Source organism: Lysinibacillus sp. UBA5994 (assembly GCF_002429725.1).
GTDB classification, from domain to species: Bacteria; Bacillota; Bacilli; order Bacillales_A; family Planococcaceae; genus Lysinibacillus; species Lysinibacillus capsici.
The window spans coordinates 1-57,671 of sequence record NZ_DJAU01000061.1; the positions used below are offsets into that span (position 1 = coordinate 1).

Genomic DNA, 57,671 nt, shown 5'->3' on the forward strand with positions numbered 1-57,671 from the left:
AAATATGCATGTAAATATTGTCAATACCACTCTATCTTATTACAATACGTTGTCGGTTTCAAGAATAGTTTTAATTTTCGTTACCATTAAATCAATCGCCACCTCATTATCCCCACCTTCAGGAATAATGATATCAGCATAACGTTTTGTTGGTTCAATAAATAAATTATGCATCGGTCGAACCGCTGATAAATACTGCTCAATCACCGAATCCGTTGTACGTCCACGCTCTTTAATATCACGCATAATACGGCGAATAATACGTAAATCTGAATCTGTATCCACAAATAATTTAATATCCATTAAATCACGTAAATCAGCATCCTCAAGGACTAGAATACCTTCTAGTATAATAACATCTACTGGTTCAACATGTATAACTTCTTCTGCCCTTGTATGCTGGACGTAATCATACACAGGTTTTTCAATTGGTTGACGCACTAACAACTTTTTTATGTGCTCAATTAATAAATCATTATCGAAAGCTAACGGATGATCATAGTTAGTTCCTAAACGTTCTTCAAATGTTAAATGACTTTGATCCTTATAATAAAAATCTTGTTCAATTACCACAACAGAATGCTCACGGAAAACATCATAAATGGCGCGCGTCACACTCGTTTTTCCCGAGCATGAGCCACCTGCGATTCCGATGACAACAGGGCGCTTCACTGCCATTAGTTATTCTCCTTTCGCATCATGTTATGCGGCTTCAATGGTGTATCACATTTAAATTTTACAATTTGTAATGGATGACGAGCTGCATCTAGGCTATTGCCATCCTCGTCCCAAATTTCACCCATTGTTAAACGGAAATTCTCAATTTCAGGACCAAAGAATTCTACTTCGTCACCAGGTTTAAAATAATTACGCTGTTGCATTGTCACTATTTTTGTCTCTGGATCATGCTCTAAAATAAGTCCAGCAAATTCATAGGTTGTTTTACGACCATGCACACCAAACATCTGCTCCTCAAAGCCAGGTGCATCATGGAAGAATGCTTCAGCCGTATCACGGTTAGCACATTTGTCTAATTCCTCTAGCCATTCACGTTTAATTTTAAAGTTATCAGGATCTGCACAATAAGCATCAATCACTTTACGGTACACAGAAACAACTGTCGCTACATAGTGAATGGATTTCATACGACCTTCAACTTTTAATGAGTCGATACCTAGCTCAATCATATGAGGGATCGCTTCAATTAATTTTAAATCTTTTGGACTCATCGCAAATGGTGCATGGCTCTCATCGAAAAGTGCTTTTTCTTCCCCATCTTCTAATTCATATAGATCATAGTCCCAACGGCATGATTGGCAGCATCCCCCTCGGTTTGAGTCACGAGCCGTCATATGATTAGAAAGAACGCAACGACCAGAGTAGGCAATACACATTGCTCCATGAACAAAGGCCTCAATTTCAATGTCGACCTTTTCCTTCATCAGCTTCATTTCTTCTCCGCCCACTTCACGTGCTAATACAACACGATGTAAACCTTCTTCTTTCCAGTACTGCACGGCCTTCCAGTTGGACAATGATTGCTGAGTAGAAAGATGAATTTCAAGCTTAGGTGCTGCTGTACGACATGTTTCAATAATGAGCGGGTCTGCTACAATAATACCAGTTACGCCCACTGATTCAATATCCTTTAAATAACGCTCTAAGCCATCCATATTTTCATTGTGGGCAAAAATATTTGTTGTTACATATATTTTCGCACCATATTGATTGGCAAATTCTACACCTTCACGCATCTCTTCAATTGAAAAGTTATCCGCATTCGATCGTAGACCAAACTCTCGCCCACCGATAAATACAGCATCTGCTCCGTAATGGACAGCTATTTTTAATTTCTCTAAGCTACCAGCTGGTGCAAGTAGCTCTGGTTTTTTAGTAATGACACGTTTACCGTTGACAATCTCACGGATTTTGTCATTTTGCTCTAACGCTAATGCCATGTTATTGTCCCCTCCTAGTAAACTGTTTCCTTGAAGATAAAGCCAGTATCTAATGGTCTAATAGCTGGTTGAATATCTTCAATTTTTGCTAATAAATCGTCTTTTATTTCTTCATATGCCTCTTCTGATTCGTCAAAATACGTATCGATCGCTTTTCGATAAGCTTCTGTTACCGCGACTACATAGTCTGGCGTTTGAAGTACACCTTCAATTTTCAGAGCATCGATGCCACCTTCAAATAATTCGCCTAGTTCATCAATAATACACATATCATTTGGACTGAAAATATGTGTACCATTTACATCTTCATATATTGGATATTTATTATTTCGTTCATCATCATGTAGGAACATATTACGATTTTCCTGGCGATTTTCAATAGCCATTACTTTATCTTGATATAAGAAATAATGGCCGAGTAATGGGCGTTTTGATTGGAACATACATGTCATGCCATGTACTTGTACTTCAATTTCCATTTCGGTATTTTCTTTAATTTCTAATACTTCATCAAGAGAAAGCTCACGCGCTAACACGGCACGCGTTGCACCACGTTTCCCCCAGTAATTAGCCGTAAACCAGTTTGTAGCTGTCGTTTCTGGATTCCAATGTAACGGAATCGTAACACCTTGCTCTCTACGAATAATGAGAACCGCTGGATCACCGTAGATTAAACGGTCCACACCGATCCGTTGCATTTCTTTTAAATAATCAGCAAGTGCCTCTAGCTTCTCATTATGGAAAAGTGCATTGACTGCAACATATACCTTTTTACCCGCTTCGTGAATAAGCTTTGTCGCTTCTTCTACTTCTTCAACGGAGAACTCTCCTGCTAGACGTAGACCAAATTGTTGTTCACCAATAACAAAAGCATCTGCTCCAGCGGCTAAAAGTGCTTTTATATGTTCTAATGATTGTGGTGTCACAAGCAATTCTGGTTTTTTCATAGTAGTCACCTCTTCAAACATAGTAATAAACCATCACCGACTGGTAAAAAAGCACTTGTATAATCTGGGTGCTGCATAATCCAATCCGTGAAGTTTTTTAAATTGCGAATCATTGTTCGCTTACGACGTGGAACATCCTTCAACTCTAAATCAGACAAACCATGCATGTACATATTATCGATATACAATACCCCACCTGATTTTACTAAAGGTGCATATTTTTCAAAAAAGCGTTGGTATTGTCCCTTTGCAGCATCAATAAAGACCGCATCGAATGTTGTGTTAATGGCCTCGTCATCCACTTCTAAAGCGTCACCCTCAATGACCGTAATTCGATCTGATACAGTCGACCGTTTAATATAGGCTTTTGCCCTTGCTACACGATCTTGATCACGTTCAATTGTAACAATTTGGACATAAGGCAATGCCTCTGCCATACGAATAGCAGAGTAACCAATTGCTGTACCTATCTCTAAAATTTTTGACGGATTTTGAATACGCAAAAGTTGATTTAATGCATCAATACCTGCTAGCTGCATGATCGGTACGTGATGCTCCTCCGCAAATGCTTCCATTTCTAAAAGCAATTCATTACGTGGCTGTATAAATGATTGTATATATGCATCTGATAATTCCATTGTTTCCACCCTCATTTAAAAGGCAACGAGCGTTTGCCGTTGTCTGTACTTCATCATTTATCAACAAAAAGAAAAAGACCAAACGTGATGTCTTGGTACTTTGCCATACAAAAATGAGCAATTGCTTCGATATGCTCAAACAATTGCCACCACGCATATTTGTCCCGCATAAATGAACGGATTGATCAAAAATCACACTTTATAATAGCATGAAAATAGAAGGAAAGCTATTTTTCTTTCCTTCTATCCATCTGTTTGCTATACGATTTTTGTTCTTCCTATATGTTTACTCTTCTTTTCGTAAATATTTTTCTACCTTCTGCAAATGCTCATCATAGGTTTTTGAGAAGTGGTTGACACCCTCTTTATCTGCTAGGAAGTAGAAATAATCTGTTTGACTTGGATTTAATGATGCCTCAATCGAAGTTTTACCTGCACCTGCTATTGGACCAGGTGGTAGACCTTTATTTTTGTAAGTGTTATAGGCATTATCCACTTCTAAATCTTCATATAGAACACGATCCTTGTGATCACCCAGTGCATAGAGCACGGTTGGGTCAGTTTGGAGTGGCATCCCTTCATTGATTCGATTATAGAAGACACTTGCAATAGTCTCTCGATCCGTTTGAGCAGTCGCTTCTTCTTCCAATAATGACGCAAATGTTAACAGCTGATGTACGGACATTTGTTTTTCAGCTAATACATCACTATAGTTCTTCACTACATTGTTCATGGCTGCTATCATCTCTTCTACAATCGCTTGTAAAGATGGTTTTTCTTCATAATAAGAATACGTAGCTGGATATAAATAGCCCTCTAAGTCATAGCGAATATTGTCAGCTAAAACAGCCTCTGTAACTAGCTCAGGATAATTAGCCATCATTTGCTGAACAAATGTGTCACTCGTCACAAGATCCATAAATTCTTTTTGTGTGTACGGTGTTTTCTTTTCAATCACTTTCCCAATTTGTTCAAGTGTTAAGCCTTCTGGGACTGTCATCGTAAAGACAGGCTTACGATATACCTTCCCTGTTTTCAAGCTTTCAATGAGTTCATCAAATGTCATTGCCTGTGTTAAATCATAATTTCCCGCTTGAAATTGTGATTCATTTTTAAATTTTGCATAGTATTTAAAAACATGTGCATCTTTTATGACACCTTTTTTCTCTAGTAGTGTTGAAATGGAGGACAAACTAGAGCCAATTGGTACTTCTACTGCAATTGTTTTCGTTGCATTAGGGTCTAATGGTTTTAAAGCACCTTTTACATAATTGTACCCAAACAAACCAACAACTCCAATTATTAGTACGAAAACAATGGCAATAATTGCGACGATTTTTCTCACCATTTTTACCTCAGATTTTCTTTCTTGCATTTTTGAAAACATTTCTTGTTTTTTTGAACCGTTATCCACGGGTTTCCCCCCTATCACTATTCAATATCATACTAGAAATCAACTTTCACGACAAACAGAAATCGACAATTCAGGAGAAATTACATATGTAAAAAATCTGCCAACAACTTTCGTTAGCAGATTTTTGAGCATTCTAGAAATAGTTTATCCTATAAAGTGTTTAATACTTCTTCTACAAATTCCCATTCTTCATCTGACTCAATCGGGTATAACTCTTCAATCTGGCCTTCATTTCCAGCTATATATTGGGCTGCAAAAATATCACGCTCATCAATCGGTTCATCTGTTGCTGGCACATATAATACATACGATTTACCGAATTGCTCAGATGAAAATGTATGAATGACTTCGCACACTTGATCTTTTCCTTCTTCGTCTGTCACAGTAATTAGCTGTGGTTCTTCTTCAAATTCATCAAGTAATGTTAACACCACTTCATTAATCATTTCCCATTCGGCATCTGTTTCAACAGGCTGTAAATTTGTCATCTCACCTGTATTGTCATCATAATCAAAAGTCATCGCGGAAAGGTCTCCTGGAATTTCTTGACCGGTTTCATCTAGAAGGGAAAATAACACATAGGACTTGTCCTCCGCATCAAAGGTAAAGACCACACGACACTGCTGTTCCTTACCATCTTTCCCAATGATCATAAATTCTTGCGTTTCTTCATTCATTCTGTTTCCTCCTTTATGACAATTTGATGTCATTTATTAAATCGTTTTTTTGAGGTTAGACACTTTAGAATAGCTTCTCCTATTTTGAGCAAGTTTTCCCTGCATTTCTTCTCTACTTTTGAGCAGGTTCTCGATGTTTGGAGTGGGGCTTGGAGCGGTTTCTAAGCGAATCCACAAACTTTATGAACGTTTCCCAACAATTGTGGATAAAAATCACACATTTACAATGCATTCATTCTTCAATTTAACAATCCTTCTACATTAGAAAAGCTTCAATAAAAAAGGAACAAGGACTGCAAGCTGCGATCCTTGTTCCAAGCTTTGAGTTAGAAGATTAGTCTTCGTTTTCATCCTCTAAAGCGTTTAAAACGTCCTCTACCATATCCCACTCTGCTTCAGTTTCGATTGGTGTTAATTCACCATCTTCACCATTTTCAGATGGTACAAATGAAGATACAAAGATTTCAACTGAGCCATCTTCATCTTCCTCTGCGCCTACCATTGAGTAAAACACATATGATTTGCCAAACTCTGGAGATTCATGAACGTGAATCACTTCACAAAGCTGCTCGTTTCCGTTTTCGTCAATCACTGTAATGTGTTGAACATGTAATTCTTCTTCATGGTTATGCTCGTGTGCCATGCATAGTCACCTCATCAATTAATTTTTGCTATCTAAGTAGCCTTGTAAAATCATCACAGCTGCCATTTTATCAATGACCTGCTTGCGCTTTTTGCGACTCACGTCCGCTTCGATCAGCATACGTTCAGCAGCCATCGTCGTTAAACGTTCATCCCATAATTTGACCGGTAGTGAGAAATGCTCTTCTAATAGCTTTTTATAGTTCTCAGAAGCCTCTCCACGCGGTCCAACCGTATTATTCATGTTTTTTGGAAAACCTACAACAAATTCTGTTATAGTATATTCCTTTACTAGCTCAGCGATACGGTCAATACCGAACTCACCATTAGCTTCATCAATTTTTACGGTTTCAATACCTTGGGCGGTCCAACCAAGTGCATCACTTACAGCAACACCCACAGTTTTTGACCCAACGTCTAATCCCATAATTCTCATTTCTAGTCCTCGTTATTCTTTTTGATATAAAATTTAACAAGCTCCTCTAGAATTTCGTCACGCTCAAGCTTGCGAATTAAATTACGAGCATCCTGATGGCGAGGAATATACGCCGGATCACCAGAAAGTAAGTAACCAACAATCTGATTGATAGGGTTATATCCCTTTTCCTCTAATGAAGAATGAACTTTCAACATTACCTGCTTGACTTCCTGTTCCATTGATTCTTCTGGAAAATTAAATTTCATCGTTTGATCAAATGAACTCATGACCAGCACCTCGCTTTCAGAAATAAGGAGATGTGCGAACAAGCTCATCTCCAATTTCTCTTTATTATAACATGTTTTGGTGAATTAATTAAATGGATTTAACATAATCATACACAGAAAGTAGTGCTTCATCAAGTTTTGATGCATCTTTTGCACCTGCCATCGCCATATCTGGACGACCGCCACCTTTACCACCACATGCTTCCGCAACCATTTTCACAATATTCCCTGCATGGTAATTGCCACCAACTAATTCTTTTGAAACACCAGCACATAACATAACTTTTTCACCATCAACTGCTCCAAGAACAATGACTGCTTTTGGCATTTTTGCTTTCAGGTCATCCATCATTTGACGGAGTTGATTGTTATCCTTCGCTTCCACTTTTGTAGATAGCACTGTCACATCTCCAATTGTTTGAGCGGCATCAACAACTGCCCCTGCCTGTGCATTGGCGATTTTTTGAGATAATGCTGCGTTTTCACGTTGTAATTCTTTATAGTCTGCTTGTAATGCCTGTACTTTTGTGACAATATCTTTAGCATTTGCTTTTAATAATGCTGCTGCATCATTTAATAATGCTTCTTCTTCTTTTACTGCTTCATAAGCAACTTTTCCTGTAACAGCTTCAATACGACGAGTACCTGCACCGATACCACCCTCTGAAACAATTTTAAAGAAGCCAATTTCAGAAGAGCGTTTAACATGGATACCACCACATAGCTCAATCGAATAATCTCCGATGGATACTACACGTACAACATCTCCATATTTTTCACCGAATAATGCCATAGCACCCATTGCTTTTGCTTCATCAATACCTTTTTCTTCAATAACGACCTCTATATCATCCCACACTTTTTCATTTACAATACGTTCAATTTGCTGTAATTCTTCTTTTGTAACTTGACCAAAGTGAGAGAAATCAAAACGTAAACGATCAGGTCCTACATATGATCCAGCTTGGTTCACATGATCACCTAGCACATCTTTTAATGCACGTTGCATAATATGTGTTGCCGTATGGTTTTTAATGATTAAATTGCGGTCATCACGATTGACCACTGCTTGCACTGCATCTTCCACATGCATTTCTCCAGATTCAACTACTACTGTATGAAGCGGTTGACCATTCGGTGCTTTTTGAACATCTTTTACAACAGCCGTAAAGCTATCATTTGAAATAGTACCACTATCAGCAATTTGACCACCCATTTCAGCGTAGAATGGTGTCTTCGCTAAAATAACCAATGCTTCCTGACCTTCCGAAGCGACTTTCGCAACTTGACCATTGACGATCATTGCAGCGATTTCAGTATTAACACTTAACGTATCATAGCCAACAAATTCACTTGCAACCGTTAAGTTTGCTAATACTTCATTCTGTACTTGCATCGAATCAACATCTTGTCGTGCAGCACGCGCGCGTTCACGTTGCTCTTCCATCGCTGCCTCAAAACCTTCATGATCTACTTTCATGCCTACTTCCTCTGCATATTCTTCCGTTAGCTCGATTGGGAAACCATAAGTATCATATAAACGGAAAGCATCTGCTCCTGGGATGTAATCATGACCAGCTGCTTTTTGAGATTCCACTACTTCATTAAAGATAGCTAAACCACCATCTAATGTTTCATGGAAACGAATTTCTTCATTTTTAATGACACGTTGAATAAATTCGCATTTCTCTGTAACTTCTGGATAGAAGTCTTCCATAATTTTACCCACAGTTGGTACAAGTTCAAACATAAATGGTTTTTCAATACCAATTTGTTTAGCATAGCGAACGGCACGACGTAGTAAGCGACGTAATACATAGCCACGGCCTTCATTTGAAGGCAGGGCACCATCGCCTATAGCAAATGCTACTGTACGGATATGGTCTGCAATCACTTTAAATGGTGTATTAATATCTTCATCTGAGCCAAAGATTTCATTTAAGTCTACTTCGCCAGGTCGTTTATATTTACGATTGGCAAACTCCTCAATTTTTTCAATAATTGGCATAAATAAATCAGTATCAAAGTTTGTTGGTACATTTTGCACGACGGACACAATACGCTCTAAGCCCATACCTGTATCAATATTTTGCTTTGGTAGTGGCGTGTAAGTGCCATCAGGATTATGGTTAAATTGAGAGAACACAAGGTTCCAAATTTCTAGGTAACGCTCATTTTCTCCTCCTGGATACATTTCAGGGTCATTTTCATCTGAGCCGTATTCTACGCCGCGATCATAAAAAATCTCTGAGTTCGGACCAGATGGGCCTTCTCCTATATCCCAGAAGTTCCCTTCTAAACGAATTAAACGTTCTTCTGGAATACCAATTTCCTGATGCCAAACATCATATGCTTCCTGGTCTTCTGGGTGAATCGTGATGGATAATAACGCTGGATCAAAGCCCATCCATTTTTTATCTGTTAAAAACTCCCAAGCATAATGAATTGCTTCTTTTTTAAAGTAGTCACCAATAGAGAAGTTTCCTAACATTTCAAAGAATGTATGGTGTCGAGCTGTTTTCCCAACGTTTTCAATATCGTTGGTACGAATCGATTTTTGTGCATTTGTAATACGTGGATTATCAGGGATAATACGGCCATCAAAATATGGTTTCAAAGTTGCAACACCTGAGTTGATCCAAAGAAGTGATGGATCATTTATTGGCACAAGTGGTGCTGATGGCTCATGATGATGCCCCTTTTCTTTAAAAAATTCCAAATACATACGGCGAATATCTACTGCTTTCATTGGATAAATTCCTCCTATTTTATATTGTAAAATTACGATACGAATCCTGCGATTTACCGAAGAAAATAAAAAAAGCCCTCATCCCCAAAAAGGGACGAGGACTTGTCATTAGTCTCGCGGTACCACCCTAGTTGTAAGTAAAAACCTTACTTACCTCTTTAGCACTTGTAACGTCAGTGAACGGCAGGGATTAGCTGCACTCTGGAGTAGCTTTCAGCATTTGCTGTTGTGAGGATTTTTTCAGCCTAGAAATCCCTTTCTTGTGCACACACAAATACGTACTTTTTCCATCATCGTTTTTACTTTTTCTATCGAAAATTATAAAAAAAATCTATTGCGCTGTCAATTAGTACTAGTATGACTAACACTAACTAAGCAATCATTTTTTTGAAATATATCCACATGCCCCATGTAAAAATAACTAAGAAGGCGCTAATTGCAATAGTTGTATAAGGGGTATCTTGATAAGGTAAAGGTACATTCATTCCAAAAAAACTAGTAATTACTGATAGTGGTAACATAATTGTCGAAATGACCGTTAATAAATTCAGCTTTTCAATGGATTTCCCACTGATAATTGAAAAATACGTATCAAGCGTGCTGTTCACTAAATCTCGATATGTCTCTGTGGAGTCGACAATACGTTCTAGATGGTCATTCAAATCTTTATAGAATGGAATATTTTCTTCTTGAATGTCAAATTTCCACTGGCCATTGATTGTAGAAAAAATTCTTCTTTGTGGCATAATGGCCTGACGAATTAAAATAATTGTCCGCTTCAATGCAAGAAATTCCTCTGTCACCACTTTTGGTTGATAATCATAAATTTCTTCTTCTAGTTCATCTATACGTGCGCGAATTCGTTCTAATACTGGGAAGTATTCGTCTGTAATACCGTCAATAATTGTATGCAATAAAAAATCTGTACCCTTTTCTAAAAATCTTGGGCTATTGACACAAACATTTTCCATTTTTCCTAGCCATTGCAACTTTTGTTTATGCACAGTCACAATATAGTTTGGTCCCATAAAAATATTTAACTCAACGGTTGTAATTTCATTGTTACTTTTCTCATTATAAATTGGTGCATGGAGCACAAAAAATTTATAATCACCATAACTATCCATTTTTGGACGTGAGCCTTCATGTAAGCAATCTTCAACTGCTAGTGGATGAAAGCCAAATACATCAGCTATATTATTCAATTCATTATAACTATAGGCATATAAATCTACCCATAATAAATCTTCATTATGAATAGGGAGTTGTAAATCAATCATATTGAAATCATGTTGGACTGTCTTACTGCTGCTATTATAATAGTGGATTTTAATCATTGCATTTCACCTCGTGTTTGTTATTGAGGGAAACAAAAGGTCATCCTTAATCACCCTTTGTCTGCATCGGTGATCAGAAATCGATGACTTTTTATGTGTTTCCGTTTGCCTAAATGATACTTATTCGGTTCAGGACTACTATCCATTTCTCATCACCTTCCTTCCATAACAAAAACACGCCTTCTACGAATGAAGGCGTGTTGAATACACATATCAAAAAAATAGCAATAAAATACATTGCATGCTTGTTACCTTCAAACGTTGAGTTTTAGCACTATGCGGCATAGGAATATGTCCAGCTACGTTAAAAAACACCTTATTTCGATGATTTCTGTTGACCCATTGGCGTCTCTCGACATTTTTGGGTAGTAGCGTATCTCCAGCATAGGAGCCTCACCTAACGAAGGGAGTCTTATTTTTTTATTCCTGTAAATGATAACGGATAGTTTCACAACTGTCAAACTTTCTTTCAATCATTTTTCAAAAAGTCTTCCACTCTTTGCACTAAATGCTCTCGTTGATAAGATTGATAGAGTAAGCTAGATAAACGTACAGGATCACCAAAGAAAAAGCGTTCATACAATGTCTGTCTTGTGCCAAAACTACTCATTGTTAAATCCCAAGCTAAACGGAATTTCTTTACTCGCTCTTCCCCTTTGTCTTGAAATGATTGCAGATAATGATCAAGATCCCCATCATCCGTTGCAAATGCTTTTGCACTCGGTATGGACATTAATCCACTTGCTCCCAGTTGCTGGATGATATCTGTAAAGGTAGGATATACTTTCGGGAAGATATGAATAGCGACCTGTAATGTGGATTGGTCTGGTCTGATAAAGCCAAAGGAATCCCTTTGTGCCTCAATTTCTGATTTTAATTGCAATGCTTTCATCGTTTCTAATGCTACGATGACATCTACCACTTTTTGATGGACATGTTGGTAATCCCCAATATTTATGGAATCCACAATCATTTGTACAACCCCTAGGATGAATTCCGTCTTAGCAATTTGACGTGACAGCACATGATGCAAAGTATACGCTTGGAAGCCACTAACATTCATAAATTGATTGGCCACTTCAACATTTTCGTAATAAAATACTCGTTCCCACGGGACAACTACATCCTCAAACACAACGATTGCATCCATTTCTTCAAAACGTGCACTTAACGGATAATCAAAGGTAGAATCTCCCCCTACAAATGATTGCCGACATAAAAACTTTAAGCCTTTCGTGTTACTTGGAATAGAAAACCCGAAACCTTTTCCTTCATCATAGCCATTTGTTGATAAAACAAGAAGCTCATCTGTTATGCCACCCTGTGTCGCTAGTAATCTTGCCCCTTTAATGACTAAGCCCTCACTTGTTTTCCCAATGATTTTAGCTGCAATGGTTACTTCTTCATCCTCATAGTAAAAGCGCTTGCGATTTACCTGTGGTTCGATAAAAGTATGTGTCATCGTAATATCATTCTCGCGAGCATACTCATAGAACTTCAGCAAATGCTCTGGGAAACAATTTGGCTTCTCTTTTAAAAAATCTGACGCTGATGCAAGGGCCATTAATGTTGTATTCATATAATCAGGGCTTCTCCCCATAAAGCCTTGAGAAGATAATGCCCATTCCATTGCCGCTTGGCGCCTTTTCACAAGATCTTCTGGCGTCAATACTTGAAGAAATGACATGCCAACTTTCTGTTTACTAGTTGGCGATTCATAGGTCATTTTTTCAAGAAGTGCCTCTTGATGTTGTAAATCAAAAAGTTTCGCTTGACTCTGGATAATTCCTTTAAAGGCAGGATGTTCTGACACCTTTCCTGTCACGACTTTCCCATCTATCGAAATATACGTTTTTAAAGCATCAATTCGTTCAATATACTGCTGCCCTGTCATTATTGGCATGCTGTCACCCCTATACATTCCCTATGTTTTTGTACTCATCTAGTATATGAAATGTCCAAATATTAGGTGACGATACATCAATTAGAAAAACCCGATTAGACAGTCTAATCGGGAATATATATTTTAGTCATCCAAAAAATCATATGGAGAGACATCATTCATACCAATCATTGGATGAATATAAGGGGCTGTTTCTACTGTTAGCTTTGGTTCAACGGAAACCGGCTCCTGCATCCCTTCATTTTCTACTGGCACTGCCTCGACTTCCACAAGTTCTTCCTCAATTTCCATTGGGTTAAGTCTTGCACGTAAAGAGGTGAAACGCTGAAGGTCATCTGTACGTTGTAAACCATCCGCAAGCACATCTGGTTCACCGCATAAAATCAAAAAGTTTTTAGCACGTGTAATACCTGTGTATAAAAGGTTACGCCGTAACATTTTGGAATACCCTCTAACCACTGGCATAATGACCGTTTGAAACTCAGAGCCCTGTGATTTATGGATGGAGCAACAATAAGCTAGTGTCAATTGATTGAGGTCGCTTCGTTGATAGGTCACTTCAATGCCATCAAAGGATACGATCAGTAAATCTTGTTTTTCGATCGTCTCTTTCGCCTTAATAATACTAATGACCTCACCCATATCTCCATTAAAGACATTGCTTTCAGGTTGATTGACAAGCTGAAGAACTTTATCCTTTATTCGATAGGTGACATCCCCAAAGACTAGCTCTTTTCGTGTGCCAGTATCATTTGGGTTAATAAGCTCTTGAATCATTTTATTTAAATTATCTATACCAGCTGGTCCTTTATACATGGGCGCCAACACTTGAATATTACGGATTTCCTGGCCCTTTGCGACAGCACTTTTGACAACTTGAGTAACAACGTTGGCAACTTGGTCTGCTGAAGCCTTAATAAACGAACGATCAGAGGTTTTAGCTGTTAACTCTTGTGGAATCGTTCCTTTTTTTATTTGATGCGCAAGTTCAATAATCGTTGAGCCTTCTGCTTGTCGATAAACATCTGTTAGCTCGACAGTTGGTAGCTGCTTGGATGCTAATAAATCCTTTAACACCTGTCCTGGACCTACTGGTGGAAGCTGATCCTGATCTCCAACAAAGACAACTTGAACATCTTCATGTAAAGCTTTTAATAATTGATGGGCAAGCCATGTATCAACCATTGACATTTCATCCACGATAATCAGCTTACCTGTTACTTCCCGCTCTGTTTCTTCCTCTTTTTCTTGCCCTGTAAAACCGAGCAGTCGATGGATGGTCATCGCAGGAAGCTCTGTTGATTCGGCTAATCGTTTAGCAGCACGTCCAGTCGGCGCACAAAGAATAATCGGAAAAGGCTCCTCTTTTTGAGCATACTCTTTTGGATTTAAGGATAGCCCATGAAGCTTTGCATAAACTTCTACGACTCCCCGTACAACAGTGGTTTTCCCCGTACCAGGACCACCCGTTAAAATCATAACAGCTGAATTTAAAGCCTGTTCGATGGCATTCGCTTGTGTTTCTGCATAGGTAACATTGAGTAGCTCCTCTGTTTCTCCAATGGCTTTTCGAATTTCATCTTTACTAAAATGTTCAGCCTTATTATTCCGCTCGATAAGCGATAAGATTTTCGATGCAATCCCTACCTCCGAAAAATAGAGTGATGGCAAATATAACCTTGTCTCTTCACCACAAATTTTGCCTTCTTCACGGAGTCTGATACAGGCTTGAGAAATATCCTCGAATGGTATCTCCTGTCGTTGGCTTTGTTCAAGCATTTCCTTAACGAGCGGTAAAACCTGTTCTGCATCTAGATAAACATGTCCATCCGATAAAGCTGCTGTATTTAAAATATGTAAAATCGCTGCTTTGACACGATCAGGATGTTTACCAGTTATACCTAATTTCGCACCTAGCTCGTCGGCTCGAAAGAAACCCACCCCTTCCACATCTTCAATCAAGCGGTATGGATTTTCTGTCAGTAATTCAATGGCTTCTGTTCGATAGGTTTGATAAATCTTCATCCCAAGCTGTGGACCAAATCCCCACTCATTCAATTGAATCATGACCCGCTCTAAGCCTAAGTTTTGCTCAATAGTGCGGTGAATGACTTCTTTTTTTTCAGCGGATAGACGCGGAACAGCATCGAGGGCACTAGGATCTTCTAAAATAACACGGAGTGCATTAGCACCTAGTTTTTCAACAATCGTTTCAGCTGTTTTTTTCCCGATCCCTACGAAGAGGTCACTAGATAAATAATGAATAATTCCTTGCTCAGTTGCAGGTACCTCTTTTGTAAATGTCTCAATTTGAAATTGAGCACCGTATTTAGGATGCTGTTTTAAAATACCAGTAAATCGATATTGTTCATCCATTTGTAGTGGGGGAAAATAACCAACAACAATAATCTCTTTATCTTCATATTGCAAATTCGTCTCTTGAATTTTCACACGTACAATCGAATACATATTTTGCGCATTATGAAAGATAGAGACGATCGGACGTCCGAGTATAAAAAATTTATTGAGTTCAAATAAATCTAAATGATCTGTCATGTTCGGTCCGTCCTTTCTTATAGTTTTCAATCTTTTTATTTTACCATAGCCACATGAAAATATCGCAGACAAAAATATATCCACTTTGTTATTATTAAATTATTTTGACAAATGACAATTCTCTGCCTTTATCCTCCGTTCCATGCTATGATTAATATGAATTAGTTGCACGGAAGGATTGTGAAATTATTGGAATTTAGACCTTGCATCGATTTACACGATGGCAAAGTAAAGCAAATTGTAGGTAGCACTTTGGGATATACAAATCAAGCAGTTGTAGAAAACTTTATTTCTCAACATGACGCTAGCCACTATGCACAAATGTTTGCCCAAGATCGTTTAACAGGTGGACACGTTATTATGCTAGGCTCTGGTAATGAAGAAGCTGCCCTATCCGCTTTAACAGCCTATCCTCAAGGCTTGCAAATAGGTGGTGGCATTACGGCTGACAATGCTCAAAAGTATATAGACGCAGGTGCTTCGCATGTCATTGTCACATCCTATATTTTTCATGATGGTCAGCTCGATTTAGCGCGTTTAAAGCGCTTAAATCAATTAATTGGTAAAGAACACCTTGTCATTGATCTCAGTTGTAAGATGCGTGACGGAAAGTGGTTTGTCATGACAGATAAATGGACTACATTTAGTCATTTCGAAGTCAATGCTGCGTCGATTGCCTATATTGAAGACTTTTGTGATGAGCTGTTAATACATGCTGTCGATGTTGAAGGAAAAAAGGGTGGTATGCAGGAAAGCTTGGTACAGGATTTAGCTGCCTGGACATCTATTCCAACTACCTATGCAGGTGGCGTTCGTTCAATCGAAGACTTAGAAAAATTTAATCAATTAGCCCACGGAAAACTTCATGTAACCATTGGAAGTGCGCTATCCATTTTTGGTGGCGATTTACTTTATACAGATGTAGTCGAATATTGTAAAAAAGGCGGGATCTTGTGAAGCTCATTTATAAAGATTATGTTTTTCCATTTCAAGAAACTAATTTAGAGAGAATCATAGATGGTAAGTATTTTAAAGTGAATAAAAAAGATCATTCTCTTGCGATTCATGTACAACTTGACAACGAACAAATGTTATTGGAATTTTCAAAATCACTAAAGGCAACATGTGGGTTCTTACGCGATCAAGAAACAGAGCCTTATATTGGAACCTATATTGATTTACAAATTTTCGTTGATGAGTTTAATAAGCGCTATAACTTAAATGCTGAAATTATTAGTTAAAACAAGGGGACAAATGGTTCCCTTTGTTTAACCTCAAACCCTCTTCTGCATTTCTTCCTTGCCCCTATTTCTGAAACCTTTTCATTGTCATGTGAGTTATATATTGTATAGCATAAACCACAGGGGGCTTCCATGACTAAACTACATATTTTTTTCCTACCTTATTTTTATGCTTTCCGCTCTTCTTATAGAGATAATCACCGTGATCTCCTATGGTGTAGGCTTTCATAGTGGATAGAGAACATGGTGGATAACTTTTGGTCCGTTTAATTTTTATATAGCTCGTATTAGTTTGCCTATATTAATTGTTTATTTATGGAAGCTTTCAATCAATAAAAATTTATCATTGACGATAGGATTGAAGTTCATCATAGAAGGTATATTATTAATGAATCAGATGCAGGGCAAATCATTACGTTTGCTTGTGCATCAAACATTCTTTTATGGAGAGCTATAGAAAATTCCATTTGGAAGTACATTTCACTACTCTTATTCGCTTTTTTTGTCATCGCATCATGGATTTTTCTTGATCATTTAGCCTCAGTTCCATATGTGGAGCAAATTATTTTTTAATGACTGATATGGGCAGTATTTTGCTTTTTTTAGGTGTTGTAGCAGCTTTAGGTCTATATTTTCTAATGACAATACTTGTCACGTTCGTTGATCATTTTCCTATGCCTAGGGCTATGAATTTCACCAATGATCGGCTATCTCGTTGCCATCACAGCTATACGAAAAATAAAAATCCAACAAACCGTAAAAGAAAGGATTTACAAACGATGAAAACTGAACTAGAAGTAAACACTTTAAAATCTTTTCAAACTGAATTAACACGCTTCTTTTTAGCTTACAAATTTGCTCTACAGGAAGTGGAAACGAAAATTAATATATTACAAGAAGAATTTAAGTTAATTCATGAATATAATCCAATTGAGCATGTATCTACACGTGTAAAATCACCTAAAAGTATTTTAACGAAGATGATGAAAAAAGAGCTTCCTCCATCAATAGAGGCTGTGCGTGAAAATATCCGCGATATAGCTGGTGCTCGCATCACCTGTTCCTTTGTGGAGGATATTTACAAGGTAAGTGCCATGTTACAAGCACAGCATGACATGGAAGTTGTTGAGGTGAAGGATTATATAGCCAATCCAAAAGAAAATGGCTACCAAAGCTTACATCTTATTATTAAAATTCCTATCTTTATGTCAGACCATATGGAAAAGGTCTATACAGAGATCCAAATTCGTACAATTGCAATGGATTTCTGGGCAAGCTTAGAACACAAAATTTATTATAAGTATAACAAAGAAGTACCAGAGCATATTCGACATGAATTAAAGGAAGCCGCACTACAAGCAGCTGAATTAGATCGAAAAATGGAGCGACTGAATAAGGAAATCAATATTTTAAAAGAAAATGAAGCCGAACCTTCATTGCTAGACAGTACCCCCATCGCACATTTAGCGAAATACTTAACGGAACTACCTGGCAATCAAATAATTGATGACACTCTATTCAAAAAGTAAATTTATTCTATGGTTTAGTCGTCAAATGAAAAACCCACCTCACACGCTGCTTGATCACAGAATGTGAGGTGGATTTTACTTTTTATTCACTATTGCGCTTTCCTTGTTGATTTCGTTGCTACAAAAAAGGAGAAAATAAGAGCACCAATAGCAAAAATAAAGGTAGCTATATATACATAACTGACGCCATTCGCAATAGTATCCTTTAAAAAGCTTACTTCTTCTAATTTAAACCCACCTTTTGCAAATTCACCATTTAATTGAATTTCACCTTTTCCTAATGAAGCCATTTTTTCACTCGTTGCTAGGTTGAAAATCATACCCAATAGCGCTGCACCAATCGCTTGGCTAAATGTATTTGTAAAAGAGTTCAAACCAATTGAAATACCAAGTTGCTTTGGATCTGCCACCTTTTGTATGGAAATCATCAACATCGGCATAATAAAGCCCATCCCTAGCCCTATTAACGATGATGCGAAATAAACGCTGAAATCACTAGAATCTGAAGATAGTCTTGCCAACAATAGTGTACCCGTAACAAGTAAAATCGTACCCATTTGGATAATGCGTTTATTTGTTAAACGACCGATTAAATAACCTGCCATAATCGAGTTCACCGTCCAAAAAATAGACATTGGTGTTAATAATAAACCAGCCTGCGTTGCATTTTTGCCTAAAACACTTTGAGCAAATATAGGAATATAAACGGTTACACCAATGACAATAGACATACCGCTTAAAGTTAATGCATTAATGACCATTAGTCGTCCATTTTTAAACAGTGTTAACGGAATAATTGGCTCCTCTGCTCGTAACTCCACCCAGATAAAAATACTTAAGAATACAAGAGCAACACCATACATTAGCAGCGATTGACCTGATAACCAGGTTTGTGTTTTACTGTTTTCGATAATAACAAACAGTAACGCAACCATGCCAATTGTAAAAAACACTGCACCTAGGTAGTCAATTTTACGCTTCACTGCCTCTAGTTGTTCTTTATAATGTTTAGCAATTAAATAAATAGAGGCTAAACCAAACGGTACATTAATGAAGAAAATAAAATGCCAAGATACTTGGTCAACTATAAAGCCTCCAAATAACGGACCTACTACACCAGAAACGCCCCATACCATACTTAAATAGCTTTGTCCTTTGGCACGCTCTTTTTCAGTCTTAAACAATTCACCAACCATTGTTAATGTAATCGGTAAAATTGAACCTGCGCCAATACCTTGAATTGCTCGAAAAACAATTAATTGCTCCATGGATTGAGCTAAACCACATAACATAGAACCTACTAAAAAAATAATGATACCAGTAATAATCATCCGTTTACGACCAAATAAATCGGCTAATTTACCAAAAATAATCGCCGCTATGGCTGAAGCTAGTAAATAAGCAGAATAAATCCAGCTTATTAAGTCTACACCTAATAAATCAGCCGTAATACTCGGAATAGCAGTACTAACAATAGTTCCCTCAATTGCAGCAAGTGCTGTTACAAGTAATAGTGCAATAAAAACTTTATTCATTCTGTCACCTTTTCCTTTCCTGCATGACATACATTACCAAGTTTGAACTAGAATTAAAAGAGAAAGAGATTCAATTTATGAAAAAATAAACAATTTTTTCTGTATTACTAGATAAAATCAATAAAAAAGCAGCAAGAATGTTAATCAACATTCACTCGCTGCTTATTATCTATCAGTTAAATCGTTGAGCAATCATATCGTAAATATAACGTGCTTGGTCATATTCAGGTTGTAAGGTAAAGGCTTGTTTCAAATGATACATTGCATCCTCTGTTTGTTCGGTAGACACGGCATATAGTACGCCTAAATTATAATGTGCATCTGCATTATTCCAATCCTGTTCAATTAAGAGATCTAGTTCCTTCTTCCCTTCCTCAAACATTTCTAATGCACATAACACTATCGCATAGGCTAAACGAATCTGTGTATCCTCTGGAGCAATTTCTACCGCACGTTGTAAATATGGTAATGCCAATTTTGAGTTATCCAACCGTTCAAAGCATTTCCCCATCATATAATAGACATCGGCACCTTCAATATGATGTTTTAGCGCTTGCTCATATAGCTTCACGGCCTCGGCATAGCGTTCAGCATTGTAATATAAATTCGCTAGACCGTAATAGGCTGTAGCTGCTGATTCATCTACAGTGATTGCCTTTTGGAAGAAACGTTCTGCACGTTCAGTATCCTCTAATACGGCTAATAAATTGCCGAAATTTACATACCCAATAGCATTTTCAGGCTCTGCCTCTATTGCTTTTGTAAATAGTTGAGCAGCATCCTCATAACGTTTTTCTTGAAATGCTTGGATGCCCTGTTCATTATAATTCATTTGTTCTTCACCTCTATGTAGCGAAAGACTGCTTTTAGGAAGCCAAGAGGCCATAAAAGCAGTCTTAACGCAATTTATCCAACATATGTTAGTTTTTCATTACTTTTAAAGACTTCATCAATCGTTCCGCCACCCATACATTCTTCTCCGTTGTATAGCACTACAGCTTGGCCAGGTGTAATTGCACGCACAGGTTCTGCAAATGTAATGTGTGCACGCCCATCTGGTAAAATTTCAACTTCTACTGGTGTATCGGTTTGACGATAACGGAATTTTGCTGTGCAAGAAAATTTCCCAGGCAATTTTTTTGTCGAAGTATAGTTCATTTTCACAGCTGTTAATGATGTTGAATACGAATATTCATTGTCAAAGCCTTGTCCGACAAGTAGAACATTACGCGCTAAATCTTTTCCTAGCACAAACCAAGGCTCGCCGTCCCCACCAATACCAAGCCCGTGTCGTTGACCAAGTGTATAGTACATTAAACCATCGTGTTGGCCCATTACAACGCCATCCATTGTTTCCATTTTCCCAGGTTGTGCTGGTAAATATTGACTTAAGAACTCTTTGAAATTACGTTCACCGATAAAGCAAATGCCTGTTGAATCTTTTTTCTTTGCCGTAGCAAGGCCAGCTTCTTCTGCAATTTTTCGTACTTCTTTTTTCTCTATATCACCAATTGGGAACATTACATGCGCCAATTGCTCTTGCGATAATTGATTTAAAAAGTATGTTTGATCTTTATTATCATCAACGCCACGTAACATTCTAACTTCACCATCACCATTACGATCAATTCGTGCATAGTGACCTGTCGCTAAATAATCAGCACCAAGGTTCATGGCATGCTCTAAAAATGCTTTAAATTTAATTTCTTTATTGCACATAACATCAGGATTTGGTGTACGCCCTGCTTTATATTCTTCTAAAAAGTATGTGAAAACCTTATCCCAATATTGTTTCTCGAAATTGACAGCATAGTATGGGATCCCAATTTGATTACATACTTTTATTACATCGTCATAATCTTCCGTTGCCGTACAAACACCATTTTCGTCTGTATCATCCCAGTTTTTCATAAAGATCCCGATTACTTCATACCCTTGTTGTTTTAACAAGTATGCCGCCACCGATGAATCTACCCCACCTGACATGCCGACAACAACTCGAATTTGAGAGGGGTCACGTGTTTCTTTCATTGTGGTCACCTTTTCTTTTATCTAATTACAGTTTATGTTTCAATATTTTAACGAAACATAACATAAGTATTTTGCAAATTATTTTTTAGCTAGTTTTTTCACAATTAGAGCCGTTTTTTCTGCTGCATCTTGTATATCCTTTTCCGTTAAACCCTGCCCAAAGCTGAATCGGATTGAATTTCGTAGCTCCTCTGCACTTTGTCCAAACATTGCTACTAACACATGAGAAGGATCAATCGATCCTGCAGTACATGCCGAACCACTCGAAACATAGATACCTGCCATATCAAGGTTCACTAAAAATGATTCTACCTCCATGCCTGCAAAGCTAATATTTAAGACATGAGGCAACGAATACACCTCATCACCATTTACATGGAATGCTAGCTTTTCCTGTGAAAAAACAGCAAGCATAATTTGCTTAAAGTGATTGTATAGTGAACGCTTTTCTTCACGCAACTCATTTGCAACTTGCACTGCAGTCGCAAAAGCAATAATGGCAGGTATATTTTCAGTACCTGCACGACGTTTTTTCTCTTGTGCGCCCCCAAGAGCATAACTTGCTAACGGTGTTCCTGCTTTTTGATAAAGGAATCCAACACCTTTTGGACCGTTGATTTTATGAGCAGATACACTCAATAAATCCACCTGTAATTCATTTACATCAATGGACTCTAAGCCATAAGCCTGAACCGCATCTGTATGGAATATGGCACTATGCTCACGCAATAGCGCGCCAATCTCAGCAATTGGCTGTATCGTTCCAACTTCATTATTTCCATACATAATTGTCACTAAAATGGTATCATCACGAAGGGCTTTTTGGACATCCTCAATCGCGACACGCCCTTTTTGATCAACAGGTAAATAGGTCACCTCAAAGCCATCACGTTCAAGTTTTTCACACGTATGTAATACTGCATGATGCTCTACTTGCGTTGTTATGATGTGTTTTCCTTCATTTGCACGGGCATAGACAGTTCCTAAAATTGCCATATTGTCAGCTTCTGTGCCACCACTTGTGAAAATAATTTCCCCTGCTTGCGCACCAATTGATTTCGCCAATAGCTCACGTGCATCATCTAGATATTTCCTTGCTTCTCGACCTGCTTTATGAATACTCGATGCATTGCCAAATACCTCTTGCATAGCAGTCGTCATCGCTTCTATTACTTGGCCATTCATTGGAGATGTGGCCGCATGATCGAGATAGATATATGAATTCATGTTGAAAACTCCTTTTTAAACTCTGTGACATCCGCCAGAGGCTTTCGCTTTATTCAGTTAATGCTTGCAAAAAAATACAAGTGTTCTTCGCTCCTCTATAAGTGGGGAGTCTTCCGTACTTAGTGGTTCATTTTAGTACAAAACATTTGCTGAATCGAGATAAAAGCACAAAACCCACATCACTCATCGTAAAAATAGCCATTGAGATGTGAATAGTTCACAATCTCCCAAAAAGATGAAGTGAATGCAGGAGTAGCGCTTTAGCTTAAACTATTTTAAATATAGAACATGTAGCCTTCCACTACATTTTCTTCTGTATATTGTGCTAAATCTTCAATTGTCGTTGTATCTAACACGTTTTTTACTGCATCACGAATACGTAGCCATAACTCACGTTGCGGGGCTTCTTCATTTTCAATACCCTCTACTGGTTGAATCGGCCCTTCTAGCACACTAATAACATGGGCTGCTGAAATTTCGCTAGGTGGATTTGCTAGCATATAACCACCATAAGCACCACGTACACTTTTTACTAAGCCTGAATTACGAAGCGGAGATACTAATTGCTCTAAATATGCCTCTGAAAGTTCCTTTTCCGCCGCAATTTTACGCAAGGGAATTGGCCCTTCCCCATAATGCTTTGCTAATTCAATCATAATTGTAAGCCCATAACGGCCCTTTGTTGAAATTTTCATTTTATCACCCTCAATTAGTCTAGTCAAAATACTACCAACAGTATATCATAATCTCCTCTTGATGAACTCGGAAATACACCTAGAAGGATATGATATACTAATTAAAGCGATTCATAATCGTTCAAAATCCATATGAGTGCTTTATTTTAGCGTAAAAAAATGTATGAAGCAAAAAATGACAACGACAGAAAGGGGAAGTTATTTTGCACAATGAACCACTCGCTTTTCGAATGCGACCTTTAACCCTTGATGAGATTGTTGGTCATCAGGATTTCATTGGTCCCAACACAGCCCTTTATAAAATGATTCAAAATGAACACGTCCCTTCCATGTTGCTATATGGAGAACCTGGAATCGGTAAAACATCCATTGCCAATGCCATTGCAGGAAGTTCCAAGCTCCCTTTCTTCGCACTTAATGCCACACGAGCTGGCAAAAAAGATGTGGAAGATATTGTACAAGAAGCAAGAATTTCAGGGAAAGTAATACTTTTCCTAGATGAAATTCACCGTTTCAATAAATTACAGCAAGATACACTGTTACCACATGTAGAAAATGGATCAATTGTATTAATTGGTGCCACGACAGAAAATCCCTATCATGATGTTAATCCAGCGATTCGTTCACGCTGTGGCGAAATTTACCAGCTAAAACGCTTAACGAAGGAAAATTTAATCGAACTAGTTGAAAAAGCACTTGCTGATGAAAGACGCGGACTAGGTAAATATCATTTTGCCTTAACACCATCACAAATTGAACAAATTGCCGCCGCAGCAAATGGAGATGCACGAAAGGCGTTAACTTTGCTAGAATCCATTTACTATGCCAGTGATGAGGTGGATGGACAAACGGTTGCTGCCGACCATGTCATTGAACATCTCATTAGTCGAATTGGTGTGTATGGCGATAAAAAAGGATCACATTTTTATAATTTACTATCAGCCCTGCAAAAGTCTGTGCGTGGCAGTGATACCAATGCTGCTCTGTATTATCTAGCGCATTTATTGGAAACAGGCGATTTAGTGGCTGTCAGCAGACGCCTACTTGTTATGGCCTATGAGGATATTGGTCTAGCTAATCCCGAAGTCGGACCTCATATATTAGCTGCTATTCAAGCAGCCGAACGACTAGGATTACCAGAGGCACGTATACCACTTGCCAGTGCTGTCATTGAAATGTGCCTTGCCTCAAAATCCAACTCAGCCATTATGGCTATTGATGCTGCCATTAAGGCTATTCATGAAGGCAAAACAGGTGATATACCTCATCATTTGCGAGATGCTCATTACGAGGGTGCAAAAGATTTAGGACACGTTGGCTATCAATATCCTCATAACACACCGATCGGTACTTTTGGTGGTTGGGTAGACCAGCAATATTTGCCAGACGAACTTGTAGGAACTGAATTCTACAAACCTGTTATTGCTGGTGAGGAAAAGCGCATGGCTGGCATCTACGACAAACTAAAATCATTTCAAGATAAGAAATAATAAAACAAAGCAAAGTCACTATCTTAAGTAATTGAAATGACTTTGCTTTTTATATAACAACAGGATAGGCTACTCTAGCAATCATCCTGTAAAGCTCGGGTTATTTGTTGTATATCGTTCTTGGTAAAACAAATTTAATGGTTCTGCCAAATGTCGAAGTGATGGCAAAATGGACTCTTTCACATCTCCTTCATTTGCCTTACTATGCAAAAAAACAATCAAATTATACGACTGATACAGCAAGCTGGCGAACTCTTGATTGTTTTCTCTTACCTCAAAGCGAATTGCTTTTACAGCAATTGCTTGTGCAATTTTTTGTTCTCTTGTTTCACAGGAGGGCTCATTACTTAATTCATCATCTGACACTCTGTATAACCGTTTTAATGCACCATATACCTCTTTATTTCCACTAAATCGATCTTTTAACCATTGCAAGACAAATTGCAAAAGAATAACTGCATAGATAAGGGAAAGACATTCATCGCCACGTGATTTTTTTGCTAAGCGTTGGAAATATTCTGCTTGTGTGACTAGTTCAAAAAGAATTAAACGTATTGGATAAAGCATGGCATGACCGCTATTGACGTAAAGCTTTTCTCGATCTCTATACATAGCCAACCAAATATCTTTGACCAATGAAATAGATTTCCTTGTTGAGAGCGCTAATTGACATTGAATAAGCTCCTGTTCAATTGTCGGTTGGATAAGCTGTAGAAATAAAAGTTCATCTTCCTCACTAACTAATAAAAGCGGCTTTTCCAAATTCGCCAAATCTATTTCTATTCCATTTACAATCATTGCTTAGCCCCCTTCCAATAAGTTCTTTCAGCTAAGTTCTTACAGCGTGAGCACATATATTACCAATTTTCTAACTATAATTCGACAAAAAAACATAAATACCTTTCAAGAAAATATGCCTTTTTACTTTCGTCACAATAAAAAAGAACCCACGCTACTAAAAGAGGCAAATAAATCACTCTCTTTCCACATCGAACATTGTAGAAAAAACTGATTTAAATCCCAATAAGTTACGTAGATTCTTGACGTATAGGCTATTTTCAGAAAATAGATAGTCTATTATTGCCTAAGGTTTATGCAGGAAGTTCTTGTTCCACAAATAATTTAAATTGTTGAAGACATTGCTTCACTTCACCTTTTTGTGACAGTACTTCGTTGCGTATGTTTGTTGCTTTTTCTTCATCTTCTAGCACTTCAGTTAAAAGAGCCATGATATCTTCTAATAATTGCTCATTCTCTTCCTGCTCAATACTCGGTAAGGAATAGGCTGCTATTTTTAATAAATGCTCTACTTTTTCAGGCGTTTTTTGCAAAGCATTCGAAGAATAATAGGTCGATGCAGCTAAAAAGTAGCATAATTTTGCACAACAATCGATAAATAAATGCCAATACGTATTTGCTTTCGGTAATTCCCCTGCCCGCTGATTAACATATTCCTTATAATAGGTAGTGACTTGTATATATAAAGGATTCAATTCTCTCATGGCTTTCGGATAGTTGTTGGATGTATCCAAATAGTCAAATACAATGGCATTCATTTTCTCTTGAAGTTTAACAATATCTAAATGATCACGAATTACTTGAATTTCCATTTTCCCACTCTCCCATATGTCATTTGCTGTTTAGCTTTCTGGCTATTCACTGAGTAGCACCAAGCATCTCAAACAAACTGATCGATTATCTAATGGATGATTCAAATTATAGCAATAAACCATATGAAGTAGTGTGGACATGAAAAAAATAAGACAATTTCGTGAATTAATAGCATTTTATGTACATAAGAGGAACTATTTTGGTAAAATTATACCCTTTGTACATAATCATCAAATAAGCATGGTTCGTTTGCTCGATCGATAATTTCAATAATACTTCCATGCACATATTTTTTAATGCGCTTTTGAGGTATATAAAAATAAGCATTGTTCATAATTAACCATTCACTTAATGTTAAATCACTACCTGCTTGTTGATTCGTTAAGATTTTTTTGTGTCGCAGAACATCAGCCATTTTATAAAAACCATCTGACAATTCGTAGGCTGATACATCAAAATTAAAAATGGGGCTGACAACCTGTCCAACATCAAAAATATGTATAGTTTGGTTTTCTTCATCTATAGCTAACTCTACTGTGCTAATCTCGTCGAAAAGATTTAAACCTCTATACTCCATTTGATAAATTTTTTCCATTTGTATACGCCTCCTTTTTTACAACGGTCTAATTGTAACATAGAAAAAGTAGCTACCTCTAAATACAATTAAGGCAGCTACTTCTACGAAAATGAACATTTATGCTGTTTTTTGACTATTACCAAAGCACCGTATTTGGTATTAACCTTGTACGCGCGTAATTTTCACATCTTTTAGGATGGTATTGACTACCCAGCTTGCTGCAATTAAACCTGCTACTGACGGTACAAAAGCGTTAGATGAAGGTGGCATCTTTGCTTTTCGAATTGCTGCATCCGGCTTACCTACATGTTCGACAACATCTGGACGTACGACAATTGGACTTTCATCTGAAAATACAACCGTAACACCCTTATGAATACCTTCTTTACGTAGCTTAGTACGAATGATTTTAGCCAATGGGTCTGTATGTGTTTTTGAAATATCTGCAATTTGGAAGCGAGTAGGGTCCATCTTATTTGCTGCACCCATGCTTGAAATAATAGGAATATTACGCTTTAAACATTCCTTCATTATATGAATTTTATACATCACTGTATCACTTGCATCGATTACATAATCAATGCCTTGTGCAAAAAATTCTTCATAGGTTTCTTCCGTATAAAACATGTGCATGTCAATCACTTCACATGCTGGGTTAATATCTGCAATACGCTCTTTCATGACAGCTGATTTTGATTGACCAACTGTTGATAAGTATGCAACAAGTTGTCTGTTGACATTTGTGATATCTACATTGTCCTTATCGACTAGAATAATACGGCCGATTCCGCTTCGTGCACATGCCTCAGCCGCGAATGAACCGACACCACCCACACCAAGAATGGCAACCGTTGTATTTTTTAATTTCTCGAGACCCTCTGTTCCTATTGCGAGCTCGTTACGTGAAAATTGATGTAACATCCTGACACTCTCCATCTATGAAATTTTATTAGTAAACCTAGTTATATACTAAGATAAAATCAAAACCTATCTTACATTTTATCATGTTATTGTTCAAGATAAAAATATAAAGAAAAAGTCAAAATTGTCTACTTCAATCCTTTGAGATAATAATCCATAAAAAAATTCCATCCAATTCTGCTATATATGGTAAAATGGCACATTAAAATTAGTTCATTAATCAGGTAAATCTTATATAACATTATGCTCAACCACATAAAGAAAAAGAGATTGATGACTCAATCTCTTTCTCACTCTTCTTTACTTTGTAAAACCAAATGATGCCCATGGTTGAATGCATGTTAATAAAAATAGTTCTTCCTCGACAATTCTAGCTACGACATTACTCGATCCTGTATTCGGAATGTCCTTTAGCACAATCTGTAGCTCTCCCTTATAACGAACATCTAAATTATTATCAATCGTGACATTTCCTCTTTTTAATGGCCGTATATCATGCACAGGAAAATCTCCATTTTTATATTTTACGCGAGATTGGGTGCTCCGGATCACGTATTCAGACACATCACCCCGATTAAAATGAGGCTCTTTATAAAGAATCGTCTCCTCTAAAATGCTTGTGTCTTCAGACTGGACAACCCTTAACTCAAGCTTATTACGATTTAATTGTCCTAATGCACGTAGTTCTTCCTCAGAAGCAAACATATTGCCAATAATACAATCGTCAATTAACCCTGTATGCCATAAATCTTTCGCCTGTACAGTGATTGGGAGATAACGGTGTTCCTCTAATGTAGGTAACCCGTGCTCTGTTTGCTCCCAAGGTCCATATTGACCATGTTGTGAGGAGATCATTGCTGCTGTTCTCACATTGTGCGCTTTAAAGTGTTGTGACGTTTGTAAAAAATGCTGACGAGATAGCCCCGTAAATCGTTTTGGATAAAAATTATGACAGCCGATAATGTTCTCTTTATTGGGCTGATAAGAGATAATATTATCTACATACTTCGTACCATTACTAATGTTTAATTCTATTTTTAGATGACTTGCATCGAGTGACATCAACGCTTCTTCTTGACCTGAAAATCCCATATCTAAACGTAAGGCTGCCAAATAATAATGTTCTTTTAAATAGCCAATATCCCTATAAGTTAAGCCCAAATCATCAAAAACACCTGGTGCAATATCAGCGGATATGTCAAAGCCGAGGCGTTGCGCAAATTCGTTGATTTGTTGTAATTTTTGACGCTCCTCATCCTGTTTTAATGACATTAGGCATGTGAATATACGATCAAAGCCATTATCATGAGCCAGTTGAACATAGCGCTTCATCTCCTCTAGCGTACTATGCTGCGGATATAGCGAGATTCCTAATCTTTTCACTTCAAACCCTCCGTTAATTGATGCTTATACTTCCACTTTTTGTCCTCTGGATTCCACTACAGATTCCTCACTCTGTGCCGCTAAAGCAGCTTTTTGCTCATTCTGCCTTGCCATACGGTTCGCCATCGAGATAAATGGCAGATAAATACAAACAGCGATGATAATTAAGACCATACTCAAAACAGCACCACGCCAAGATTGAGTTGCTAAAAAACCATTAATAATCGGCGGTGTTGTCCAAGGCGGTGAAACGGTAGCGGCTGGCACCCAGCCCCATTTCGTTGCAAAGAATGCAATTGTTACGTTTATCATTGGTGTCAAAATGAACGGAACAAATAAAACCGGATTTAATACAATTGGTAACCCAAAAAGTAATGGCTCATTGATATTGAAAATCCCAGGTGCTGCGGATAATTTCCCAACTGTATTATATTGCTTATTCTTTCTCGCAAATATGAAAATCGCAATAATAAGTGCTATTGTTGTACCAGAGCCTCCCATATTAATAAAAGCATCAAAGAATGGTTTATTGACAATGTAAGGCGCAACTTTACCAGCAGAGATTGCTGCAACATTTTCATTAATAGCTGGTAAATTAATCGTTTGCATGAATGGTTCGATGATATTTGCTCCATGTACGCCAAGTGTCCATAAAAATGTAGGTATAAATGCCAAAATTAAAGCAGCAAGCCATGTATTTGTTAGACCCATAAATGGCTCTTGAATCGCAGAGTAGAAGGACCCGACAATATCTGGTATATCAAAACCTGCTGAAATAATTGTACGTACTAAAGCAAATATTCCAATCGTAATAATGGCAGGAAGTAACGCAGCAAATGATTTGGAAACAGCTGGTGGTACACCAGTTGGCATTTTAATTAGTAGTTTAGGATTGCCAGACAATCTACAAAACAATTCTGTAGAAAGTAGTGCCACAATCAGAGCAATAAATATACCACCCGTGCCTGTTGTTAAGCCGGTTAATCCGCCTTCCCCGAAAGTCCCAAACGTCATGTAGCTTGATAGACTAATTACTCCAGCAGACAGACCATCTTTTTGATAACTTTTAGCAAGATGATAAGCAACAGTAAAGGCAAGTAGCAGTGAAATGATATTAAATGTAGCACTCCAAATATTACCGCCAAATTGAGTCCATGTCTCGTGTTTCCAAATGGCATCGAGTGTATTTTGATAAAATTTAATAGGCAAATTGTTAATAAGTACAGCCAAAGATCCCACAATCGTTAAAGGCATAATCGTAATAAATCCGTCACGAATGGCAACTAAATGACGCTGATTCCCAACCCTAGCAGCAACCGGTACAAACTTTTCTTCTAAAAAACGGAACACTCACATACACTCCCTTTGCTTTTTATTGATAACATCAAAATTTGATGTTACTCCCCTTGAATTCGTTCATATAGCTCAATCATTTCCTGTGCTAAATCTCGAAAAGTAATAGCATTCATTAAATGATCCTGGGCATGAATTAATAACATCGAAACCTCTACCTTTTCTCCCCTTGCTTCTTGAGACAGTAACCCCGTTTGAGCATGATGCGCTTCAATTAATGACTCATTCGCTAATTTGATTTTTTCTTTTGCTGCCTCAATTTGCCCCTTTTTTGCTAGCTGAATAGCTTCCATACACTCACTTTTCGTATTTCCACTATGCACAATCAGTCCCATAATGGATGCCATTAATGCTGTATCTTCCATTCCCCATTGCCCCTTCTTTTATCCAATTAGTTGTAGAGCCTGTTTCAGGACATTTTCACCGTTCATCATGCCGTAATCCGCCATATTGATCACATCGATTGGAAAGCCTTTATCCTTATATTTTGTTTCAAATGAACCTTTCAAATAACGAACCTGTGGGCCTAATAAAAGAACATCAGCCTTCTTTGTCGCTAAGATCTTTTCCACCTCTCCTTCAGCAATGGCGTAAATATCGGCTTCAATATTTTGCTCTTGCGCCGCTTTTTGCATCTTCGACACTAATAAACTAGTACTCATACCTGCTACACACACTAACATGATGTTTTTCATTCGATACACTCCTTTTATTTTCTTCGATTGTGTAATCGCTTACTTATTTTGAGAATAGCACCTATTGGTATATACCACAATATAAATTTTACATTAAATTTATTTATATCAAGTTATTTACAAAATTGGGCTATATCAATTTTGTCGTGAAATTAATGATTATAATCAACTGGTATAGTCCAGAAAAAAAGCCAAAAATTTTTAAATTTTCTTATTATTCAATACCTAGAAATACTCATAAAATGCTGGCTTTTCAGTAGGGATTGCCCATTCCCACTGTTCGATCACTTTTTCTACCGTAGGTTGATTAGCATAGACAACTGTTTCTTTGACAGAAAGATAACCTGCCATCATAGCAGAAAAAAGATTAATTGGTAGTGTTAACATATGCTTATCAGAAACTGAACTTGTCTCAATTATTGCGACCTGACCATTTTTATTTATTTGATAAATATGCTCATTCCAGAGACAAAATGGATCTTCAATACGAATCGTTAATGTTTCTTGAATATCCTTCCACGGATACTGCTGCATAAATGCATAAACATCTACTACTCTAATCATCACATCCTGTATGACTTCCCTTTTGAATTGTGGCTCCTTGAAATAAAAGCCAAAAGGATAATGATTACTAGTAACTCCCGTTATGCTACTGACACTTGCTGCATGAGATGTCATATAACGCCACATAGCTTGTTCAGCTAAGAGATTTGCTACAACAAAGTCTTGGATAGTAAATGCCCCATCTCGAATCGTATAACGAATATAGCCTTCTATGTTACTGCCTTGAAAATAGGCAGCAAAGTGACTATCTGGACTCCTTCTTTCAAGTCTTTTCCACCATCCTTCATCCCTTACCATGCCACCATTTCGAATGATTGCCTGTGCATTATGAAAATCCTTAATCATCTGAAAGAGCGCAGGATCTAACCACTCAAAGCTCATCCTTTTCATGACGTCTACTTGTTTCCCTAAAGAGGGAAACATAGTTTGAGGGATTGTATAATGGAGCTTCTCAAAAAATAATTCCCAACCAAAATAACGATAGAAGGACACAGAAAATGGCGCTAAAACTGAAATCGTTTGTCCATTGTCTCTCATTTTTTGCAGCGCTTCTGTCATAAGCCTTTTGATAATACCCTGTTGTCGATACTCAGGATACGTTGCAACAAAGCCGATGCCTCCCATTTTAAATGAAACTCCATGCACTGTAATATTTAGCGGTAATATTAATAGCTGCCCAACAATTTTTTTGTCATCATAAGCACCTAAGGTCGTGCTTTGCTCAATCCAATAATGAAAATCCTCTCGACGAGCCCCTGAGTACTTATTTGGAAAGCAATAGTCTCTCAATCGATGAATCTGCCCATAATCATTAGGCGAGACGATGTGAATGTCCATTTAACCACCCCCTAAAATTCCTAATATTCAGATAATTAGTCATAAGATTCTTTTACAGTGGCATAATCATAACCACTGCAAGAATCTTTTATCCCTCTTGCCATTCTTCTCCTATTGCTTTAGACAACATGACTTCAGTAATAGTTTGAAATAATGTTGCTACATCTGGTCCATCCGCTGAAATTTCCACTACACTTCCTGGTTTAACACCTAATGACATCACGCCCATAACAGACTTTAAATTAACGGATTTTTCTTCGTATGTTAATTTAATATCACTTTGAAATGGTGTCACTGCAGTTACGAGTAATGCAGCCGGTCTGGCATGGATACCTTCAGTAGATGTAATTTTATACATTTTCTTCATTTACATACCTCCACTCTTTCACGTGAAATTAATCCGATGTTGATATTTGGCAATCATTTTCTCATTATGTGACCAATCCGAATCAACATTATTGCTGACAAAAATCGGTAACTCTATTGAGGACTTTGCTAGTGTTTCTATGATTTCACTGAACAAAGCATTTAATAGTAATGAACCAATAACAGTAGATGCTGGCGCATACTGTATGTCATGTATAGTTAGTACACCATCACCAATCGGTATATGGGTATTAATTACAAAATCTACCACATCTTCTAGCCGCAGCCCACTGTGATGACGTGTAGTCTGTTCCATATAGTGGAGCGATTGGAGGGATAGCACAAATATCCCTGAATCCTTTGCTAATAAAGCGGCGTCAATAGGTGCTGCATTTCTCCCTGAGGTTGAAATGACGATGCAAACATCATTTTCACGAAAGTCAAACTGTTCCTTATGCTGTTCAATAATAGTTGAATCTTTCTCATTGATTGAAGAAGCTAATGCTCCAGCATGTAAAGCTAATGGTTCAATAAATATAGGACGGACGGGTACTAAACCACCTGCTCGATAAAATGCCTCCTGTGCCAATAGCTGTGAATGACCACAACCAAATAATTGAATTATCCCACCTTTTTGGAGTCGTTGGACAATGATTTGAGCCACATCACTTATATGTGATGCCTCCTTTTCCTTCACAACCTGGATAAGCTTTTCGATTTCAGAAAAATATGCATGCATAAAATCACCTTTTAATTTCACTTATGAATTTATAACGATCAGCTCGATACGTACTGCGTACAAGCTCAAAGGGCTTACCATCTGATAAATAACTTGTACGTTTGATAATTAAAACTGGTGCTGTTTGATTAATTTGTAGAAACTTACTATCCTCTTTCGATACGATGGCTGCCTCCATCTGTTGTACCGCATTCCCAATTTTTTGATGGAACTTTGCTTCGATTAAGGCATAAAGCGAGCCCATTATTTGCTTCTCATCCAACTCCGGATAAATTTTAACTGGGATATATGTTCTTTCGATTGCCATTGGTTGCGCATCTGCATTTCTTATGCGCACTACAAAAAATACTTCTTCGCCAGACTCTATCATCAAATCTCTTGCAATATCCACTGGTGGTATGATTTTCTCAAATCGTAATACCTTACTGCTTGGTTCCATTCCTCTTGCCCGCATATCTTCCGTGAAACTCGTTAAGCCTTTTAACGGTTGCTCTAATTTTGGATTTGCAACATACGTTCCTCTCCCTTTTTCTCGATATAATAGACCACTATTTACTAGATTGGTAATGGATTGACGAACAGTCATTCTACTTACATCAAATTGTGCAGAAAGCTCTCGTTCTGATGGGATAGTCTCACCAATTCTGTATTCTTCTAAATAAATTCGTTGTTTAATAATCTCTTCTATTTGTATATAAATAGGTATATGAGAATTTTTCTCTAACAATTCTTGCACCTTCCTTATCGCCTTTATGATTTCTCCATACAACTTTACCTCGTTAGATCGGTTTTTGTATTTCGCATGATTAAACAAAGCTAAATGATATCCACGATAACAGTGTGAAAAGGACATATTTACTCGTCGCTTGATGTGGTAACTTTCTCACTATCATTGTAGCATCTGAGCTCAATCATTGTACCATTATATTCTCAACTGACTAATCATCGTCTCGTAATTTTGATCCAATTTGCCTTCTTTCAATAGGCTTTTCCCTCATGTGTTTTGTATCAATCACAATTAAAACGCTTTCAAAATCATTTAAATAAAGTGTTTTTCCTCGTAATATCTGCCTAGAGATATAATGTATCTTTTCCTTTAGCGGATATAGCTTCTCAAAAGGTATAGTTGTCTATACCAATTATATGCTGCTTCATCAGAAATAAAAAGTAACTTTTCATATTTTCTAAACATTCACTTAAAACACTCTACTAGTTCTTGTTTAATTTTATGTAAAAAAAGGAGCTATTAATAAGCTCCTCTCAATCCTATGTATAGGACGAATCCCAATTGTGCCGTAATGCCAAGAAACATTCGTTTTGAACCCGCAATTTGCAGGTGGGTGCCCGCTTTGCAACTTTAAACGTCCCGCTTTGTTAGGGGCATGTTTGCGACTACAAAATGAAGGCTCCCGATTCTATAATGTTCGGTCAAAACTGTGAAGTAGAGTTAGCAGTTAGACAAACACATCAGGATTCGTATTACAGTTATCATAGCACCACTTTTCTGATAATTCAAACGATTTTCTCTAATAATCTATAATTTCTTACGAAAACGCAAAAAATACCTAGATTCCCAACAGTATTTGCTAGGTAATCCAGGTATTTTGAATTATACATTATTTTCTAAATGGTTTAATAGCCAGGCTTAGTTCACTTAGTTGCTCAGGAGATACTTCGCTTGGTGCTTCTGTCATCAAGCAGCTTGCACTAGCTGTTTTAGGGAATGCGATTGTATCGCGTAAATTAGTACGACCTGCTAATAGCATAACGAAGCGATCAAGACCAAAGGCAAGACCTGCATGTGGTGGTACGCCGTATTCAAACGCTTCTAATAGGAAGCCAAATTGTGCTTGTGCTTCTTCTTCTGAGAAGCCAAGTAATTCAAACATTTTCTCTTGTAGGTCACGTTCGTAAATACGTAATGAACCACCACCAAGTTCATAGCCGTTTAAAACGATATCATATGCTTGTGCACGTACTGCTGCAGGGTCTGTGTCCATTAACGCTATATCTTCATCAAACGGGCGTGTGAATGGATGGTGTGCTGCATAGTAGCGTCCATCTTCCTCAGAGTATTCGAATAATGGCCAATCAGTAATCCAAAGGAAAGCAAATTGTGATTCATCGATCAGATTTAAATCTTGTCCTAATTTTGTACGAAGAGCACCTAATGAAGCTGCTACAACATCGGCTTTATCTGCTACAAATACTAGAATATCGCCAACTTCTGCTCCCATACGCTCGATTAAAGCTGCTGCTAATGCCTCGTCAAAGAATTTCGCAATTGGTCCGTTTAAGCCTTCTTCTGTTACCTTTAACCAAGCAAGACCTTTTGCTCCGTAAATCCCAACGAATTTTGTTAACTCGTCCATGTCTTTACGAGAATATTTGTCAGCTGCACCTTTAATATTGATACTTTTCACTTGTTTTCCTTGTGCAACCGTATCAGCAAATACTTTGAAATTACAGCCTTCAAAAATATCATTTAACGCCACAAGCTCTAATCCAAAACGTACATCTGGCTTATCTGAACCATAACGATCCATTGCTTCTTGGTATTTCATGCGCTGGAATGGTGCAGGAATGTCGATTCCTTTTACTTCTTTCATAACCGCTTGAATTAAGCGCTCGTTCATTTCTAATACTTCTTCTTGTGTTAAGAAGCTCGTTTCAATGTCCACCTGTGTAAACTCTGGTTGACGGTCAGCACGTAAATCTTCGTCACGGAAGCAACGCGCAATTTGGAAGTACTTTTCAAAACCAGCAACCATTAATAATTGCTTAAATAATTGAGGTGATTGTGGTAAGGCATAAAATTCACCTTCATGTACACGTGAAGGAACTAAATAGTCTCGAGCACCCTCTGGCGTTGATTTTGTTAAAATTGGTGTTTCAACTTCTAAGAATCCTTCATTTTGTAGGAAGTTACGAATTGTACGTGTCACATCAGAACGCATTTTGAAAGTATCGAACATTACGGGACGACGTAAGTCTAGATAACGATATTTTAAACGTAAATCTTCTGATACATCTGTACGATCTTCGATTTGGAATGGCGTTGTTTTTGCCGTATTAATTACGACTAATTTTGTTGCTTCCACTTCAATTTTACCGTTTGGTACATTTGGGTTGATTTGATCCTCTGTACGAAGGATGACTGTGCCTTCCACTTCGATCACATATTCACTACGCACTTTATCCGCTAATGCGTGTGCTTCTGCAACATCTGGACTAAACACAACTTGCGTAATACCTGTACGGTCACGCAAATCAATAAAAATTAAACCACCAAGGTCACGACGACGCTGTACCCAACCTTTTAATACGACTTTTTCGCCTTGTAACGCTTCTGACAGCTCGTTACTAGCATGTGTTCTTGTAGCCATTGTTAAATTCCTCCAAAATATCTTCAATTTATGTAGCATTTCCTAGAAATGCCCTCTGTCTATTTTTAAGCTTTTTGTGTTAAATAGTTCACTAACTCTGAGAACGCCACTTTGTGCTGCTCCCCAGATTCCATATGTTTTACAGCCGCTGCTTGCTCTTCAAGTTCTGTTTCGCCAAGAACAAGCGTATATTTTGCACCTAGTCGATCCGCTGATTTCATTTGAGCTTTCATTTTACGGTCTAAATAATCCATCTCTGTCGCAAGTCCCTTCGCTCGGAAAGTGCTTGTCAGCTCAACAGCCTTTTGCTTCGCTTCATCGCCCATTGCAATAATGTAAACATCTAGCCCTGAAGCTGTGTCTAATTCAACACCCTCCGCTTCAAGTGCCAGCAACAAACGCTCAATACTTAATGCAAAACCTATACCTGGTACATCTGGACCGCCAATTTCTTGCACTAATCCATTGTAGCGTCCACCACCACATAATGTTGTAATAGCACCAAAGCCTGATGCTGTGGACATAATTTCAAAAGTTGTGTGATTATAATAATCAAGTCCTCGTACAAGATTTGGATCGACCTCATATGAAATACCCAATGTATCTAAGTACGATTTCACTTGAGCGAAATAAGCAGCTGACTCTTCTGTTAAGAAATCAGTTAACGCTGGAGCCGTTTGCATTAATGGATGCTCACGATCTACCTTACAATCTAAAATCCGCAATGGATTCTTTTGTAAACGATTTTGACAGTCTGAGCAAAATTCATGAATATGTGGCTCAAAATGCTGTAATAAAGCAGTACGATGTGTATCACGTGTTTCTTTATCGCCAAGAGAATTAATCACTAATTTTAAATCCTTTAAACCCGCTGATTCGTAGACGTCCATAGCAAGAGCAATGACTTCTGCATCAATCGCAGGATCTGCTGAACCAATTGCTTCTACTCCAAACTGTACAAATTGACGATAACGACCAGCCTGTTGGCGCTCATAGCGGAACATTGGTCCTAAATAAGAAAGCTTAACTGGCTGATCAGGAGCACCAAACATTTTATGCTCCACATAGGCACGTACGACACCAGCCGTATTTTCTGGACGTAGTGTTAATGAACGCCCTCCACGATCTTCAAATGTATACATTTCCTTTTGTACAACATCAGTTGTTTCCCCAACACCACGTGCAAATAGATCCGTTTGCTCGAAAATTGGTGTGCGAATTTCGTTATAGCGATAAACACGACAAATATCACGAATAATCGCTTCAACTTTTTGCCATTTTTCAGATTGACCTGGCAAAATATCTTGTGTCCCTCGTGGCACTTTAAAACTCATGTAATTCCCTCCTATATTGATTGCTTATGATAGAGCAGCTGTAGTCCCACTTTGAGCGAATGCATGCTTTGGTTGAGCAAATTTTTGTCCGGTTGGAGCGGGTTACAGCCTTGATGAGCGCTTTTCATACTAATTAGAGCGCCTTCCCCTCTTTTCTGAGCAAAAACAACAATCCCTCTTAAAAAACTCATTACTTTTTGAACAACAAAAAAGCTCTCGTCCCTTGCAATAGCAAGGGACGAGAGCTGTATAAGCTTCCGCGGTTCCACCCTAGTTGACACAAATGATTACATGTGTCCTCCTCTTAATCGGATAACGGCCGATTCCGTTTTTTCCTACTAGGCACTGCTTTTCAGAAAAAAGCCTCTCAAGTGTTATTCACGTTATACATTTTTGTAGGAAAGATTGCAGCCTAAGTCTTTCCCTCTCTTTTCCAATAGTGGTATACGCTACTTGCTTGGTCATAAGCGATTAATCATTTTTCGATTACCCTTTATGTTAGTCACTAGCCAAAGCAATGTCAACTATTTTTGTATTTTTCATCAGTCTATGTTGAAAATAACTAATTCTGTTACCATTTTACCACGAATTTTATGATAAAAGCATGGTAAAATAGCACAAGGAATAGGAGGAATCTGATGAGGACAAAAATTTTACATAGTATAATCATCTTCGTACTAATGGTAACGATGGCGATGCCAAATAAGAACTTTGTTCAAAGAGCTTCCGCTGACACCAGTGATCTAAAAGTCGCTGGAACGATTCTTCATTTGCGAGAGGGTCCTGGATTGTCTTATCCCATTATTACGACTTTAGAAGAAGGTGACCCTTTAACCTCAATCGGTCGAGAAGGTGATTGGTACCAAGTCAAAGCAGGCAATTACGAAGGATGGGTTGCCTCTTGGCTGACAGCACCTACTAATGCTAAACAAGTGATCGACAAAACCGTCATTTCACAAGTTGACCGTTTAAATATTCGAACAGAACCAGATATCTCTTCAGCTGTTCTTGGTCAACTTTCAACTGGTAACCAAGCAAACCTCGTTGAAGAAAATGGAGAATGGGCAAAAATCGATTGGAATGGACTAACAGGATGGGTGTCGAAGGATTATGTCACGATCAACGATAACCCTAAAAAAGAAACAGAACCCAAAGAAGATGCTGTAGAAGTAACCACTACAACCACGGCACCCGCTAACAAAGATACAACCTTCACCATTTTAGTGGACACCCTTAATGTTCGTAAGAAGCCAGATTTGAATGCTAAAAAAATCGGCACAGCAACAAAAGGACAAGCCTTTAAAGTCCTCGCACATGAGCATAATTGGGTACAAATTCAGTACAATGATAAAAAAGTAGGTTGGGTCTATAGTTTTTACGGTACATTCTCTAATAAAGTAAAAAGTACCTCAAAAACATCAACTTCCAAAGAGTTAGAGTCTGTTACGATTATTTATAATGGGACAAACCTACGAACGGATGCCTCAACAGCAGCAGAAGTGGTTGAACGTGTAGATGCTGGTGTAAATTACCCGATAGTAGGCGTTAAAAATGATTTTTATGAAATACAAATAGACGACGAAAAAACAGCTTTTGTCGCGAACTGGGTGGTCACAACAAGTTCCAATAAAGCGACAAGTCCACAGAAAGAAAAGGAAGAGCCTCGCAAAAAAGGTACTTTAACTGGATTAACGATAGTTGTTGATGCTGGTCACGGTGGAAATGATCATGGCACAACTGGTCAACGAGGTACAGAGGAAAAGGGCATTACTTTAAAAACGGCTACTTTGCTTGCTTCCAAGTTAAGTGCTGCTGGCGCAAACGTTGTCATGACGAGAGAATCGGATGAATATGTGGCATTGCGTAAGCGTGTATCGATTGCCCATCAATATGAGGCAGATGCCTTTATTAGCCTTCATTATGATGCGACAGATGATAGCTCCATTAACGGCTTCACATCCTATTATATGAATAGCAATCAAAAAGGGCTTGCTGAAGCAATTCATGATGGTCTTTCCAGTAAACTAGATTTAAGAGACCGTGGTACACAACAAGGAAATTATTTAGTTTTACGAGAGAATCGTCAAAAGGCCGTCCTTATTGAGTTAGGCTTTTTAAGTAATTCCAGTGAGGAGCGCGTCATTACAACAGCTAAATTCCGCGAACAAGCGACTCTTGGTATTTATCAGGGAATTCTCAACTACTTTAATGAACAAGATGAATAAGCAAAAAAAAGCTGCGGATGATAACATCCACAGCTTTTTTATATTTAAGATATTCCTAATGCTACCGCAGCAATTAGCGCCAGACAGGCAATCAATGCCCACCCAAGAATCATCTTCCAGATAAACTTAATCCACTTTTCATATGGGATACCTGCAACAGCTAAATACGCCATTAATGCAGACGAAGTAGGAATAATAGAGTTCGTTAAGGAATCCCCATATTGGAAGGCTAAAACAGCCACTTGTCGCTCTAATCCTAGTAAATCAGTGATTGGAATCATAATCGGCATTGTTGCAGCTGCCTGTCCACTACCAGATGAAATAAATAAATTCAAAAGAGCTTGGATAAATAACATGCCGATTGCACTGATAGCATGTGGCAAATGTCCAATTGTTTCTGATGCTGCATAAACGATTGTATCAATAATTTTCCCCTGCTCTAAAACAACTGTAATAGCACGGGCAAAACCTACAATTAAAGCACCAAATGTTACGGCCTTGGCTCCCTCAATAAAGGAATCAAAGATAGTAGCAGGTTTTAAACCACCAATTAACCCTGCAATTAACCCCATAATTAAAAAGGATGCAGTTAGCTGCGTTAAGAACCAGCCCCAGTTAAAGACACCATAAATATTAAAGCCAATCCCACAAGCCATGACAATAAATACGAATTTATGCTTGCCTGTTAATGCAGGGATGTCAATCGCTGAAACATTGGATTTAGCTTTTTGTTCAATATCGTAAATAACGCTTGCTTGAGGATTCTTTTTCACCTTAAAAGCATAGCGAGATACATAGAAAATAGCAAAACTTAATACAAAAACATAGACAACAGCACGGAAGCCAATCCCTGAGAATAATGGTACATCCGCTAAGGATTGTGCTACACCTACCGTAAAGGGATTAAGCATTCCTCCAAAAAATCCACTGGCGGCACCAAGTGTAATCATGGCTGTTCCTGTTACAGCATCAAAGCCCATCGCGCGTGCAATGGCCACACCAATTGGTACGAAAATAATAGTTTCTTCCGCCATCCCCATTGTAAAACCACCAACAGAGAATAAAATCATCGATAAAGGAATCAGTAATTTCTCTCTGCCCTCTAAAGCTTTTACTCCTTTATAAACACCAGCCTCAATAGCACCTGTAGAACGAATAATACCAAATACACCACTGACTAAAAAAATGTAGAAAATAATTTGAGCCCCTTTTTCGAGACCCATTGGAACCGCTGTAAACATTTCAAAAAAGGAAACTGGCTCACTCTCAATATGATGATAGCTTCCATCTACAACGAGCATTCGCCCTTCTTCATCCTCTACACGTTCAAACTCACCCGCTGGTATAATATAGCTTGCAATACCTGCTAAAAAAATAATAGCAAAAATAATCGTATATGTATGAGGTACTTTCAACCAGCTTTTCTTCTTGACCCCCTGTTCATTTTCCATTAAATCACGCTCCTTTTTCTGATTTAGACATTAGCAGTATATTGTCGCTATTTGTCGCTAATTGAAAATAAATATACATGAGTTTAAATTTATTGTAAAGTATTAATTTTCTATTATTTCTGAAAGCACACGCTATCTTTCCTAATTAAACCTCTTGTTCCCCTTCTATAAACATGGAAAATTTTATACACATACTCAAATAATAATGGGCATTTTCAACATTATTTTTTGTTTTCCAAAATAATAATTTCATCGTATATGACGAATTGTTTTTATTAAGGCAGGAGCAATATGCAGCGGTGTTAGAAATGATAAAGTTTGTATGGATTGTCCTTAAATGCTTTTTATTCATGAACTTCATAAAGATCCCCTTATTACTGGGATGAAAGACATCAAAGGTTGTAAGTAGAATGGAAATCGTAGGTTAACTATCCATGAGGAATCAAATGGACTTTCTTACATATCGTTTATATTTTTTTAAAAAAATAATATTCAAAGAGTAGAAACTGTTTTAATAGTTTTTATCTCTTCGAAATAAATTTGCTATTTAGGTATTTTTATTTGCCCTAAACAAATAAAAAAACCTTCTATCATTTATTATGATTTGAAGGTTCATATTTTCTCATTTTTTTGTAGTTTCCAATGTAACCCATACAATTTCCTCCATCCGAATGAAGAAAGGCGTACGATTTATCTCAAGAACCATATGGTCAGGTAGTATGGATAATAAAATACCTTGTTGAATATTTTTTTCTGTTTGCACAACTACTGCCTGACCAATCATCATGTTAAGAGTTTCGTATAAATATGGATTTGTTATACTTCTCGTCTGCGTCATGTTTAAGACACTCCTTCCTATAAAACTAACCATACTCTTTAGTATATGAAGGAATTATAGGAAATGTTCCATTATTTTGACTCTAGAAGAATTGTGACTGGACCATCATTAATTAGTGCTACATCCATCATGGCACCAAAAATACCTGTTTCCACATGTAAGCCTTGCTCGCGTAAAGCTTGATTAAAAGCCTCCCACATTGGCTCAGCTGCTTCTGGTCTAGCTGCATTGATAAAACTTGGACGATTCCCTTTTTTTGCATCCCCATACAATGTAAATTGTGAGACGGATAAAATAGCGCCCCCATGCTCTAAGATCGAATGATTCATTTTTCCATCTGCATCTTCCCAGAGACGTAAATTGGCTACTTTTTTTGCTAAATAGGCAACATCCTCTTGTGTGTCTTCATGTGTGATTCCCACTAAAAGAACATAGCCGTGATCAATGGCTCCTGTAACAGTTCCGTCCACTGTTACAGAGGCAGCTTTACTGCGCTGTAATACTACTTTCATGTACTAAACCCCAATTCTATATTGCCTATCAATTAGTTAATGACACGTTGCACCGAATATATATCAGGTGTTTGTTTAATTCGCTCAACTACTTTATGCAAATGTGAAATATTCGAAATAGAAATTGTTAAATGAATTGTTGCCATTTTATCACGGTCAGCACGACCACTTACTGCTAAAATATTCGTTTTCGTTTCACTAACAATTTGCATGATTTCATTTAAAATGCCAGGTCTATCAAAAGCTGAAACCTCAATATCAACAGGGTATTCCTTTTTCTCAGGAATGACACCATGCTCCCATTCTACTTCAATTAAGCGCTCCTGCTCATCCTCAATTTGAATATTTGGACAGTCCTCACGATGGACAGAAACACCTCTACCCTTCGTAATAAAACCTACAATATCATCACCAGGAACGGGCGTACAGCAGCGAGAAAGTCGAATGAGCATATTATCAATACCCTTTACAATAACACCCGATTCCGTACGTTTTTGTGGAATTGGATTTTTCATTTTTTGTTCAATTTTCTCTAGTGCTTCTTCCTGCTCACGTTCTTTACGACGTTTTTCAGCTAAACGATTTACGACCTGTTGCGCAGTAATCCCATTCACACCAACTGCAGCATACAAATCTTCTTCATTCGTATAGTTAAATTTGTCGCATACCCGTTTTAGGTTTTCGGAGGACATCGTTTCCTTTAAATCGAAATCCTGAGCACGGATTTCTTTTTCTATCATTTCTTTACCTTTGACAATATTTTCTTCACGCAGGTGTCGTTTAAAGAATTGCTTTATCTTATTCTTCGCCTGCGAGGATTGAGCTATTTTTAGCCAATCGCGACTCGGACCAAAGGATTGTTTAGAAGTTAAAATTTCAATGATATCGCCCGTTTTTAATGGTGTATCAAGCGGTACCATCTTCCCATTGATTTTCGCTCCAATCGTACGATTTCCCACTTCGGAATGAACACGGTAGGCAAAATCAATAGGAACAGAACCTGCTGGCAATTCAATGACATCACCTTCAGGTGTAAAGACATAAACCATATCAGAAAATAAATCAAATTTTAAGGATTCCATAAATTCTTCTGCGTTGGAAGATTCATTTTGAAATTCTAAAATTTCACGGAACCACGTTAATTTTTGGTCAACATTCTGCTTTTGATGATCAACGTTTTTGCCTTCTTTATATGCCCAGTGCGCCGCAATCCCGTACTCTGCAATTTTGTGCATTTCCTTTGTACGAATCTGTACCTCCAACGGATCACCATATGGTCCAATAACAGTCGTGTGTAGGGACTGGTACAGGTTTTGTTTTGGCATAGCAATATAGTCTTTAAAGCGTCCTGGCATTGGTTTCCAAAGTGTATGCACAATCCCTAATACGGCATAGCAATCTTTAATACTATCGACAAGAACACGAATGGCTAATAAATCATAAATTTCATTAAACTGTTTCTTTTGTAACACCATTTTTCGATAGATACTGTATATATGTTTTGGTCGACCATAGACATCTGCGTCAATTTCAACCTCATTCAGTTGTGATTTCATCTCAGCCATCACATTTTCTAAATAAGCTTCACGTTCATCACGTTTTTTCTTCATCAGACTGACAATACGATAATATTGTTGTGGGTTTAAATAGCGCAGTGCTGTATCTTCAAGCTCCCATTTTACAGTCGAAATTCCAAGACGATGAGCAAGTGGTGCAAAAATCTCGAGCGTCTCTTTTGAAATGCGTCGTTGCTTTTCAGCAGGTAAATGCTTTAACGTACGCATATTATGAAGACGGTCTGCTAGCTTAATGAGGATGACACGAATATCTTGCGCCATAGCCACAAACATTTTCCGATGATTTTCTGCCTGCTGCGCCTCTTTAGATAAATATTTAATTTTCCCTAGTTTGGTAACACCATCAACAAGCACGGCCACCTCTTCGCCAAATTCACGTACCAAATCATCCCGTGTAAAATCCGTATCTTCGACAACATCATGTAAAAAACCTGCCGCTACAGTTTCTGGGTCCATTTGTAATTCAGCTAGAATACCTGCTACTTGTACTGGGTGAATAATATACGGTTCACCAGAGCTACGGAATTGCTCAATATGGGCATCCCTTGCTAATTCATATGCTTTTTTCACGAATGCGACATTTTCATCATTCATGTAGGATTTGACTAACTCAAAAACGTCCTCAGGAGTCAAAATTTGCTCTTTCGCCATAACATGTCCACCTTGCTCGTCAAATTTTTCAGATTAGATATAAACTTAATTGTATAAAATATTGTGGTCTATTGTAAAGAGACTGTATCATTTAGTTTAGTTAATCTCGTGAACAGTTCGAAAAATGGAAAAAATATTCTTCTTTTTAATAAAAAAGACCCTCTGCGACTTCACGTCACAAAGAGTCCTTGTTTCGACAAATTGATTAATGTAATTGATTGTAAGCTACAGCAATTTTCGCGCCGACTACTGCATTGTTTTTCACTAATGCAATGTTGGCATCAAGACTTTTACCTTCTGTTAATTCTTTAACTTTGCCAAGTAAGAATGGTGTAACATTTTTACCTTGAATGCCATTCTCTTCAGCTTCAACTAAAGCTTTTTCAATAATGTTTGTAATAAATGCATGCTCTAATGCTTCAGACTCAGGAATTGGATTTGCGATGACAGCGCCACCTTTTAAGCCTAATTGCCATTTCGCAGATAGCATTGCTGCAATTTCTTCTGGCGTATCTAATTGGAAGTTTACATCAAATCCACTTTGACGTGTGTAGAATGCTGGTAATTCATTCGTACCATAACCAACCACTGGCACACCTTTTGTTTCAAGATATTCTAATGTAAGACCGATGTCTAAAATAGATTTTGCACCCGCACAGATAACGGCAACATTTGTTTGTGCTAATTCTTCTAAATCAGCAGAGACATCCATTGTTGTTTCCGCACCACGGTGTACACCACCAATACCACCTGTAACAAAGATTTCAATACCTGCAAGCTCTGCACAGATCATTGTCGCTGCAACTGTTGTAGCACCTAATTTTTTCGTTGCTAGTAAGTAGCCTAAGTCACGACGTGAAGCTTTTGCAACACCTTGAGCATTACCGAACATTTCTAGTTCTTCATCTGATAGACCAATTTTAATTTTTCCATCAATTAATGCAATTGTTGCTGGGACTGCACCATTATCGCGAATAATTTGCTCAACTTCACGCGCAGTTTGCACGTTTTGTGGGTATGGCATACCGTGTGAAATAATTGTTGATTCTAACGCAACGATTGGTAGACCTTTTGCTTGTCCTGCTTTTACTTCTTCTGATAATACGATGAATTCTTTCATGTTGTTATTCCTCCATTTCATTTTTCAACAAATCTACTGATAATTCAGGTCTTACTGTATAAGGAGATGCCAATGTATTTTTTGCATTGGTTAATCCAGCATCAATACATGTCTCAAAAGATTGTCCAGTCAGCCAACTGTGAATAACAGCGCTGACAAAGGCATCTCCTGCTCCTGTCACATCTTCAATTTTGTCAATCACTTTAGCGGCAACATGACAAGGGGCAATCGTTGTAGATGCTGCATAAACGCCCTTGCTACCAGCCGTGATAATGACATGCTCCGCACCTAATTGTAGGAGCTGTTGTAAAGCTTTTTCATAATGGGTAGCGTTTTCAATTTTATGTCCAACAATCGTTTCCGCTTCATCTGTGTTACAAATAAACCAAGTTACGCCTTGTAATGTTTCAGGTAGTCGATTCATTTTTGGCGAAGATACTGGCACAATGACAAGTGGAATATCACGAGCAAGGGCTACTTGCTGGATATACGCCACTGTTTCTTTTGGACAGTTTAAATCCAAAATAAAACAGCCCGCGTTTACAAGCATTGTTTCATGTTTTTTCAACAAGCTCGGTAACAGAAGGTCGTAAACCTCCATATTTGCTACAGCTAGTGCTAGCTCACCCTGTTCATCCATGATGGCAGTATAAGAACCTGTGGAAGCCTCTGCAAGCTGCTCTACATAACGTAGATTCATAAAGGATTCCGAAGCCTCTTGGATCACTTGCCAATCAGCATCCTTACCTGCCGTTGTCAGTAACGTCACTTGGTGGTTTAATCTGCCTAAGTTTTCAGCAATATTTCGACCAACACCACCTACACTAAAGGAAGAACTGGCAGGGTTAGATGTTCCAAATTGAACATTGCCCTTGACATGGAATTTGCGGTCTAAATTAGCTCCACCGATGCAAATAATTTCATTTTCTTCGGGTAATATATAAGCACGACCTACAATTTTTCCTTGCTTCGTTAAACTAGACACTAAATTAGCAAGCACAGGACGCGACAGATTCATTGTATCTGCCATTTCTTGCTGAGACATAAACGGATTCTGGCGAATTAAAGCAAGCACCGCCTGTTCTCTTTCATTCATAGCATCACCTTTTATTATATTTGTTTATATTATAAACTTTTGTTTGCATTATGTCAAAAGATTCTTTATTAAAAAAGTTGAACCTCATCTTACTGAGGTTCAACTTTTTTTGTTTATGCTTGCTGAGGTGTTTGTTTTTTAACAATGATGACGAATAAACTGGCCATTGCACAAAACATTCCTGCAAGAAAAAAAGCCCATGTATAAGAGTTAAAAAATTTATAAATTAACCCTCCACCATACGCTGCAACCGCCGCTCCTGCTTGATGTGAAGCAAATATCCACCCATAGATAATACTGCTTTTTTGCATACCAAAAATTTGTCGTGTAATACTGATGGTTGGTGGCACTGTAGCAATCCAATCTAGTCCGTAAAAGATCGTGAAAATCGTTAATAAAACAAATGATCCTTGTGCAAGTGCATAAGGGAGCAATAATAGAGATGCGCCTCTTAACAGGTAATACCAAAACAATAACCACCGATTATCGAAGCGATCAGATAACCAGCCAGACGCAGTTGTACCTAATAAATTAAAAATGCCCATAAAAGAAAGGAATGATGCGGCAGTGACTAAAGGAACGCCAAAGCTAATACAATAAGAAACAAAATGAGTACCAATTAATCCGCTTGTCGATAGCCCACAAATAAAAAAGCTACCTGCTAAGAGCCAAAATGCTTTAACCTTAATCGCCTCAAATAAACCTTTAAAAGCCATAGCTATTGGATTCTTCTTTTGCTGTATTTGTTGTTCCTCTATAGCCTCCTCTTGTCCATAAGGAGTTAACCCCATATCCTGAGGTCTATTTTTTATAAAAAGCGCAATCATGAAAAACATTATGATACTAAGGAGTAACATTAATGTGATAGCCCATCGCCAAGAATAGTGTTCAATAATGATAGCTAGAACTGGTAATAAAATTAACTGGCCCGTGGCTGTACTTGCCGTTAAAATACCAACCGCTAATCCTCTGCGTTTTACAAACCAATGATTCGCAACATATGGGCTAAGGACAGTTAAAAAAAGACTTGCTCCAAGACCAATAATGCCCCCCCAAATAACGATTAGCTGCCAGGATTCACTCATCAAAAATGTTAAAGTCATTCCTAATACTAAAGTTGCCATAGCACCTAGCATCATTTTCTTTAAGCCAATGACTTCAAGCAACGCAGCCATAAATGGTCCAGATATGCCATATAAAAACAAACTTACAGCAAAGGCTAAAGCAATGGTTGAACGATCCCAGTGAAATTCTTTTTCAAGAGGGTCGATAAACACGCCAGATGATGACATTGTAATTCCTGCGACAATTATCGAGAAAAATGTGACGATTAAAATAAACCAACTATAATGAACACGCTTCACCTCAACACCTTCTTTTCTTTGATAGACTACAAAACATGTATATACATGTTTAAGTCCGCTTATTTCATTTATATGTATATACATGTATAATCATAGTAATCGTTCATAAAGCTGTCAAGAAGTAATTTCTAGTTATTGGGTGTATACTTATAATTAGTAGAATCCCCTTAAAGGAGTACTGTCGATGAAGAATCAACTTAAAAATATTGATTATACACAAATTTGTGTTTGTGCAAACCTTAGAAAAAAAACAAGGGTTGTCACACAATTATATGATAAGCTGCTACAGCCTACAGGATTAAAAGTTACACAATATTCAATGCTTGCACATATCGACCTTCAACAAGCTGTCTCAATCAGCCGTTTAGGTGAAATTTTACAACTGGATCAAACCACTATAACACGTAATATTAATCTATTAAAGCAACATGGCTATGTTGAGTTAAAGCGAGATATCAATGATGCTCGTACCAAAAAAATAACGCTCACTGAAAAAGGTTTAGAAAAGCTGCATGAAGCAGCACCTATTTGGCAAGGCATTCAAGATAGAATTATCGAGGATATTGGAACCGAAAAATATGCAGATTTCTACGATACCTTGCGAACAATGCAAAAAATTATTCAAGCCTATGACGAAGTATAAAAAAAGCGCCCACAGTATAGGGCGCTTTTTGCCATGCTCTTAATATTGAATAAGTGTTTTAATATTTAAATCGCCAAGCTTTTCGCGACCATTTAATTCTAGAAGTTCAATCAGGAATGCACAGCCTACTACCTGACCACCTAATTGTTCTACTAAACGAACCGTTGCTTCAACTGTACCACCAGTCGCTAGTAAATCATCACAGATTAAAACTTTTTGACCAGGCTTAATTGCATCATGATGCATTGTTAACGTATCTTTACCATATTCAAGACCGTAGTCTGCACTAATTACCTCACGTGGTAATTTACCAGGTTTACGAACAGGGGCAAAGCCGATTTCAAGTGCATAGGCAACTGGACAACCGATAATAAAACCACGTGCCTCAGGGCCAACAATAATTTCAGCGCCCACTTCTTTTGCATATTCTACGATTTGGTCTGTTGCATATTTGTATGCAGGACCATTATCCATAATTGTTGTAATATCTCTGAAGGTAATGCCCTCTTTCGGCCAATTTTCAACCGTTGTAACGTATTGCTTTAAATCCATGTTATTGCTCCTCCTACGAAACGTTATTCGTCCGCTGATGTTAAACGTTCATCAAACCATTGTTTTAATTCTATATAAGGAGCATAGACAAGCTTTTGCTCCATTTCAATCTGTTCTGAACGTTGTTTGTAAGACGGTGCCTCTGTTAGTGCTTGTTTTGGAGCATTCACGTTGACAGTCGTCAGTCCACTCACCATTTTAACAAAATCAAGCTCAAAAAACACCTGTGTCATAAATTTTAGTGTATCTAATGGCCACCCCGTATGCTTCGCTAAATCTGCGATATGCATATCAAGCGGAAAGGCTGGTCGATTTTTCAAGAACTTATAATACCAAGCAAATTGCTCACGAGTAGGTAGACCACTGAAGTATTGCGAGTCAGGCATATAAAAATGAGCATAAATACGTGAAGGGGCTGTCTTCTGTAAAACGTCCTCTAGCTTTTGAACATTGTGTGGCAAGTCTAAGAGCACGATGTAATCACTTTGTTCAATATTTGAAAGGGCTGGGTCAACCAGTGTAATAGGTGCACCGATTAATGATTGATAATAGGTCATCGTTTCTGGACGAAAGGCGATAAACCGGGCCACGTCCTTCGGTACCGTATTCAGCCATCGAGCTGTTTGACGGATACCACGAATATCAAATAACTGCCATTCTGTAGTTTGGACATCCTCAATCATAAATTGGGCTTTTTTACGTCCCTGCCATTCGTTAATTTGCAAATCGCCTATAAAGGAAACTTTGATGCCATACGTTAATTCATCATGTAAATGCCCTTTGTTAAAACCAACACTATCCAATTTATCATAGCCGTTTGTTATTTCCATTTTAATATGATTCTCGCCCGCTCCAATTTTACGCATGGAGGCGATTTCTACATCCTCCAGCACATACACAGGCTTAGGGAAATCTGTGCCAAATGGTCCTAGTGTTGAAATTTCCTCAATAGCATCCGCTGAAATTTCGTCTATGCTGAGCGGTATATCAATATGCACTACAGGTGTTAATTGCTCCTCTGTTAAACAGGCTCTTGCCTGAGCATCTAAGCGAGTACGTAGTTCATCCACATGCTCTAATGATAAGGTCATACCTGCAGCCATAGGATGTCCACCAAAATGCGGTAAAATATCTCGATTTTTAGCTAGTTCATTATATAGATGAAAACCTTCAATACTTCGAGCAGAACCTTTTGCTATGCCCTTTTCGGGATCGAGTGACAGCACAATCGTTGGGCGGTAATACAGTTCAACGAGACGTGAGGCTACAATTCCTACAACACCTGCGTTCCAGCCCTCGCCAGCAACAACAAGAACTAAGGAATTGCCGATTTTTTCATCTGCTTCAATCAGTGCGATGGCTTCATCTGTAATACTTTTCACAATATCTTTGCGCTCGGTATTGCAGGCATTTAGCTTTTTTGCCAATGCGGTTGCTTTAGCATTATCCTCCGCCATTAATAATTCGACACCAGGAGCTGCTTCACCTAGACGACCAACAGCATTCAATCGTGGACCAAAATAAAAGCCAATCGTTTCTTCTGTAATTTTCATCTGCTCTGTACTGGCTATGTCACACATCGCTTGTACCCATGGACTAAGGGAACGACGCATTTCTTGTATGCCCCTCTTCACGAGATAGCGATTTTCATCCACCAACGGAACCAAATCTGCTACAGTGCCAATCGCCACAAATTCTATTAGATGGCTTGGTAGTTCACCATAAAGAGCATGTGCCAGCTTAAAGGCTACCCCTACTCCTGCTAGCTCGCCAAATGGATATTGCCCTTCTGGTATTCGGGGATGAAGAATAATATCTGCTGGTGGTAGCTCCTCACCTGGCTCATGGTGATCTGTCACAATGACATCCATACCAAGCTCCTTTGCTACTCGAATAGGCTCAATACCAGATATACCATTATCCACTGTAATGATTAACTGTACACCAGCTTCATAGGCCTCCCGAAATAGGGCTTCATGCGGACCATAGCCATGGATAAAACGATTAGGAATTTTAAAGGAGACGTCTGCTCCAAGATCTAGTAAAACATGTAACATAACGGTTGTGCTTGTCACACCATCCGCATCATAATCACCATACACTAAAATTTTCTCACCATTTTCTAGTGCTTGTTCAATTCGTGCTACCGCTTCAGCCATACCATGCATAAGAAATGGGTCATGGATATTTGCCTCAGTCATATTTAATAAGCTTTCTGCCTCAGCCGTTGTTTCGCAGCCTCGTGCTGCTAAAATTTTTGCTGCAATCGCAGAAAGTTGTAAGTCATTTTGTAATGCTTGTACAAGTGTTGCGTCAGGACGCTCCACCTGCCATCTTTTTTTCGATAGAATCATCTGCTCACTTCCTTACGAAAGCTATTATACCGAATTTCTATAGGTTGCGCACTATCCGTTAGATTGATAGTTTTATCCATCGATTTTTAATTTCTATTCATCACTTTTCCATTTCTTTCATCATCAAAAAAGCCTACTCTTCTAAAGAGTAGACTTTTCTAACATACCTTTCGAGGCGGCTACTAATGCTTCCACCGTTGCCAAATCTCCTTGATGCAATGCCGTCACAATGGCACTACCGACAATTACACCATCTCCCAAAGCCCCCATCTTTTTCACTTGCTCTGGTGTTGAAATACCAAAGCCTGCAAGCACAGGGATTGGACTTGCTTGACGTAAGCTTGCAAAATGCTGTTCTAAATTATCAGCAAAACGCGATCTTGCTCCTGTGATCCCATTAACGGTCACTGCATAAACAAAACCCTGACTAGCTGCTGCGATGCGTGCTATACGCTCTGGAGGGCTTGTCAGTGAGATAAGCTGTACCACATCAATGCCATATGGATTTAATGCATCACGTAACAACTCGCTCTCTTCCAAAGGGACATCTGGTACAATTAATCCCTTAACTCCTCCAGCTACACAGACTTGCGCAAAAGACTTTAAGCCATATGCTAATACTGGATTGAAATAAGTCATGACTACGAGAGGCACTGTTATTTCATCTCTAAATGACGCGAGTGTTTGCAACACTTTTCTTAATGTCACACCAGCTTTGAGTGCACGTTCTCCTGCTCGTTCGATTGTTGGACCATCGGCAACAGGATCGGTAAAAGGAATCCCTACTTCAATAGCAGTTACCTCTAATTGCTGCAGTTTTAAAATAGTTGGCTTAATGGTCTCTAGCCCTCCGTCACCTGCCATGATATAAGGTATAAAAGCTTTATGACCTTCAGCTTTTGCCTGATCGATCGCTTGCTGTAAAGTTGTCATTTTACATCCCCTCCTAGTGCTGCTCGAACTGTGTGAACATCTTTATCTCCTCGACCAGATAAGCACACAACAATGATCTGATCTTTTGACATGGTCTTTGCAAGTTTTGCCGTATAAGCAATGGCATGAGAACTTTCAAGTGCAGGCAGTATCCCTTCTGTTCGGCTTAATAATTGTAGTGCCTCCAGTGCTTCAGCATCTGTGATGGAGTCAAATTGAGCTCGACCAATATCATGTAAATAACAATGCTCTGGTCCTTTCCCTGGATAATCTAACCCAGCTGAAATAGAATGTGCTTCTTGGACAAAGCCGTTTTCATCCTGTAATAAATACATATAGGCGCCATGTAATACACCTAATTGTCCACCTGCGATGGCCGCAGCATGCTTCCCAGTTTCAAGACCACTTCCCGCTGCTTCAACACCGTATAAGGCAACTGATTCATCATCAACGAATGGGTGAAACATACCGATTGCGTTACTGCCACCTCCAATACAGGCAACAACTGCATCAGGTAAACGCCCCTCTTTTTGCACGATTTGCCTTCTTGTTTCTACTCCAATGACACGCTGAAAGTCCCGAACAATTTTTGGGAATGGGTGAGGACCTAAGGCAGAGCCTAAAATATAGTGGGTATCCTCAACATTTGTCACCCAGTAACGTAGGGCAGCGTTCACAGCATCCTTTAATGTTTTAGAACCACTTTCCACCGATTGAACCTTTGTGCCAAGCAACTCCATACGAAAGACATTTAACTGCTGACGTTTTATATCTTCTGCTCCCATAAATACAACACATTCTAGATTTAATAATGCACATGCAGTAGCTGTTGCCACACCATGCTGCCCAGCTCCTGTTTCAGCAACGATTTTCTTTTTACCCATGCGTTTGGCTAGAAGTGCTTGCCCAATCGCATTATTAATTTTATGTGCACCTGTATGGTTTAAATCTTCACGCTTTAAATAAATCTTTGCTCCATCTAGCGCCTTCGTTAAATTTTCTGCGTAATAGAGCGGTGTTTCGCGGCCAACATAGTCTTCTAAATAATAGGACAGCTCCTCTGTAAATGCAGGGTCTAGTAATGCTTGCTCATAAGCAGCTTCTAATTCAAGCAAGGCTGTCATTAATGTTTCGGGCACAAACCGACCACCAAATTGTCCAAAACGCCCTTCTTTTGTCGGTACACTATTTGCTATTGATATTCCCATCATCTGCTCCCCCTCTTTACTGCCTGTAAAAAAGCTTGTATTTTGGTAGAATCCTTGCTTCCATCTGTTTCTACACCACTTGAAACATCCACCATAAAAGGCCCTACATCCGTAATAGCCGCTTCAATATTGTCTACATTGAGACCACCCGCTAATAGTAATTTTTCTTTGGGAATCCCTACTTGCTCAAGGAGTGTCCAATCAAAAGTGTGACCACTCCCGCCTTTAAACTCTGTACCAGGCGCGTCAAATAAATAATAATCTACCTGATAGCTAGCAGCCGCTTGAACATCCTCTTTTTCTCGTATCGATAATGCCTTTATGGCGGGATAACCTTGCTCCTGAATAAATGCTGGCGTTTCCTCCCCATGATATTGCACATAATCTAAGGGCACTCGCTCTACTGCTTCCTTTAATTCGGCTGACGTTGGATTCACAAAGACACCTATTTTTAAAACACCTTGTGGTACATGCTTCGCTAACTGTTGGGCTTGCTCAATGGATACACGGCGTTTACTCGGTGCAAAAACAAACCCTATAGCATCTGCACCAGCATGAACAGCTGTTTTGACATGTTCTTGCTCCTGTAGACCACAAATTTTGACCTTTGTCATACCGATGCCCCCTCTTTACTTACTTGCAAATCTCGTAGTGCTTGCCCCGCATCTCCACTCCTCATCAAAGCTTCACCTACCAGGACACCACTAGCCCCCATCGAGGCTACTAGCTTCGCATCGTCCTGCGTCCATATGCCGCTCTCACTAATTAATACTCGATTCTCATCAAATGGAAACGCATTAGCAATTTCTCTGGTGCGCTCTAGGCTTACTTCGAAGGTACGTAAATCACGATTATTAACGCCAATTAACTTTGCATCTACCGCAAGAGCACGTTCAAGCTCTTCACAATCGTGTACTTCCACTAAAACCTCTAGGCCTAAGCCCGTTGCATAGCTATATAAATCACGTAAGGCATCGTCTGTTAGGGCTGCCACAATTAATAAAATAATGGATGCACCTGCCGCCTTGGCAAATCGAATCTGCACTCGATCAATCATAAAATCCTTACAAAGAAGTGGGGTATCTACAGCAGCAGCAACTGCTGCTAAATCTTCAAAGGAGCCTTTAAAAAATTCCTTGTCTGTTAAGACCGAAATAGCTGCTGCTCCTGCTAGTGCATAGACTTTTGCTTGAGCAACTGGGTCTGCTCCGCCAGCTATTAACCCTTTTGAAGGGGAAGCACGCTTCATTTCCGCGATGACTTGCAGTGTATGAGCTTGACACAATGATTCAATGAACGAGCGACGTGGCGTTTCTGTAAAGTTTGCTAAAGGATCTGGCTGCTCTAATAAAGCACCTACCTCAATTTTTTTTTGCAGTAATATTTTATTGAGTATATTCATTACCCTACCTCCACTTCTTTAATTTGCATGCTATATGTTACAACCGCCTCTAATTTTTGTTGTGCTCTCCCGCTAAAAATACTTTCCTTTGCCATAGCTACACCCTCTTTGATGGTTTCCGCTTGACCATAGCCAAATAAGCCGATGCCAGCATTTAATAGTACTGTATCTAAATAAGGACTCCGTTCCCCAGCCAATATTTTTTGCATAATCACCGCATTTTCATCTGCATTGCCACCACGGATGGCCTCTAAAGGGGCCATTTGAAGACCGACATCTTCTGCATTTAGGGAAAAGGGAATTAAATCTCCTTTATCTACTAAAACCAATGTATTTTGACCTGCTAATGAAGCCTCGTCTAAGCCTTGTGGTCCTGAGACGACAATGGCCCGCTCACGTCCAAGCATTTGTAAGACTGAGGCATATTCCATGACAAAATTCGGTCGATTAATGCCTGTAAATTGTGTGGATAATGGGACCGGATTTGTTAAAGGACCAACAAGATTAAAGATTGTCGGTTTTCCTAATGAACGGCGAACTTCACCAATTCTCTTTAATTTCGGATGAACATTCGGTGCATAAATAAAAGCGATTCCCTCTCGCTCTAGCAAATGGGCTGTTTGTGGGATGGAAATAGCTGTATGAATACCTAGTGCCTCTAGCACATCTGAGCTACCAGAGGAGGAAGAGATTTTACGGTTCCCA

Annotated in this window: 52 protein-coding genes, 1 other RNA gene, 1 riboswitch and 2 other annotated features (1 of these 56 running past the window's edge); of the genes, 6 read left to right on the top strand and 47 right to left on the bottom strand. The window is 38.3% G+C overall.

The window, feature by feature from the left end:
- Window positions 1-39: 39 nt before the first annotated feature.
- From udk to B3D98_RS20800, 13 genes are all read right to left on the bottom strand, one after another.
- Window positions 40-678 (bottom strand): uridine kinase, encoded by a 639-nt coding sequence (udk, locus tag B3D98_RS20740; RefSeq protein WP_004226858.1) that lies wholly within the window; start codon window positions 676-678, stop codon window positions 40-42.
- Window positions 678-1,958 carry a peptidase U32 family protein gene (locus B3D98_RS20745; RefSeq protein WP_054550066.1) on the bottom strand — a complete coding sequence of 427 codons (1,281 nt, stop codon included), beginning with the start codon at window positions 1,956-1,958 and terminating at the stop codon, window positions 678-680. Before B3D98_RS20745 ends, udk begins: the two co-directional genes overlap by 1 nt.
- 14 nt (window positions 1,959-1,972) lie before the next feature.
- Window positions 1,973-2,905: a peptidase U32 family protein gene (locus tag B3D98_RS20750; protein WP_048392145.1), complete on the bottom strand. Its 933-nt coding sequence runs from the start codon at window positions 2,903-2,905 to the stop codon at window positions 1,973-1,975.
- 5 nt (window positions 2,906-2,910) lie between these two features.
- A complete protein-coding gene (locus tag B3D98_RS20755) occupies window positions 2,911-3,543 on the bottom strand; it encodes an O-methyltransferase (protein WP_054550064.1) in 633 nt (210 codons plus the stop codon).
- 286 nt (window positions 3,544-3,829) lie between these two features.
- Entirely contained in the window at window positions 3,830-4,957 is a 1,128-nt protein-coding gene (gene mltG / locus B3D98_RS20760; RefSeq protein WP_288585782.1) for an endolytic transglycosylase MltG, read from the bottom strand.
- Window positions 4,958-5,106: 149 nt separating this feature from the next.
- Window positions 5,107-5,634: a DUF1292 domain-containing protein gene (locus B3D98_RS20765; RefSeq protein ID WP_048392142.1), complete on the bottom strand. Its 528-nt coding sequence runs from the start codon at window positions 5,632-5,634 to the stop codon at window positions 5,107-5,109.
- Window positions 5,635-5,968: 334 nt separating this feature from the next.
- Window positions 5,969-6,277, bottom strand: a complete 309-nt coding sequence (locus B3D98_RS20770) for a DUF1292 domain-containing protein (protein WP_004226842.1) — start codon at window positions 6,275-6,277, stop codon at window positions 5,969-5,971.
- An 18-nt stretch (window positions 6,278-6,295) separates the two neighbouring features.
- Window positions 6,296-6,712, bottom strand: coding sequence for a Holliday junction resolvase RuvX (gene ruvX, locus B3D98_RS20775; protein WP_004226840.1), 417 nt, complete (start codon window positions 6,710-6,712; stop codon window positions 6,296-6,298).
- 2 nt (window positions 6,713-6,714) lie between these two features.
- Window positions 6,715-6,981: an IreB family regulatory phosphoprotein gene (locus B3D98_RS20780; protein WP_004226839.1), complete on the bottom strand. Its 267-nt coding sequence runs from the start codon at window positions 6,979-6,981 to the stop codon at window positions 6,715-6,717.
- 88 nt (window positions 6,982-7,069) lie between these two features.
- The gene (gene alaS / locus B3D98_RS20785; RefSeq protein ID WP_288585787.1) at window positions 7,070-9,730 is read right to left on the bottom strand and encodes an alanine--tRNA ligase; all 2,661 of its coding nucleotides are present in this window, start codon (window positions 9,728-9,730) and stop codon (window positions 7,070-7,072) included.
- Between the two features lie 87 nt (window positions 9,731-9,817).
- Window positions 9,818-10,033 (bottom strand) — a binding site (T-box leader).
- A 68-nt stretch (window positions 10,034-10,101) separates the two neighbouring features.
- Window positions 10,102-11,067, bottom strand: a complete 966-nt coding sequence (corA, locus tag B3D98_RS20790) for a magnesium/cobalt transporter CorA (protein WP_066036480.1) — start codon at window positions 11,065-11,067, stop codon at window positions 10,102-10,104.
- Between the two features lie 246 nt (window positions 11,068-11,313).
- Window positions 11,314-11,479: riboswitch (M-box (ykoK) riboswitch) on the bottom strand.
- Between the two features lie 57 nt (window positions 11,480-11,536).
- Window positions 11,537-12,970, bottom strand: coding sequence for a 4-hydroxyphenylacetate 3-monooxygenase, oxygenase component (gene hpaB / locus B3D98_RS20795; protein ID WP_054550061.1), 1,434 nt, complete (start codon window positions 12,968-12,970; stop codon window positions 11,537-11,539).
- 123 nt (window positions 12,971-13,093) lie between these two features.
- Window positions 13,094-15,526 (bottom strand): ATP-dependent RecD-like DNA helicase, encoded by a 2,433-nt coding sequence (locus tag B3D98_RS20800; RefSeq protein ID WP_054550060.1) that lies wholly within the window; start codon window positions 15,524-15,526, stop codon window positions 13,094-13,096.
- A gap of 189 nt (window positions 15,527-15,715) precedes the next feature.
- Here B3D98_RS20800 and hisA point away from each other — a divergent pair, with 189 nt between their 5' ends.
- From hisA to B3D98_RS20815, 3 genes are all read left to right on the top strand, one after another.
- Window positions 15,716-16,483, top strand: a complete 768-nt coding sequence (gene hisA, locus B3D98_RS20805; protein ID WP_054550059.1) for a phosphoribosylformimino-5-aminoimidazole carboxamide ribotide isomerase — start codon at window positions 15,716-15,718, stop codon at window positions 16,481-16,483.
- Window positions 16,480-16,767, top strand: coding sequence for a hypothetical protein (locus tag B3D98_RS20810; RefSeq protein ID WP_048392136.1), 288 nt, complete (start codon window positions 16,480-16,482; stop codon window positions 16,765-16,767). Before hisA ends, B3D98_RS20810 begins: the two co-directional genes overlap by 4 nt.
- A 779-nt stretch (window positions 16,768-17,546) precedes the next feature.
- Entirely contained in the window at window positions 17,547-18,296 is a 750-nt protein-coding gene (locus tag B3D98_RS20815) for a GTP pyrophosphokinase (RefSeq protein WP_048392669.1), read from the top strand.
- A gap of 89 nt (window positions 18,297-18,385) precedes the next feature.
- Here the strand turns inward: B3D98_RS20815 and B3D98_RS20820 are convergent, their stop codons facing one another.
- The 5 genes from B3D98_RS20820 to cymR form a co-directional block, all read right to left on the bottom strand.
- The gene (locus B3D98_RS20820) at window positions 18,386-19,831 is read right to left on the bottom strand and encodes an MDR family MFS transporter (RefSeq protein ID WP_288585829.1); all 1,446 of its coding nucleotides are present in this window, start codon (window positions 19,829-19,831) and stop codon (window positions 18,386-18,388) included.
- Window positions 19,832-20,003: 172 nt separating this feature from the next.
- Window positions 20,004-20,663 (bottom strand): tetratricopeptide repeat protein, encoded by a 660-nt coding sequence (locus B3D98_RS20825; protein WP_048392133.1) that lies wholly within the window; start codon window positions 20,661-20,663, stop codon window positions 20,004-20,006.
- 74 nt (window positions 20,664-20,737) lie between these two features.
- On the bottom strand, window positions 20,738-21,862 hold the full coding sequence (gene mnmA, locus B3D98_RS20830; protein ID WP_004226816.1) for a tRNA 2-thiouridine(34) synthase MnmA: 1,125 nt from the start codon (window positions 21,860-21,862) through the stop codon (window positions 20,738-20,740).
- Window positions 21,863-21,940: 78 nt separating this feature from the next.
- A complete protein-coding gene (locus B3D98_RS20835) occupies window positions 21,941-23,089 on the bottom strand; it encodes a cysteine desulfurase family protein (protein ID WP_112118175.1) in 1,149 nt (382 codons plus the stop codon).
- 275 nt (window positions 23,090-23,364) lie between these two features.
- Window positions 23,365-23,784, bottom strand: a complete 420-nt coding sequence (cymR, locus tag B3D98_RS20840; RefSeq protein WP_004226809.1) for a cysteine metabolism transcriptional regulator CymR — start codon at window positions 23,782-23,784, stop codon at window positions 23,365-23,367.
- Between the two features lie 203 nt (window positions 23,785-23,987).
- Here cymR and B3D98_RS20845 point away from each other — a divergent pair, with 203 nt between their 5' ends.
- On the top strand, window positions 23,988-25,274 hold the full coding sequence (locus B3D98_RS20845) for a replication-associated recombination protein A (RefSeq protein WP_112118174.1): 1,287 nt from the start codon (window positions 23,988-23,990) through the stop codon (window positions 25,272-25,274).
- Between the two features lie 81 nt (window positions 25,275-25,355).
- On the opposite strand, the gene B3D98_RS20850 is transcribed toward B3D98_RS20845, so the two are convergent.
- From B3D98_RS20850 to hisS, 15 genes are all read right to left on the bottom strand, one after another.
- Complete coding sequence (locus tag B3D98_RS20850; RefSeq protein ID WP_288585842.1) at window positions 25,356-26,072, bottom strand: hypothetical protein; 717 nt, start codon at window positions 26,070-26,072, stop codon at window positions 25,356-25,358.
- Window positions 26,073-26,365: 293 nt separating this feature from the next.
- A complete protein-coding gene (locus B3D98_RS20855; protein WP_048392128.1) occupies window positions 26,366-26,884 on the bottom strand; it encodes a hypothetical protein in 519 nt (172 codons plus the stop codon).
- 209 nt (window positions 26,885-27,093) lie between these two features.
- Window positions 27,094-27,480: a hypothetical protein gene (locus tag B3D98_RS20860; protein ID WP_048392127.1), complete on the bottom strand. Its 387-nt coding sequence runs from the start codon at window positions 27,478-27,480 to the stop codon at window positions 27,094-27,096.
- Window positions 27,481-27,621: 141 nt separating this feature from the next.
- Window positions 27,622-28,383 carry a tRNA threonylcarbamoyladenosine dehydratase gene (locus B3D98_RS20865; RefSeq protein WP_048392126.1) on the bottom strand — a complete coding sequence of 254 codons (762 nt, stop codon included), beginning with the start codon at window positions 28,381-28,383 and terminating at the stop codon, window positions 27,622-27,624.
- Between the two features lie 300 nt (window positions 28,384-28,683).
- Window positions 28,684-29,766 carry a DUF871 domain-containing protein gene (locus tag B3D98_RS20870; protein WP_288585847.1) on the bottom strand — a complete coding sequence of 361 codons (1,083 nt, stop codon included), beginning with the start codon at window positions 29,764-29,766 and terminating at the stop codon, window positions 28,684-28,686.
- Between the two features lie 24 nt (window positions 29,767-29,790).
- Window positions 29,791-31,116, bottom strand: coding sequence for a PTS sugar transporter subunit IIC (locus B3D98_RS20875; RefSeq protein WP_048392124.1), 1,326 nt, complete (start codon window positions 31,114-31,116; stop codon window positions 29,791-29,793).
- 47 nt (window positions 31,117-31,163) lie between these two features.
- Window positions 31,164-31,484, bottom strand: coding sequence for a PTS lactose/cellobiose transporter subunit IIA (locus B3D98_RS20880; RefSeq protein WP_004226783.1), 321 nt, complete (start codon window positions 31,482-31,484; stop codon window positions 31,164-31,166).
- Window positions 31,485-31,502: 18 nt separating this feature from the next.
- On the bottom strand, window positions 31,503-31,814 hold the full coding sequence (locus B3D98_RS20885) for a PTS sugar transporter subunit IIB (RefSeq protein WP_103118482.1): 312 nt from the start codon (window positions 31,812-31,814) through the stop codon (window positions 31,503-31,505).
- 225 nt (window positions 31,815-32,039) lie between these two features.
- The gene (locus B3D98_RS20890; RefSeq protein WP_054550051.1) at window positions 32,040-33,215 is read right to left on the bottom strand and encodes a GNAT family N-acetyltransferase; all 1,176 of its coding nucleotides are present in this window, start codon (window positions 33,213-33,215) and stop codon (window positions 32,040-32,042) included.
- 88 nt (window positions 33,216-33,303) lie between these two features.
- On the bottom strand, window positions 33,304-33,582 hold the full coding sequence (locus B3D98_RS20895; protein ID WP_288585854.1) for an HPr family phosphocarrier protein: 279 nt from the start codon (window positions 33,580-33,582) through the stop codon (window positions 33,304-33,306).
- Between the two features lie 18 nt (window positions 33,583-33,600).
- Window positions 33,601-34,320: a sugar isomerase domain-containing protein gene (locus B3D98_RS20900; RefSeq protein WP_016991627.1), complete on the bottom strand. Its 720-nt coding sequence runs from the start codon at window positions 34,318-34,320 to the stop codon at window positions 33,601-33,603.
- 4 nt (window positions 34,321-34,324) lie between these two features.
- A complete protein-coding gene (locus B3D98_RS20905) occupies window positions 34,325-35,047 on the bottom strand; it encodes a GntR family transcriptional regulator (protein ID WP_004226770.1) in 723 nt (240 codons plus the stop codon).
- Window positions 35,048-35,597: 550 nt separating this feature from the next.
- A non-coding RNA gene (ssrS, locus tag B3D98_RS20910) (6S RNA) lies at window positions 35,598-35,797 on the bottom strand.
- 139 nt (window positions 35,798-35,936) lie between these two features.
- Entirely contained in the window at window positions 35,937-37,706 is a 1,770-nt protein-coding gene (gene aspS / locus B3D98_RS20915; RefSeq protein WP_054550048.1) for an aspartate--tRNA ligase, read from the bottom strand.
- A gap of 65 nt (window positions 37,707-37,771) precedes the next feature.
- Window positions 37,772-39,040: a histidine--tRNA ligase gene (gene hisS / locus B3D98_RS20920; protein WP_054550047.1), complete on the bottom strand. Its 1,269-nt coding sequence runs from the start codon at window positions 39,038-39,040 to the stop codon at window positions 37,772-37,774.
- 231 nt (window positions 39,041-39,271) lie between these two features.
- Window positions 39,272-39,514 (bottom strand) — a binding site (T-box leader).
- Window positions 39,515-39,678: 164 nt separating this feature from the next.
- On the opposite strand from hisS, the gene B3D98_RS20925 reads away from it, so the two are divergent.
- Entirely contained in the window at window positions 39,679-41,265 is a 1,587-nt protein-coding gene (locus B3D98_RS20925) for an SH3 domain-containing protein (protein ID WP_054550045.1), read from the top strand.
- Window positions 41,266-41,309: 44 nt separating this feature from the next.
- On the opposite strand, the gene B3D98_RS20930 is transcribed toward B3D98_RS20925, so the two are convergent.
- The 7 genes from B3D98_RS20930 to B3D98_RS20960 form a co-directional block, all read right to left on the bottom strand.
- Window positions 41,310-42,716 carry a YfcC family protein gene (locus B3D98_RS20930; RefSeq protein ID WP_054550044.1) on the bottom strand — a complete coding sequence of 469 codons (1,407 nt, stop codon included), beginning with the start codon at window positions 42,714-42,716 and terminating at the stop codon, window positions 41,310-41,312.
- Window positions 42,717-43,338: 622 nt separating this feature from the next.
- Window positions 43,339-43,554 (bottom strand): DUF2642 domain-containing protein, encoded by a 216-nt coding sequence (locus B3D98_RS20935; RefSeq protein ID WP_004226745.1) that lies wholly within the window; start codon window positions 43,552-43,554, stop codon window positions 43,339-43,341.
- A gap of 71 nt (window positions 43,555-43,625) precedes the next feature.
- Window positions 43,626-44,066, bottom strand: coding sequence for a D-aminoacyl-tRNA deacylase (dtd, locus tag B3D98_RS20940; RefSeq protein ID WP_115674141.1), 441 nt, complete (start codon window positions 44,064-44,066; stop codon window positions 43,626-43,628).
- Between the two features lie 32 nt (window positions 44,067-44,098).
- Window positions 44,099-46,294, bottom strand: coding sequence for a RelA/SpoT family protein (locus tag B3D98_RS20945; RefSeq protein WP_048392114.1), 2,196 nt, complete (start codon window positions 46,292-46,294; stop codon window positions 44,099-44,101).
- A 205-nt stretch (window positions 46,295-46,499) separates the two neighbouring features.
- A complete protein-coding gene (locus tag B3D98_RS20950; RefSeq protein WP_048392113.1) occupies window positions 46,500-47,414 on the bottom strand; it encodes a pseudouridine-5'-phosphate glycosidase in 915 nt (304 codons plus the stop codon).
- Between the two features lie 4 nt (window positions 47,415-47,418).
- Window positions 47,419-48,510, bottom strand: coding sequence for a carbohydrate kinase (locus B3D98_RS20955; RefSeq protein WP_288585875.1), 1,092 nt, complete (start codon window positions 48,508-48,510; stop codon window positions 47,419-47,421).
- A 113-nt stretch (window positions 48,511-48,623) separates the two neighbouring features.
- Entirely contained in the window at window positions 48,624-49,874 is a 1,251-nt protein-coding gene (locus B3D98_RS20960; protein WP_048392111.1) for an MFS transporter, read from the bottom strand.
- Window positions 49,875-50,058: 184 nt separating this feature from the next.
- Between B3D98_RS20960 and B3D98_RS20965 the strand changes: the two genes are divergently transcribed.
- A complete protein-coding gene (locus B3D98_RS20965) occupies window positions 50,059-50,517 on the top strand; it encodes a MarR family winged helix-turn-helix transcriptional regulator (RefSeq protein ID WP_048392110.1) in 459 nt (152 codons plus the stop codon).
- 39 nt (window positions 50,518-50,556) lie between these two features.
- Here B3D98_RS20965 and B3D98_RS20970 read toward each other — a convergent pair whose 3' ends face one another.
- From B3D98_RS20970 to trpD, 7 genes are all read right to left on the bottom strand, one after another.
- Window positions 50,557-51,069 carry an adenine phosphoribosyltransferase gene (locus B3D98_RS20970; RefSeq protein ID WP_004226730.1) on the bottom strand — a complete coding sequence of 171 codons (513 nt, stop codon included), beginning with the start codon at window positions 51,067-51,069 and terminating at the stop codon, window positions 50,557-50,559.
- A 23-nt stretch (window positions 51,070-51,092) separates the two neighbouring features.
- Window positions 51,093-53,423, bottom strand: a complete 2,331-nt coding sequence (gene recJ, locus B3D98_RS20975; RefSeq protein WP_288585880.1) for a single-stranded-DNA-specific exonuclease RecJ — start codon at window positions 53,421-53,423, stop codon at window positions 51,093-51,095.
- 141 nt (window positions 53,424-53,564) lie between these two features.
- Complete coding sequence (gene trpA, locus B3D98_RS20980; RefSeq protein ID WP_288585883.1) at window positions 53,565-54,356, bottom strand: tryptophan synthase subunit alpha; 792 nt, start codon at window positions 54,354-54,356, stop codon at window positions 53,565-53,567.
- Window positions 54,353-55,564 (bottom strand): tryptophan synthase subunit beta, encoded by a 1,212-nt coding sequence (trpB, locus tag B3D98_RS20985; protein WP_103118489.1) that lies wholly within the window; start codon window positions 55,562-55,564, stop codon window positions 54,353-54,355. Before trpB ends, trpA begins: the two co-directional genes overlap by 4 nt.
- Window positions 55,564-56,178: a phosphoribosylanthranilate isomerase gene (locus tag B3D98_RS20990; RefSeq protein WP_054550039.1), complete on the bottom strand. Its 615-nt coding sequence runs from the start codon at window positions 56,176-56,178 to the stop codon at window positions 55,564-55,566. Before B3D98_RS20990 ends, trpB begins: the two co-directional genes overlap by 1 nt.
- The gene (gene trpC, locus B3D98_RS20995) at window positions 56,175-56,966 is read right to left on the bottom strand and encodes an indole-3-glycerol phosphate synthase TrpC (RefSeq protein ID WP_054550038.1); all 792 of its coding nucleotides are present in this window, start codon (window positions 56,964-56,966) and stop codon (window positions 56,175-56,177) included. The genes B3D98_RS20990 and trpC overlap by 4 nt, the downstream gene beginning before the upstream one ends.
- Window positions 56,966-57,671, bottom strand: partial view of an anthranilate phosphoribosyltransferase gene (gene trpD, locus B3D98_RS21000; RefSeq protein WP_288585887.1) — the 3' portion only. It continues 323 nt past the right edge of the window; the window shows 706 of its 1,029 coding nt (coding positions 324-1,029); its start codon lies beyond the right edge, outside the window; the stop codon is at window positions 56,966-56,968. Before trpD ends, trpC begins: the two co-directional genes overlap by 1 nt.

What these genes read in the sequence shown, in the direction of transcription:
- B3D98_RS20935 (WP_004226745.1), bottom strand. Translation starts at nt 43,554, where the DNA reads ATGACGCAGACGAGAAGTATAACAAATCCATATTTATACGAAACTCTT.
- B3D98_RS20770 (WP_004226842.1), bottom strand. Translation starts at nt 6,277, where the DNA reads ATGGCACACGAGCATAACCATGAAGAAGAATTACATGTTCAACACATT.
- mnmA (WP_004226816.1), bottom strand. Translation starts at nt 21,862, where the DNA reads ATGAAAGAAACACGTGACCCCTCTCAAATTCGAGTTGTTGTCGGCATG.
- hisS (WP_054550047.1), bottom strand. Translation starts at nt 39,040, where the DNA reads ATGAGTTTTAAAGTGCCACGAGGGACACAAGATATTTTGCCAGGTCAA.
- B3D98_RS20950 (WP_048392113.1), bottom strand. Translation starts at nt 47,414, where the DNA reads ATGAAAGAATTCATCGTATTATCAGAAGAAGTAAAAGCAGGACAAGCA.
- B3D98_RS20990 (WP_054550039.1), bottom strand. Translation starts at nt 56,178, where the DNA reads ATGACAAAGGTCAAAATTTGTGGTCTACAGGAGCAAGAACATGTCAAA.
- B3D98_RS20745 (WP_054550066.1), bottom strand. Translation starts at nt 1,958, where the DNA reads ATGGCATTAGCGTTAGAGCAAAATGACAAAATCCGTGAGATTGTCAAC.
- B3D98_RS20895 (WP_288585854.1), bottom strand. Translation starts at nt 33,582, where the DNA reads ATGAAGAAAATGTATAAAATTACATCTACTGAAGGTATCCATGCCAGA.
- hpaB (WP_054550061.1), bottom strand. Translation starts at nt 12,970, where the DNA reads ATGCCAATAATGACAGGGCAGCAGTATATTGAACGAATTGATGCTTTA.
- ruvX (WP_004226840.1), bottom strand. Translation starts at nt 6,712, where the DNA reads ATGAGAATTATGGGATTAGACGTTGGGTCAAAAACTGTGGGTGTTGCT.
- B3D98_RS20965 (WP_048392110.1), top strand. Translation starts at nt 50,059, where the DNA reads ATGAAGAATCAACTTAAAAATATTGATTATACACAAATTTGTGTTTGT.
- B3D98_RS20880 (WP_004226783.1), bottom strand. Translation starts at nt 31,484, where the DNA reads ATGGAAGATACAGCATTAATGGCATCCATTATGGGACTGATTGTGCAT.
- B3D98_RS20860 (WP_048392127.1), bottom strand. Translation starts at nt 27,480, where the DNA reads ATGGAAAAAATTTATCAAATGGAGTATAGAGGTTTAAATCTTTTCGAC.
- B3D98_RS20855 (WP_048392128.1), bottom strand. Translation starts at nt 26,884, where the DNA reads ATGGAAATTCAAGTAATTCGTGATCATTTAGATATTGTTAAACTTCAA.
- B3D98_RS20955 (WP_288585875.1), bottom strand. Translation starts at nt 48,510, where the DNA reads ATGAATGAAAGAGAACAGGCGGTGCTTGCTTTAATTCGCCAGAATCCG.
- alaS (WP_288585787.1), bottom strand. Translation starts at nt 9,730, where the DNA reads ATGAAAGCAGTAGATATTCGCCGTATGTATTTGGAATTTTTTAAAGAA.
- B3D98_RS20890 (WP_054550051.1), bottom strand. Translation starts at nt 33,215, where the DNA reads ATGGACATTCACATCGTCTCGCCTAATGATTATGGGCAGATTCATCGA.
- B3D98_RS20850 (WP_288585842.1), bottom strand. Translation starts at nt 26,072, where the DNA reads ATGATTGTAAATGGAATAGAAATAGATTTGGCGAATTTGGAAAAGCCG.
- cymR (WP_004226809.1), bottom strand. Translation starts at nt 23,784, where the DNA reads ATGAAAATTTCAACAAAGGGCCGTTATGGGCTTACAATTATGATTGAA.
- dtd (WP_115674141.1), bottom strand. Translation starts at nt 44,066, where the DNA reads ATGAAAGTAGTATTACAGCGCAGTAAAGCTGCCTCTGTAACAGTGGAC.
- trpB (WP_103118489.1), bottom strand. Translation starts at nt 55,564, where the DNA reads ATGGGAATATCAATAGCAAATAGTGTACCGACAAAAGAAGGGCGTTTT.
- B3D98_RS20925 (WP_054550045.1), top strand. Translation starts at nt 39,679, where the DNA reads ATGAGGACAAAAATTTTACATAGTATAATCATCTTCGTACTAATGGTA.
- trpC (WP_054550038.1), bottom strand. Translation starts at nt 56,966, where the DNA reads ATGAATATACTCAATAAAATATTACTGCAAAAAAAAATTGAGGTAGGT.
- B3D98_RS20765 (WP_048392142.1), bottom strand. Translation starts at nt 5,634, where the DNA reads ATGAATGAAGAAACGCAAGAATTTATGATCATTGGGAAAGATGGTAAG.
- B3D98_RS20835 (WP_112118175.1), bottom strand. Translation starts at nt 23,089, where the DNA reads ATGAATTCATATATCTATCTCGATCATGCGGCCACATCTCCAATGAAT.
- B3D98_RS20825 (WP_048392133.1), bottom strand. Translation starts at nt 20,663, where the DNA reads ATGAATTATAATGAACAGGGCATCCAAGCATTTCAAGAAAAACGTTAT.
- B3D98_RS20750 (WP_048392145.1), bottom strand. Translation starts at nt 2,905, where the DNA reads ATGAAAAAACCAGAATTGCTTGTGACACCACAATCATTAGAACATATA.
- B3D98_RS20820 (WP_288585829.1), bottom strand. Translation starts at nt 19,831, where the DNA reads ATGAATAAAGTTTTTATTGCACTATTACTTGTAACAGCACTTGCTGCA.
- trpA (WP_288585883.1), bottom strand. Translation starts at nt 54,356, where the DNA reads ATGACAACTTTACAGCAAGCGATCGATCAGGCAAAAGCTGAAGGTCAT.
- aspS (WP_054550048.1), bottom strand. Translation starts at nt 37,706, where the DNA reads ATGGCTACAAGAACACATGCTAGTAACGAGCTGTCAGAAGCGTTACAA.
- udk (WP_004226858.1), bottom strand. Translation starts at nt 678, where the DNA reads ATGGCAGTGAAGCGCCCTGTTGTCATCGGAATCGCAGGTGGCTCATGC.
- B3D98_RS20800 (WP_054550060.1), bottom strand. Translation starts at nt 15,526, where the DNA reads ATGACAGATCATTTAGATTTATTTGAACTCAATAAATTTTTTATACTC.
- B3D98_RS20885 (WP_103118482.1), bottom strand. Translation starts at nt 31,814, where the DNA reads ATGAAAAACATCATGTTAGTGTGTGTAGCAGGTATGAGTACTAGTTTA.
- recJ (WP_288585880.1), bottom strand. Translation starts at nt 53,423, where the DNA reads ATGATTCTATCGAAAAAAAGATGGCAGGTGGAGCGTCCTGACGCAACA.
- B3D98_RS20900 (WP_016991627.1), bottom strand. Translation starts at nt 34,320, where the DNA reads ATGCATGCATATTTTTCTGAAATCGAAAAGCTTATCCAGGTTGTGAAG.
- B3D98_RS20815 (WP_048392669.1), top strand. Translation starts at nt 17,547, where the DNA reads ATGAAAACTGAACTAGAAGTAAACACTTTAAAATCTTTTCAAACTGAA.
- B3D98_RS20780 (WP_004226839.1), bottom strand. Translation starts at nt 6,981, where the DNA reads ATGAGTTCATTTGATCAAACGATGAAATTTAATTTTCCAGAAGAATCA.
- B3D98_RS20930 (WP_054550044.1), bottom strand. Translation starts at nt 42,716, where the DNA reads ATGGAAAATGAACAGGGGGTCAAGAAGAAAAGCTGGTTGAAAGTACCT.
- corA (WP_066036480.1), bottom strand. Translation starts at nt 11,067, where the DNA reads ATGATTAAAATCCACTATTATAATAGCAGCAGTAAGACAGTCCAACAT.
- B3D98_RS20755 (WP_054550064.1), bottom strand. Translation starts at nt 3,543, where the DNA reads ATGGAATTATCAGATGCATATATACAATCATTTATACAGCCACGTAAT.
- B3D98_RS20865 (WP_048392126.1), bottom strand. Translation starts at nt 28,383, where the DNA reads ATGTTACATCAATTTTCACGTAACGAGCTCGCAATAGGAACAGAGGGT.
- B3D98_RS20970 (WP_004226730.1), bottom strand. Translation starts at nt 51,069, where the DNA reads ATGGATTTAAAGCAATACGTTACAACGGTTGAAAATTGGCCGAAAGAG.
- B3D98_RS20945 (WP_048392114.1), bottom strand. Translation starts at nt 46,294, where the DNA reads ATGGCGAAAGAGCAAATTTTGACTCCTGAGGACGTTTTTGAGTTAGTC.